Genomic DNA, 57,671 nt, shown 5'->3' on the forward strand with positions numbered 1-57,671 from the left:
ATTTACCTGAGTAATCGGATTGAGGGGCGAAAGGTTGAAGGTATGTGCAGTACCCCCATTGGTGTCTCCCATCCGGGGCGTTGCTGAAGCTAAGCCGGGGCCACCGTTGCCCGGATAGCCGGCCAACTGAACCGCATCAATCCGGTCGCCCGACCAGACGGTGAGCAGAGTCGGAAGCTCGGTGGCTGGGTAGGGTAACACGAGGGGAATCACCGGGTTGTTCCCAACACCTAAGATATTGCCATGTGGGTCTGAATAGATTTCGCGGGTAAATAAGCGTTTCTGGGTTCCATCCGGATTTTTGGCTCCATTGGGCCATATTGTGCAATCATAATATCGAAAGGTATCCCGGTAATCAAGAACCAGCATACTCATCGTGCGGTCAAAGGCATTCGAGGATTTAAACGGTTCGACTTGCCACATATCCACTTTCTTATTCTCAAAAGGAGCTCTGCCTGCTGCATACGTATCATCGACGTGTTGCGTAAAATCAACGATCTTCTGTTTTAAAACCCCGGTATATAAATCCATCTCGCTATCATTCATTCCCCATGATCTCCCGTATTTTACCGCATCCCGTAATATACCCAGGAACATGGTGGCGTACTGCACATACAAAGGCAGCAGAAGCAGCTCGTAGCCATTTTCCTTTTGTGTGCAGACGTCCTCGCCTGGAAGACTGATGAGATATAAAGACATCCAAAAGGTTTTGATATCAGCACCCGTTCCGACTTGTTGATTATAAGCAATGATATCCCTACGCATACCATCTAATAAGGATTGCACCTGTTTGTAAGCATTATCAGCAAGTTCTTTATCGATTAAAGCCTTCATTTGATCTTTGATCTGGTCCCACGGACTTTCTCCTGCGACTGGCCAGATGATTTCCACCAGAGCGCTAATTAATGAACCAGCTTCGGGTATCTCGCTAAGTCCTTCAGTGACAGCTGTTCTGAATATGCCATTCCAGTCAAGGTCAAGGTCTAAGACGGGCCCCACAGGGCCTTGGGGAGTGGGAAAGTTGTGGTCTTTGATGCAGCTTTGCAGGAGACTGGGCAACAAAAAGGCACTGCCAAACCCCAGCATGGAGCGTTCCAGAAAATTTCGACGATGAATAAGTTTTTGTGAAGACATGACTAACTGGATTTGATGAGTAAAAATTATATAAAGAGAAGTTGAATGAACAGGGGTTCGAAAGAGCTTCCCCGAACCCGGCTCGGGGCACGGTTTACCGATCTTGTTTGAGGGCCACCAGCTTGAACTCGACGTCCATGCCGGGTTTGATGTACTGCCCGTTCGGGGCCGTTTCATCACTGGCGTAGGTTATACCCCACTGGGTCCGGTCGATGCTGGTTTCACCGGTTACTTCCAGCCGGTTTCCCCGCAGGTTTTGCTTCACCGGAAAGCTTACCGGCCTGGATTTTCCGAGCATGGTCAGCTCACCGGTGGTCTGATACGTGCCCGGCAGTAAGGTATCCGGCGTCAGGGAAGTAAGCCGGAAGCCAATTTCAGGGTAGACGGCCATGTCAAAAAAGTCCGCACTCTGCAGGTGGTGGATAAGTTGGTTCTTCAGCTCATCGGTGGGCAGGTTGATATTAATCAGCGATCCCAGGGGCAATCGGATCTGTCCGCCGATGATCTCGCCTGTTTCAGCGCCCAACAATTCTCCTTTGATTTGGATGGTACCGTTGTTGCCACTGCCATCTTTCAGGTACCCTTTCCATTCCATGGCCGATGCCGACTCGTCGATGGTAAAACGCTGCAGGTTGTCATTCTTCTGGCAGGCCGTCAGCAGAAGCAGGCAGGCAGTAAGCAGCGATACGAATGGAGTTATTTTCATAGTACTTCAATTTGTAGTCCGGGATGCGGTTACAAAATTGAAGCCTGGGCAGAAAAGGGGCTATAAGCCACGTTGCAGATCCTATAACTGAGGTTGCAGAGCAGGAAATATCTTAAAAGTACTTTAAAAAGTACTTTTTTGGAAGTCGGAAGGTGTGACGCCGTAGAATTCCCGGAAACATTTAGTGAAATAGGCCGGGCTATCAAAACCGGCTTTGTAAGCGGATTCTGAACTGCTAAACCCTGCTTTGAGAAAGGCCGCGGCTCTGGTCAGCCGGAAATTTCTGACCACATCACTGACGGGCATACCCGCTACGGCCCGCATTTTGCGGTGCAGTTGGGAACGGCTCATGTTCATCCGTGACGCCAACTGCTCCACGCTCACCGAAGAGTCGTCAAGGTCCTGCTCAATCTCATCATAGAATTTTGTTAAAAACGGATCCAGTTCAACGCTTTTCCTGAGCTCGGCAGACGGTGAGCTGAGCTGCTTCTGGATGTGCGCGCGCAACCGGCGCTGGCGTTCCAGCAGATTGTAGACCCGCAGGTTCAGCTCCGGGACATGAAACGGCTTGGTCAAATAATCGTCGGCTCCCGTTGTCAGTCCCTGTATGCGACTTTCAAAGGCTACTTTTGCCGTCAGCAGGATTACCGGGATATGGCTGGTTTGCTCGTGGTGTTTTACTTTTTCGCAGAATTCAAACCCGTCCATCACCGGCATCATGACATCGCTGATGATCAGGTCCGGGATCGTCTCCAACGCTACCTTGAGGCCATCCGCTCCGTTGGTTGCCCGGTCGATACTGTAGTGGGCCGGTAAGCTATCGGCAATCAAATCGGCCAGCTCGGTATTGTCTTCCAGAAGCAGAATATGAATTTCCTCGTTTTCCGGGACTGGTATAGCCGACGCTGCGTTCAGCCCCGCATTCAAAAGGCTGGTATCAACCGGGGCTGCGGGGCGGTAAGGCATGAAAATGCGGAAGGTACTGCCTTTCCCCGGCTGGCTTTCCACCTCGATATGCCCCTGCTGCATCTCAATAAGCTCTCTAACGAGCGCCAGGCCTATGCCGCTACCCTTGACGGTCTGCTTTTCGTTCTCAGGTACCTGATAGTACCGCTTGAATATATCCGCAATCTGGTCGGTGGGTATGCCAATACCGGTATCCGCAACCGAGTACAGAACATACTCGCCTGCTGCCGCTACGGTCATCGTAATGGCCCCACCGGGAGCAGTAAACTTAATCGCATTACCAATCAAATTGCCCAGAACCCGTTCCAACTTGGGGCCGTCAAACCAGAAAAGACCGTGCAGTTGATTGCTGAAATTGATTTCGATGCCTTTTTTAGCCGCTTCTTCCCGAAACAATTCGAGGACATTTACCGCAAACAGGCCAGGGTCACCTGCCGACTCGTCCAGGGACAACATCTTGGCGTCGAGTTTGGAAAAGTCCAGCAATTGATTGATCAGGGCCAATAATTGTTCAGCATTTCTTTTAATGGACAGCAGTTTACCTTCGTCTTTCGTCCCGGCGTATTTCCGGATCAACGGGGTCAGGGGCGAAAGGATCAACGTGAGCGGGGTCCGGAAGTCGTGGGTGACATTGGTGAAGAAACGTTCTTTGAGTTCCACCAGGACCCGGAGCTGCTGGGCTTCCTGCTTCTTGAGTTCAGCGGCTTTGCGTTGCTCTATGCGGGCTACCTGGAGATGCATTACATACCAACTACCACTGCCGATTAGCAGGGCATAAACCACATAAGCCCACCAGGTCCGCCACCAGGGTGGACGGACGATGATGATGAGTTTCTTTATTTCTTTGCTCCAACGTCCGGCCGTATTACTGGCGTTGACCGAAAACTCATAGCTGCCGGGGGGAATTTTTGTATAGTTCGCAAAGGATATTTGCCCCGCATTTACCCAGTCATTGTCATACCCTGACAGTTGATACCGATAACGCAAATCCTGCGGTTGATTGAACTGCAGGCCTGCGAAAAAAAAAGTAACCGAGTTCTGATCGTAGTGCAGCACAAGTTCCCGGGCGGCATTAACCGGTTTTGTAAGCAACCCGCCTGCGGATGGTGTTATGGTCTCATTATTGATTTTAAGCGCCGTTAATGCAATCGCAGGTTGGTATACATCGTCTTTTATCTTATTTGGGTCAAACACGGTCCAGCCATGCGTCCCGCCAAATGCCAGGCGACCATCCGGCAACATTAATTGATGAAACCGGTTGAACTCGTCTTCCAGCAAGCCATGCCGGGTCTGAAAAACCCTAACTTTATGCGTAATAGGGCTAAAGGTGCAGAGCCCTTTGTTGGTTCCAAACCACAAGTTGCCGTAATGGTCGGCCAGCAAGGTATAGATGGTGTTGTCCGGCAGACCGGTCTCGGTGTTGAAGCTCGCTGCTTTGAGCGTTTTTTTGTTCAGACTAATCAGCCCATTACGGCTACCGATCCAAAGCAAATCGGCCCTGGACGGATCGGGCTTCAACCCCAGTAACTGATTGGTAGGCAAGCCCCCGGGCGCCTGGGTATGCTTAAGTTGCCTGATCTGACCCGTTTTACGTTCAATGAACAGTAATCCGTCCATCTCGGTTGTGATCCAGATGCGCTCGGCATCCATCGTGATGTCCTGAGGGATAATCTGGGTACCAACCTGAAGGCCGATCTTTCCGGGTGGCACCAGCCAGTCCCACGCGGCTTTGGTTTGGTTGTAAATCAACACGTTCAGGTTATACCCGATCACAACCGGTGCGCCCTCGGGGCTGATGGTCAATCCCTTGATTCCGATGCCGCTTTCAGTCGGATTGGATACCTGGGGAAGCCGGGGAAGCTTTGAAAAGGTTTTGGCCGCCGTGTCGTACCGGACAACTTGTTCCTTCAAGCCAATCCAGAGCATCCCGCTTTGATCGTAGGCCGAGCGCAGATGATAACCCGATGCAGCAAAACGCTGGTCTTTGGGCTCCCAGGCAAACAAGCCTGACAAAGACTGCTTAAATTCCTTTTGCAGGACATCGCCGGCAAACCCGTCCCTGACCGGGAACGACGGAAAAAAGGGCGTAGTGAGGTCTACCTGGGTAATTCCGTGGGCATTGGTACCCAACCAAACCAAACCTGACCGGTCTACTAAAAACGATTGGATGGGGTCCTTGTTGAGTTCGGTCTGGCCATAAACCAACCGCAGACCCGTTTGATCGTCGTACCGGTAAACAGCAGTCCCCCGCTCGAAGTACTCGCTCCCGTCGGCTCCGGTGCGTATCCAGGTTACCCCGCGATCACCTGGCGAGGCAAAGCGGATTTTCTTCGAATACTTTTTTCGGGAAACAGAAAAAAAATACAGGAACTTTCGGTCGGCCCACATGAGCTCGCCATTCTTTCGTTGGTGCAGCCCGACTGGAAACCGAACGGCATTGCGGTAATTATGAAAATCGGGCAGTTCCGGTGATCCAAACTTTTCAACCTTACCGGATTTTCTATTCAGGCTGCTAAGGCCATATCGGGTCAGTAGCCATAAACGCTCGTCGGTGCCTTCACACAGTCCCCAAAGCGTATCACTGTCAAACCCGTGGGATTTTTTGGTGTAAATTTTGGGTATTGCGCCATATCTCATCAGCCCGGTTCCATCCATGATTCGCCAGATAGTACCCCGGGAGTCGGCAAGCCAGGCGCGACGAAGAAAGGTACTACTGGTAAAATTCGTGGGTATGGGATAGTGTTTGAACTCTTCTGAAACGGGGTCCAGCCGATCAAAGATACCCGTTTCGTGCTCGATCCAGATGCCATCATGGATCCATTTAGTCGTGATGATTAAATTGGAGGCAAGTGACGAGGAGTCTTCATTGTTATGTTGAAAAACTTTGAATGTGATCCCATCATACTGGGCGAGTCCGTTTCTTGTCCCTACCCAAACAAATCCCGCTTTATCCTGTTCCAGGCCGGACACGAACGATTGTGGAAGACCTTCTATCGTGGAAATGTTTCGAGTGGTCTGCCCGGCTACCTCTGTACCAGACAAACACAGAAAAATATACACGATAATTCGAATGGCATCGTAAACCGTTTCGATAATAGCAAGGGGTTTTATTTTTTTCCAAAAGCTGTTTGATCGTTCGAAAAAAGCCTCAAAACAGGTTGCCAATGGAGTAAGTAGCTCACCAGGAACTCTTAAGCTATAAGATCTCATAGTAGAATTCCGCCTTATCACCACAGCAAATTGCCGGGACTTCCTGGAAGAAAGGCCGCCTGGTGCGCACCGTCTGGGCTAATATACTGACAAAAAATGAAAACTGTTAGACCTTTCAAGCGTTGAACATGAGGGTTGACCCGAGCCCAATCCTGGACGATGGTTATTCTGAGGACCGGACGTTCTTTACCTTGTCCCTAAAAACTGGACAGTTAACAAGTAGAGAAATTCAGGCGATTTTGATAATTTAAACAATCAGAAAATCGCTTACGAAAAAGACGAAATTCACGGAAGCACAGATTGTTTTTTGCGCTTCGTCAGGCTGACACGGGTGTATCTGTAGCGGAGGTTTGCCGGAAAATGGGCGTAAGTGAAGCCACCTACTATAAAAGGTCAAGTGAAAGCGTGCGTAACGTCAACTTTTAATGCCTGCTCTTTGGAGTCTACCTGTTCGCTCCTGAAAAACTGCTTTTCAACGTCAGGGAAATTAAAAACGGCAATCTTTTTGATTACTACATCAGCCTGTTCTCAAACTCGGCAATACGCTCCCGAATTTCACGAAGCTCCCGGCGGGTTTTGCTTTTGTCCCGGACATCAGACCATCCCGATTCAAGCAGGTCGTAGTTGATGGCGTAGTACTTATTAGCGCGCTGAAATGTAATGCGTAGCTTCAGGGGATAGGTTCCGTTCTCTTTCTGCCTGCTGGTGTCTAGAATGACGGCAACAGTGGGTATATTTAACTTATATGCGTATCAGTGTTTGCACTCAATTTGATACACTAAATTGGTAACTTTCGGTAAACAATAAAGTAAAGACTAGTAAACTATTGAGTATAAACTCCTGATTTACTGATAGTTTTAATAACTATCAGTAAATCAAAGTAGAGAGTAGTAAAGGCTTTAACCCTGATTACGGATCAGGAGGTTTGGGGCTCGAATCCCTACAAGTGCACTGAAAGTAAAAAAATCCCTCAAAACTGATTGTTTTGAGGGATTTTTCATTGCAAATGTAACTAAAGCTTACAGGTGACGATTTTAGTCTGCGTAATTGCAGTAAAAAACAGTTGAACTTCAATAACTTTATAATAGCCGATAAATGTCCTCTTCTGAGCCAGGACCGAATCAAACCCTGAATCAGGGTACCGTAATGAGCGATGCACGGCGGGTATCAGAATAAGTCCGCATATACCTTGGGCAGGGCAGTCAGTGGTTTGATGCGAATGTCACGGTAAAACACTTCAGCCGCTTCACTTTGTAGCTGGATCTTGCCCTGCCGCATGGGAACTTCCTGCCCGTCGGGGTTACTATAGCGGGAATCTTTCAGGACCATCACCACGTGGCCATTGACCAGATGAAGGCTTTTCCCCTCGAAGCAAATCAGTTCCAGTCGGGTCCATTCTCCCGGCTGACTTTCGTGATTGGCCGACCGAAGGCAGTAGTAGTCACCGCCCCCCTTGAAGGGCGCGAACGGTTGCCTGGCGTCCGCCACCCGGTTCATAATGCCTTCGGATGGAAAAGAGCGGATATCGATGACGGAATTAGCCTGGCACCAAAAATCACCCATGTGCCCCTCCATGACTTGAAACTCCTGCGAAAGCATCCACGATCGAAAATATTCCACACCCGCTTCGCCAATGGAATGATACAGGATGCCCGAATCCCGCAATTTATTTTTTCTGGGGTCATATTTTTTCTCTCCCCATTTCATTTCAAGCACCAGGTGATAGTTTTCGTAGGCCTTTCGGGTGAACAAACACCCGTAGATCTCCCCACTGATCCGCAAGACGGGGCCACCGGGTTCATTTAAGACTGAAAATACATGGGTGTCATCTCTGTTGTAGCCAATCGGTGGAATCGGCTTGCCCGATGCATCCGTTGGTATCTTTCCATTATAATCCGGCTTATGGGCATAGCTTAGATAAGTCTCCCACTGGGTCATGTTAGTGTCCAAAAGGGAAACCCATTCGTCGGACTTACTCCGAAACGAAAACGACAAAACAAACCCCAGTAAACCGGTCAGGGAGAGGATAAGGTACTTCATGGATTTCTTCATAGGGGTAGAATACAGCTTTTCCTATGACAAAACTACGACCATGTAAAGGGAACGCGTTGTAAAAATCCATTCTTTCCTGGTAGATTTATAGCTTTCCGAAGACGTATGAAACGGTACATTCTGCATACTTCCTTTAACATCTATCATTTCGAAGCCGCGAGCTGGGTTCATGCCGTACATACCCATACGTACTTCGAGATCATTTTTATACTCAAAGGCCGGGGGATTCATAACATGAATGGCAACGCGTTTCCCTATACCCAGGGCGATGTGTTTCTGCTGGGACCACAGGATTACCATGATTTTGCCATTGAGGAAATAACCGAGTTCTGCTTTATTCGCTTCAACGAATCGATCCACAAGCACTATGGGGAGGAGAAAGACAGCAACGGACAACCGATTATAAAAGCCTTACTCACCACCTCTTCTCAGAGTCGTGGATCTATTGTCCTGGACAATCAGGAGAAGAAAAAACTGCACGCGCTGTTGATGGTATTGGAAGCCGAATATGAACGGCATCAGTCACCCCACTTTGCCATCATTCGCGACAGTCTCATGCGCAGTATACTGATGATCCTGGCCCGAAACCTGTTTGATCAAACGTCGGCCAGACCCCTGCTGAGCCATTCGGTAGAGGCCATGCTCCTGTATATCCGGCAACACATTTATCAGCCAGACAAACTACGAATTGAAAACCTGGCCGAGGCCTTCCATTATGCACCGGCCTATATCAGCCTCTTTTTCAAGAAGCAGACGGGGGAATCCCTGAAACAGTATATCATCAAGCACAAAATCAAACTCATCGAAGCCCGATTACTCTATAGCCCCTTAAGCCTGGCTCAGATTGCCTATGAATTTGGTTACACTGATGAAAGCCATTTTTGTAAACAGTTCAAAAAGTATACAGGCGTTACACCCACCACTTTACGCACAGGACGTGACAAATAAGCGTTGGGAGTGGTTTTCCTGCGTTAAACTGGCTGGCTCGGAAATGTATTAATGGTATAAGAAACAAACAAGGGCTTATTCGTCCAACTCGGAGAAGCATTATCCCCATTATCAGGTAGTTGAGAGGCCTATTATGTTCCTGGAGATTTGCAAATAATTCTCCTTTGGCGTAGTTTTAAGCTCGTCCACTACATCCTGTGATTAGTGTGGATCGACATTCGCTTACGCTAAACCTTCTTTGATGAAACCGGCCTTATTGCTGCTGACTGCCTGGCTGTATGCTTCTACGCTCTGCGCCCAGTCAGACGTTCAGAAACGCTACCAGACGAAATTGATCATGGCCGATGACGGCAGCACCATCGAGCTGGATGCGGGTTCTTTCACTTTCACCAGTAGTTTATCACTCCAGGACAAAAAGCGCATCGTCATTCGCGGTCAAGGCATCGACAAAACCGTGCTCAGCTTCAAAGGCCAGACCGACGGAGCCGAGGGCCTGCGCGTGTCGAACAGTGAAAATATCGTCATCGAGAATTTGACCGTTCAGGATACCAAAGGCGATGGCATCAAAACCATGAATGTCAAAGGCATCACCTTCCGCAACGTCAAAGTCGAGTGGACGGGGCCTCCCAAGTCGACCAATGGCGGCTACGGGCTGTATCCGGTCCAGTGCGACAAGGTGTTGATTGAGGGTTGCACCGCCATCGGGGCCTCCGATGCGGGGATCTATGTGGGGCAATCGCGCGGGATTATCGTTAAAAACAGTAAGGCTTACCACAACGTAGCCGGCATCGAAATCGAAAATTCACGCGACGCCGACGTGTTCGACAACGAAGCCTACGAGAATACGGGCGGTATCCTGGTGTTCGACCTGCCCGATCTGGTCCAAAAGCAGGGCGGGAACGTGCGCGTATTCAATAATTATGTGCACGACAACAACCTGCCGAATTTTGCTCCCGAAGGCAACATCGTTGCGACGGTCTCTGCCGGAACCGGCCTGCTCATTCTGGCGGCCAACGGGGTTGAGGTGTTTAACAACCGGTTTATCCGCAACCAAAGCACGGGTACAGGCATCATTAGCTACTTGTTTACCCAACGGCCCATTACCGACAAAGCTTACTATCCCTTCCCGACGGCTATTTCCATTCACGACAACGTTTACGAGCGAAACTCCGGCCCGGCTATTGCCCGCAATGAGCTTTTTGCGTTAATTCTAAAAACAGGGTCTGAAATCCCCCATATTCTCTACGACGGTATTGCCGATCCGGCCACGCTGGACAAAAATGGGCAGCCCCTTCCCGAGCGTCGCATTTGCATTCGTAACAACAAAAATCAAAGCCTGATCGTCCTGGATGCCGGGCAGGGCTTCAAAAACATGTCCCGCGATGCCGCCCCATTTAACTGCCAATTGCCACCACTCAAGGTTCCGTCCCTCAACGCTCGCTAACCAATGCGCACGTACCTGATTGCAGCCGGGCTTCTGACCCTGTGGCTGACACTGGTCAGTTGGCAAACGGCTACGGTACCCGAAAAGCTATCGGACTACGGCTTTTTTTCCGGCGATCTTGCCCACCAGCGGCCGGCAGCCGGGGTGGTACCCTACGCGTTGAACACGCCTTTGTTCTCGGATTACGCCGAAAAACTCCGCTTCATCCAACTTCCCCCGGGTCAGTCGGTAACGTACACTGATACAGCGGTGCTCCATTTTCCGGTCGGCACCACGCTGATCAAAACCTTTTACTATCCGCATGACTTCCGCGATCCGGCTAAAGGGCGTCGGTTGCTGGAAACGCGGTTGCTGGTTCACCAGCCGGGCGGTTGGAAAGCGCTGGTCTATGTGTGGAACCCCGAGCAGACCGACGCCGTGCTGGAAGTGGCCGGCGATACCAAAACCGTTCAGTACGTGGATGCACAAGGAACCGCCCGTCAGCACGCATACGGGATTCCCAACCTGAACCAGTGCAAAGGGTGCCACAACCGCCAGGAAGTCCTGACTCCCATCGGTCCGTCGGTGCGGCAACTCAACGGTGATCTGGCGTACGCAGGGGCAGCAAAAAAAGAAAACCAACTGCTGCACTGGCACCGTACCGGGATGCTAACGGGCATGCCCCCACTGGCCGACTGCCCCAAAACGCCCGTATGGAATCAACCGGAAACCGGTTCGCTCAACGACCGGGCGCGGGCCTGGCTCGACATCAACTGCGCCCATTGCCACAACCCGCAGGGACCGGCCATGACGTCGGGATTAAACCTGAGCGTTGGGGAAACCAACCCCACGGCATTGGGAATTTTGAAAACGCCGGTTGCCGCGGGGCGCGGGTCGGGTGGTCACGCCTTCGATATCGTACCGGGCAAACCCGCGGCATCGATTCTGATCTACCGCCTGTATTCGACTGACCCCGGCGATCGGATGCCCGAACTGGGTCGAAAAACGGTGCATACCGAAAGTCTGGAACTGCTTCGGGCCTGGATCAAAGCGATGAAGTGACCAGTATAACTTTCTCATCAAACGCCAGGCAACCGCTAACTGACGACGTCGTTGTTTACGGCAACGCAAACGCCACGTACCGATCCCCCGATTTCGTTCTGAGTTTGCCACCTCCGCAGGCAATCACCACGTATTGCTTGCCATTGACGGCGTAGGTACTCGGCGACGCATACCCGGCAGCGGGCAGTTTGGCACGCCAAAGTTCACGGCCCGTTTTTCGATCGAAAGCCCGAATCAGTTCGTCACGGGAAGAAGCGATAAAGAGCAAACCGCCCGCCGTAACCGCCGGGGCACCGTAGTTGTCGGTGCCCGTCGGGGGAATGCCCTTTGCCACCAGTTCGGGGTACTCGCCCAGCGGCACTTGCCAGCGGTGTTCGCCCGTATTCAGGTCGATCGCCGTCAGCGTACCCCAGGGTGGGCGGCTCACGGGATACCCGGCCCGGTCATACCAGCGGGTAAAACCGGTGTGGTGATAAGGCGCAGTGTTCAGGCCCGCGTTGCTGGCGACGGACGTTGTTTTGCCGAACAGAAAATCCACGATGGCCTTGCGCTCAACTTCCTTCAGGTGGGTGAAGGCCGGCATCATGCCCTGCCCTTTGGCCAGAACCTGGGCCACGGAGGTCTCGTTGCGTTTTTGGGAAATGCTGGTCAGGGCCGGATAGCTACCGTCGTGACTGCCTTCACGGTTTTGGCCATGGCAGGCGGCACAGTGGGTTTGGTAGAGTTGGCTACCAGTACGGTTAACGGTTCCGGCTGACACCGTACCGGTTTTGGTCGGAACCAGTGCCATGGTGACCGGAATTTGCTTGGCGGGAACGTACATGATGCCGGCTTCGTCCACTGCGGCCCCGCCCCACTGTGCGCCACCGTCGGTGCCGGGGAAAAACACGGTCCGGTTGGGACTCAGCGGCAGCGGAATAAACTCCTTCCCCGATTGCCAGCGCCGGAGCTGGGCCAGCACCGTGTCGCGGTCGGTGACAAAGTCATTGATGTCGCTTTCCGAAAACGATTGCCGGGTAAAGGGGGCGGGTTTGAGGGGAATCGGCTGGGTGGGCCAGGCTTTTTCCCCCGGAACGGTAGAAGCAGGCATGGGTCGTTCTTCAATCGGGAACAGCGGTTTTCCCGTGACCCGGTCGAAGACAAACAGAAACCCCTGTTTGGATAAAACCGAAACCGCATCCACCTTTTTGCCTTCATGAACGACGGTGAACAGATTGGGCGGAGCCGGAATATCACGGTCCCAGATGTCGTGGTGGATCGTCTGAAAATGCCAGCGTCGCTTGCCCGTGGCCGCGTCGAGGGCGACAAGGCTATTGCCAAACAGGTTCTGGCCGGGCCGGGTACTGCCGTATAAATCGAAGGCCGCCGTTCCCGTGGGTACATAGACGATGCCGCGCTGGCGGTCGATGGCCATGCCCATCCAGTTGTTGGCACCACCAAAGTTGAGATGGCCGTCTTTCGGCCAGGTGTCGGCCCCGTACTCGCCGGGGTGTGGAATGGTGTGGAACGTCCAGACAAGCCGCCCCGTGTGCAGGTCGTAGGCGCGCACATCACCGGGCAGGGCCGGGGCGATCTCCGACACCCGGTGTCCCATGATGAGCAGGTTTTTATAGATCACGCCCGGCGTATTGCTCACCACGTACTCGTCGGCGCCGGGGCGGTCAAGCCCTTCTTTCAAGCTGATTTTTCCGCCTTTCCCAAAACTGGCCACCGGTTTTCCCGTTCGGGCGTCGAGGGCGTAGAGCAACGAGCCGTAGGCGAAGAAAATCCGGGCCTCCCGCCCATCGGTCCAGTAGGTCACTCCCCGGCTATTCATGGCGAAAGTATCGTCGGTGAAGGCGGTTTTCCAAATCTCCCTGCCCGTGGCCGCATCGAGCGCAAAGGCCTGCGACCCGGCCGAAACACCGTACAGCACCCCGCCGACGATGAGCGGATTGCACTGGATCTGGGTATTGTTTTTGAGCGTATCGACTCCGCCCGACGCATATTCCCAGGCGACCTTCAAGCCCCCGACGTTGCCGGGATGTAGCTGCGTGAGGGGCGAAAAATGGTTACGATCGGGCCCGCCATTGTATTCGGGCCAGTCAGTGGTGGCGGTTTTTTCGGTCAGGCTGAGCAGACCAGCCATCAGGAGTAAGGCGGGGTAGGTGAAACGTTTCATGGGCAGGGTTCAAGGAAGAACAAATAAACACAAAAGGACCGAAAATTGCGGTAACCGTCCGGCTTATGTGGCTCAGGGTCACCAAAATTCTGTATTTGTCCACGAGACCCCATGGTCTGGATAAGGCAAGTTTGCAACTATTAGCACAAGCCGCTTACGGCTACTGTGGCAAACAAGAATGTAAGATCATTTTTCGTAGAATTGTGTTAGCTGGTCCAACCGCTGTTTAACAAGCGCGTTCTTCATGGGCTCGAATCGGGCCAGCTCAACGCCGTCTCTGGTAACGACCACATAAAACGGTTGATGCAATCTGGTGGTGAGGTGATAGATGGTTGCCAGTTCAGCGATGTCCTCAGACCAGGCCGCCATCGCATACAACGAAGCATAAGGCGTCTGCGCGAGCTTTCGGAAAACTTCCGGTGCCAGGCTGATCGGCACGGCTTTGCCGCTTCGGAAACGGGTTTGTTCCAGCAGCGAATCGATGTAGGGATCGACGGGCACGTTCATCGTGCGCCAAATACCTTTGGTGAACGCTGTCGGTTCAACAACGGACTGTTTTTCGGGCGCGTGCGGGGTGACCCCCATCACCACGTCGACGATGTGGGTAGCCTCGTGCAGCAGCACGTAAATGATGGCATCCAGCTTACCGCCTTCGATGCGTAGTTTGTAGGCAGCATCATCTGCCGGTTTGAAGCAGGTATTTTCTTTCCACGATGCCCATTCTGAAATGGTCTCGTCCAGTAAACCCGCCCGAAAGGTAATGTTGAACAGCTTCGGCACGCCAGCGGAATCAACCGGAGATGTCAATGCCGTGTTCGGCATGTTATCCATAAAGCTGATGCTGTGCAGATGCTGTTTCAAAATCCGCTGATGCAACGGTGGCAACAGCGCGAACGCATTCTTCACCTTGTCTTTCTGGGCAGGCGTCAGGCCATGATCGACGGGCTTCATGCCGGCTTCGCGAAACATCTTGAAAACACTTTCAGGTGCAATTCGTATTCGCTGAGACGGGTCATTTCTGTAGGTGACGTCCGACTTTTGCGCTTTGGTAAATGCGGTGAAAAACAGCATGACCAATGCCGACATTACCCATCTCAATCCCGATTTTTCGATTATCATTGGTAGAATACTTTTAAGGTTTCGCAGGAGGTTCCGTCACAAAAGTATGCGTTTTCTCGCAGCAAAGCCGGCGAAAGGAAGGTTTTGAAAGCTTACCCCTTAATCCTCAAAGAGCGGATGAATGAACCAGCAAGGTCAAGGTGATAGTGCATCACGGCAGGACTTCCATCAAAGGTGCCCGTAACTTCTACGGTGAGATCGGCCACGGTGCCGGTTTGATTGTAATCGAGCGGTTGTAACTGCATTTGATACTTCTGCGTTGCCTGCTGTATCCACTGTTTAATTTCGGTTCGGCCCACATAAGACGACCCCTCATCGGAAACGGTGGCTTCTTCGGTGAAGTGCGCAGCAAATGCCGCGCTGTCCAAATCGTTTTGTGCCTTGATAAGGCTTTCAATAGTGCCGGGAAGTTTCATAAAATTTTAGGCTTGTGTTGATTAAGCGAGTTTCGTTTCAAGAACGGTTTGATAAACGACTTTCTGCGTCCCTGCGGACTTACTTAGATCTGCCGCGATAAAAAAGGTGCCGTTGTTTTCAATTTCCGGTTTGTTTCTTGCCGTAATGATCACCGTTGCACCCGCTTTCATCAGGCGATCGGCAATCGCTTTACCGGTGCCTTTGCTGCCGCCGGTTACCAGCGCAATTTTGCCCGCCAGTTCATTTTCAAAAGTAAAGTCCATTGACCTGCTGATTTGTTTAGGGCAAATTTCGGGCGTAGGACACGGGCTGACAAGTACGGATTTACGATTCAGATAGGGATAAATTTATCCCTATTGAACCGCCCAATGCCTATGATTACCTTTGCAGGATGTACGAAAGAAAGACATTGCCCGACCTGAACTGCGGGCTCGACCTGACCGGCGAAGTACTTTACGGGAAATGGAAGATGCGGCTTTTGTGGTTTATCAACGAAGGATTTAAACGTCCCAGCGAGTTGCAGCGAAAAATTCCGGGGGCGTCCCGGCGCGTGCTGAATGTGCAGTTGAAGGAGTTGGAAGGTCACGAGCTGGTGGGAAAGGTGATTTATCCGGTTGTCCCCCCCAAAGTGGAATATTATCTGACCGATTTTGGTCAATCCCTGATTCCGGTCATCGGCGCAATCGGGCAGTGGGGTGATGCGCATGACCAGCGTTTGCGGACGCTCATTCTGAAAGAAGTTTCAAACACGGGTTCTACAAATGGGGAAAAGATCGTTGAACAGGACGGCCATTTCACAGACAATCCAGATAGAGCAACCACAGGCAGATAGTCGTGACGATCCGTCATGCCGATGGAAAACAGCCCCTAACGATTAACCAGCGGGCCAAGGGCGGGCAGTGGATACTTCTGAGGAAATTCCGGTTTGAGAAAGGCTACAAAGAGTCAATTTGCGGTTTGCCGGGGTATACCTGATGAAAGATGAGAGATGAAAGTAAACTTATTCACTTGCCAATAAATACCTAAAAATCAAAGGTTTTCACTTGTCCCTACGAGTACCCCAAATCCTCTCTCAAAACCCAAAAAAAAGCCCGCAATCTGCGGGCTCCTGCCATTTTCCACTTCCAACAACGTTCTCACTGCCAGACAAACCTCCCGGTATTTTTCAGGGTACACCTCAGATTATCCGGAATACAATTCTACCAAGCTCCTTTCGCGCATTCTGACAGCTTTTTAACAGACATTCTGTTCATTCGGATGGTTTGCCGGAAAGCCAGCAACGCCCCGGTCATCAGCGGGCGAGCGATTTGAATTTTCGGGTCAGTTCCGTCAGGGATTCTTCCACGCCCATCCGCTCCAGCGACGAAGCGCCCACAAAACCCTGCACATTCGTCCGCTCCAGCACCAGACGAACATCGTCCGGGGTGTTGATGGGGCCACCATGCGCCAGGAAAAAGATGTCAGAACGGACTTCTTTTGCGGCATCGATGATTTGCTGCGTCCGCTCCACGGCTTCATCCATGGAACAACTGGCATCCGTCACCCCGATGGAGCCGCCAACGGTGGTGCCAACGTGGGCGATAATCGCATCGGCACCCGCTTCGGCCATATGCCGGGCATCGTCGGGGGTGGCGACATAGACGATGGAAAACAAGTCCATTTTGCTCGCCAGCCGCACCATCTCGACTTCTTTCTGAAACCCCATCCCGGTTTCTTCCAGCACCCGCCGGAAGTGGCCGTCTACAATGCAGTGGGTCGGAAAATTGTTGATGCCGGAAAAGCCCATGTCCTTCACTTTCAGCAGGTGGTGCCACATCCGTCGGCGGGGGTCGGAGCCGTGCACCCCGCAAATCACCGGAATTTCTTCGACCACGGGCAAAACTTCAAACTCACCGATTTCCATAGCCACGGCGTTGGCATCGCCGTAGGCCATCAAACCGGCCGTAGAACCGTGCCCCGCCATGCGAAACCGCCCGGAATTGTAAATGATAATCAGATCGGCACCCCCTTTCTCGATGAATTTGGCACTGATACCCGTTCCGGCACCCGCGGCAATAATGGCTTTCTGGCTGTCCAGCGTAGCCTGCAAACGCGCTCTGACTTCAGCTCTCGTATAGGGGTTTCCTTTTCCCGTCCATTGGTTCGGCATACGATATATCTTGGTTTATTTTGGTTGTACTAATTCCAGTAAATGGGCGACCAGCACGTCGGCAAACGCCGGGTCGTTGATGTGCGCGGGCGACTCGATTAATCGCACCGCTTCGGATACATTCGTTTTGATAGCCGAAAACAGGACACGGTTTACCTCGGGTTGATAAAAAACGTGTCCGGGCGCATCGATCTGCGAAATGCCGTTCAGCGGCAAAACCACCGTGACGCCCGCCTTCGACTGATTCACTTTCCGGGCCAACAACCGGCCCAGTTGCTCGTTTTCGGCGGCATCGGTTCGCAGCAGCGTTACATTCGGAGCCCAACTATAGAGTTGGCGGTGCCGGTAATGCGCCGGAACCGTGTCCGGCTGGCTGAAATTAACCATATCCAGGCAGCCCGGTGCCACCACCTGGGGCAGGTTCATCCGGGCAGCCGCCGTTAGACGGTCCGGCCCGGCACTGCACATTCCTCCACATAAGTCATCGGCCAGTTCGGTGGTCGTTACGTCCAGAACAGCATCAAAATGACCTTCCTCGATCAGACTTTCCATGGTGCGCCCTCCCGTGCCGTTGGCGTGAAAAGCGACCACTTCATACCCGCGTTTTTCCAGCCGTTCGGTGCAGTAATTCACGCAGTCCGTGGTGTTTCCAAACATGCTGATGGCAATGCGGCCCACCGGTTTGTGGCGTAGGGCCGGAACCACCGCCCCCATCGCACAAATGGCCGCTGCGGCCTGTTCGATGAGCGGGGATAACATGCCATTCAGACCGGCCACGTCGACGACCGATGCCATTAGCGTGATGTCTTTCGTACCAACTTGCCGGGTCAAATCCTTGGCGGCCATGGTCGACAGGCAGAGTTTGGGAACGCCGAACGGAATGGGCTGCATGGCCGAGAGCGACACGAATGTGCCGCCACCACCGCCCATACCGATGGCCCCTTTCACCCATCCCAACTGAACCAGCCGCGCCACGATGGTGGCCGCTCCCAGCCCCATGACCTCGATGGCCCGACCCCGGTCCCGGCTCGTTCGCAGATCCGCCAATGACTGGTTTGCGGCTTCGGCAACGGCTTCGGAATCGTAATCAATCGGGAAATCGACGGCGGTTTCCATGACGCCGGAGTTGATGGTAATGACGGATTCACCCCGCGCCAGAATGCAAGTCCGCAAAAAGGCAAAGGCCGGGCCTTTCGTGTCAAAACACCCAATAACGACGATAGATGGTTGCATACATCCCTAAAAGAGCGATTTGTAGAAATCTAACCCTTCGCGGGCTAATTCATCAGGACTGGCGGCCAGGGGTCGCCAGATGGACGCGGCTTTGGCGAGTTCGGCGGAAGGCGCACCGAAGGTTTCAATGACGACGGCCCCCTCATAGCCAATGTCCGTTAAGGCGGCTTTGATGCCGGGCCAGTCCACATTGCCGGTGCCGGGGGTGCCACGGTCACTTTCGTTGCCCTGCACATGGCACAGCAGGTCTTTCCCGACGGCCCGGATGGCAGCCGGAATGCTTTTTTCCTCAATGTTATTGTGAAACGTATCGAGCGAGATGTTGAGAAACGGGTGGCCTAGTTCGCGCACCAGCGACAGCGCCTGTTCAGCGGTGTTCACCATGTCGGTCTCGAAGCGGTTCAACGGCTCCAGCCCAAGGATAACACCACACGTCTGAGCGACCCCGGCGGCTTCGTGCAGGTTTTCGAGGCACCAGGCCCGCTCCGCTTGTTTGCGTTCGGCCGAAACCAGGCGGGTTTTCCCCACGGCGGAATAAACCGGCCCCGTGAAAATCGGACTTTCCATCGTTTCCGCCAGGCGCAGGCAGTCTACGATGTAGGTAAGACCCATTTTGCGAATGGCGGCATCATCGCTGGAGATGTCACGGTTTGGCCCGAATGCCCCGCTCAGGGTCATTTTCAGACCCGTTTCGCGGGCCAGTTGTTTGAGCCGGACCCAGTCGATCAGGTCTTTGTCCTCAACAGCCACTTCAATTATATCGTAGCCCATATCGGCCACTTTATAGAGCAGGTCGAACGAGGAGGTCGTGAACGGGGAAACCCAGACGAAAGTGCTAACGCCAAATTGAATCATGTTGTCGGGATATAGGGATTGAAAACCGTCCGGCAGCCAGACCGATCAAGCTAAAAAGTCAGGCAAAAAGCAACGCCTTCGCCCAACTTTTTAGAGTACTTAGGATTGATTTAATACGCTGGAATGGTGACACGAACTCCTCCGTTCATGGCCGACTCGTGGGCGCAGATCCCCGCGAGAGTGTAGTTGGCGGCCAATTCGGCATCGACCGCCGAATCGCGACCTTCGACGATAGCGGCCAGAAACTCCTGTACCAAATGCGGGTGCGATCCCCCATGCCCTGCGCCCTGCAGGAACGAAACGTGGTTGGGGTCGTCGATTTTTTCGCGCTTGGTGAAGTGCTTGATGGGGTCGATCAGTAATTCGTCCGTGTCGGGTACGTTGATGCGCCGGGCATTCTCCCCTCCGTCGAAAATGACGTGTTCCTCATCCTGCAACTGTTCCCATTCAAACGACATTTTGGTGCCGTACACATCGTAGCTTTCCCGGTATTGCCGCACGACGTCGAACAGCGATCGCGTAGCCTCGGCCACAACATCGGAGTCTTTCAGCGTAAATGTGGCCGTTTCAACGGCAAAGGGCGAACCGTATCGACTGGCCAGGTCCTCGCTCAATCGCCCGGAACCGTGACAGACGACGGTTTCGGCGGTAGTGTTGTTGATGCGCAGCAGGGGCGAGATGGCGTGCGTACCATTGAGCATCGGCGGATAGCCTTTCCAGTATTCGCCCCAGCCTTCCATGCTCATATCCTGAATGTGTGACCCCCGAACGAACTGAATGCGACCGAGTTGGCCCGTTTCAGCCAGGTTCAGGCCATACAGGAATTCGCGCGTGTAGAGGGCGGTTTCCATCATCATATATACTTTGCCGCTCCGCCGTTTGGCTTCCACAATGGCCTTGCAGTCTTCTTTGGTCATTGCCATCGGAATGGTGCAGGCCGTGTGTTTGTTGGCATTGAGCGACGCCAGCGTCATCCGGGCGTGATCGGGAACGGGCGTAACAACGTGGATAGCGTCGACATCGGCGCGGCCGGGTATATCCTCAAAATGCTCGAAACAGAGGTCAGGGTCGAGGTTGTATTTGGTTCTCAAATCATCGAGGGTCTGGCGATTGCGGGTACAGATGCCCACCTTGCCGATATTGGGGTGTTGCAGGTAAATGGGAATAAACTCCTTGCCGAAACCCATACCCACGATGACAACGGTAATTTTCTGGTCACTCATAACGACTTTGATTGATTGATTATACGAACTTTATTAAAATCAGTTTACAAGCTGTTTGAGTTAACCGGGGAGAGCCCTGGAAGGGCGGTCTGTCAATACCATCAGTTAGTGGTAGCTCCAGAGGAGCGGTCTAAAAACATCTTCAGGCCGCTCCTCTGGAGCTACCACTAACTGATGGATGCTATTGACAGGACAGGCCTCCGGCCTTAGTTCAAACAGCTTCTTAGAGTTCAATAGTTACACGATTACGACCAACTAAAAACCATAAACGCTAAACCATAGGCTATTTGCGGGCCGCCCAGGCAACCGAATTCCGCAGGAGTGTCTGATACACCGGCAGGTTGTGCGACTCGGCATCGTGGCCCAATGCTAAACCGACAATGCGTGCCTTGGGGTGATTGACGACAAAAACGGAGGGATAAATCACATCGGACGTGGCGACGCTCGAACTGGCCAGCACCGAAATACCCGGCCCGGCCGGATCCGGAATAAAAAAGTAGCGCTCATCCTTCAGGTTGAATTTGGGTTCAACGCCCTTCGTAACGGGGTGTTGCGGGTCGGTCACGGTCACGTCGAAAGGGCCGTACTTATCATGTTTGCGCGTGCCGCCACTGACCAGGTTCTGGTTGTATTCCGGCCAGTCCTTCCAGTTGTACCATAGGGCCGCGTGGGCAAGCAGCAGGCCTTTGCCCGCGTTGGCGTGGTCCATAATGGCCTGACGAACCGCCGGGTTGGTGATGGGCCGGTTGTTGCTCAGATACAGCACATCGGCCTGGGGCAAAAAGGTCAGCATGGAATCGGGATCGCCCACGTAGTTGACCGTTGCGAAACCGTCGCGGCTCAACGTCTGACCATCCACGTTGCGGTACCACATCCCGAAATTATGAGATGTTCCTCCACCCACCACCAGCACCCGAATGGATTTGCCGGCTTTGGCGGTTTTGGGTGAACCGACCTTGCATTGCGTCAGCGACAGGCTTATCCCCAGTAGCAACAAAAGAAAAGAAAATGGTTTCATGGTGTTTTATTGATAAATTGAGTGACTCCTCAAGCGGTTCTGCCGGGTCGTTTCGTGGCCCCTGACGGCTTTTCTCCCGCTTAGCGGCTATTGGTTTCAGGCTCTTTTTCGACCCGCATCACTCCCCGCATGATGCTCCAGTGGCCGGGAAAGGTACAGATAAAGGGATAATCACCGGGTTTGGCTGGAGCGGTAAATTCGAGGGTGTACGACTCGCCCGGGTTGACCAGAATACTGGATGCCACCACCTCCGGCAGTTGCGGAACGTAGTGTTTCTCCACACTTTTGGGGTCCTGCGCCATCTTGTCGGCGGCTTTCCCCACCTTCTCGGCGGTGCCGGGTTTGCAGATCACCAGGTTGTGTTGCATAATGTCGGGGTTTTCGAGCGTCAGCACCACGGGTTGCCCGGCGCGAACCGTAAACTGTTTTGTGTCGTATTTCATCTGCTCTTCCACCACCTTGATGGTCAAAACCGTCGCCTTGTCGGAAATGGTTTTCTTCGGAGTAGCCGGGCGGGCTTCACCGGTTGGTTTGCGAACTTCAAGGGTGGCGTTCTGCACATTGCCCATAAAATCAAAGGAGGATTTTGTGTCGTAGGCACCGGCGTAGGCCCCCATCGAGCTTTCATCGACAAAGTCGCGCTGTACCCGAATACTACCCGTCAGCGGTTTGGTAAATAGTGAGGGAGCCTTGCCCCTGGCGGCTTCCTGCCCGTTGACGAACAACAGCATTTCGCCGTCGTTCACCAACCGGCCTTCAAATTCAAAATTGTCGGGCAGCGGTTCCGTGGTGCTGGTCGCATACACCTGCCCGTTTTGCTTCACCACCATCGTCAGGCGACGGTCTTTCACGTACAGCCCGTAACCGCCCTCCTGACCACCCTGTCCGACAATAAAGCCCTCCATCGGGCGGTTTCCTTTAGCCGCCGATCCTTTCAGAATAATCTCCTTGCCCGTCACATCGGGGGGCAGGGTGATGACCGCCCGTCGTTGCAGCGTGTACACCTCTTTGTTGATGCCCGCCAGCAACCGGCCGACCAGGGCGTTCTCTGCGCCTTTGGAGTTAGCCCTGGCCGCTTCGGTCAGAAAACCGTCGCGGTGAACAGCCGCTGCGGCAAACAAGGCGCGGCCAATCCACTCATCGCTATCGTTTTCGGGACGGAGAGCAGCCCGGTAAAGAGCGGCTCCAACGGTTTCGGAAGGAGGCAACGGCACCAGCGCCAGCATGGCCGCCAGCCTGACATTCAGGCTGGCGTCGTCCAGCAAACCCACTTTCTGGAGAATCTCCAGGGTTTGGGCCGTGGCAGGCAGCACCTCGACGGCGGCTTTACGCACACCGGCGGCCTGGTGGGTCAGGGCTTTGGAAACGGCCTGAATCGCTTCGGCGTTCGAACCCGTCAAGACGCCTAAACCGTGCAGCGTCCACAGGGCGTGAACGGCGGGGCTGTTCAGGCCGATTTCGTCTACTGCGGGATTGGCGATGATTTTATAGAGTTCCGGAAGCAGGCTGGTGTTTTTCGACTCCACAATCAGCCGCTGCCCGTTCATCCGCCAGAACATATTGTCACTTTTGAGGGCCGCAATCAGGCCAGCCGGTTCATTTTTCGACAAGGTGATGGGCTGGTACGGTTTTGCCTTTTTGTAAACGATGCGGTAAACGCGCCCAAAATTGATGTCACGAAGCGGGCTGTCGAAGGCGTTACCCTGCCCGCGCGGCTGCTCCTTGAACGGCAGTACCATCTCCGACGGTGCCTGCCGCTCCACAAAGACGTTGTGCTGAATAATGAAGTTATACCAGTCGGCTACCCACAACGCCCCATCGGGGCCAACCTCGGCGTGAACGGGCCCAACCCACTCGTCCGAGCTGGCCAGCATATTCCAACCATCGTGTTCGGCAAAACCGGCTCCTTTCGGCTCGATGATGGCGTTGTGAATCAGCCGAACGGTCGGTTCACACACAAACGCCACCCGGTTCCAATAGGATTTCGGAAAACTGCGGGCGGTGTAGAAATGGTGCCCGGCGGCCGAGGTAAAGCCCCCCACCACATCCACCTGCCGCAGATTCGGCGTCAGGGTGTGCGAATCGTAATGCCCGTCAATTTTTTGGACGGACAGCACCGATGAGCCGGGCAGGTTGCGCTGCATGTAACGGGCGGGCATCGAATAGAACGCGCTGTGGGTGTTGTTGGCAGTAGAAATAAACACGTTATTATCCTCTGTAAGCCCCAGCCCCCAGGTATTGTTGCTCGTATTGGCCAGAAAGTCAAAACCGGTTCCGTCGGGATTGACGTTATAGACGCCGGTTCTGAAATTCAGGTTTTTGCCATCACGGGTCGTGCCGGAAAAACCGGAGCCCACCACGCCCCAAATCTTGTTGTTGAAGCCGTATTGCAGGTTCGAGGGGCCAAAATGCGTGTCATTTTTGTCCCACCCGGTCATGATGTTCTCCCGCACATCCGCTTTGTCGTCGCCGTCGGTATCTTTCAGAAAAACGAAGTGCGGAGCCATCGAAACCACCACCCCACCGTTCGCAAACACCATGCTCGTGGGAATATTCAGCTTGTCGGCAAATACGGTAAACTTGTCGGCCCGCCCGTCGCCATTGGTATCTTCGCAAATTTTGATCCGGTCGTTGGCGGCTCCGTCGGTTTCCAGAAAGGTATTCGGGTAATCGACCGACTCCACAATCCAGAGCCGCCCGCGTTCGTCCCACGCCATGGCAATGGGATTCGTAATGTCGGGTTCGGCGGCAAACAACTGAATGTCGAAATCGGCCGGAACCTGCATCAGTTTTTTGGACTCGTCGGGCTTCAGCGCCACCTGCATGGCCGGAACGCGGTGCCGTTTGGTGTAGTCCGCAATGGCAATGTTGGCCGACTCATAGATGTCCACCTTTGGAATGGCCAGTTTCGCAATCTGCTTGGTTACCGGCTCCCCAAGGGCCCACAACACGCCCCGATTGACGAGTTCGCGAAAACCGGGATTGGTCCAGGTGCTGTCGTTATGGCCATAAGCGGTATAAAAAACCCGCCCTTTTCCCTGCTTCCGGACCCAGGTGTATGGCTCCTGCCGGTCTCCCTCCTGCCGGGTTGTCAGCACGGTCATGTCGGGGTTAAGCCGCTGGTGTACATAGGTTTCGTCCCACGAGGTGGTAAATGGCACCAACCCCTGCACAACCGGGTGGTTTTTGGCCACGATGGTTGTCGCTATCGCCCCCGATTTGTGCGACTTGAACTGTCCGCCGATGGTGTTGATGTACCAATCCGAATTTTTGAAACAGCCTGAGGCCGAATGCAGGGGAATGAGTCCTTTCCCCCCTTCCACAAACGCCTTCAAAGCCGCTTCCTGCGCGGGCGGCAGGCTATCGTGGTTGGCATAGATCACCAGCCCGTCGTATTTGGCCAGGTTTTCGGTGTTGAGGTCGTTGACATTAACCGTATAGGTCAGATTGACGCCTTTTTTGAAAAGGGAAATGGCGAGCCAGGGCGCATATTTTCCCGAATCGTGGTGTTTGCTCCGATGGCCCAGAAACAGCACTTCGCCCCGGCGAGCGGTTTTTTCCGCGGTGGAACGATTCTGCCCCGCCCCTGCTGTTTGTCCGGACTGGGCAGTTCTCGTGCAGCCCTGATGCAGCACGAAGGCCAGCATCAGGATAAAAATTGATACTTTCATAGATCAAGAGTTGAGCGATTAGTTGGGGGTTTCGAGCCAGACCTGCTGGGTGAAAGCCCCATTGATAGCGGCATCCCAGACTTCGACCCGCACCCAGGTGCGGTTTTTAAGATTGGTGTCGAACCGGTATGCTTTTTTGCCGAAGGGCAAGGTGTTTGTTAAGTCGATGCGTTCGCGGTAGACCTGTTTGCCGTCGCCGGAAATGATTTCGGCAAACGACAGCGGGAAGGTCCAGTTTACGTTCAGGTTGACCGTTGCTTTTCCACTGGCCGGTAAGGTCAGCGTTTCGCCGGCCCCTTTGCCATTGACCGTAAAAGCGGGCAACATGACTTCCCCCGTGGTCACGAAAAACTTCCCCTGCTTCATGACGTCCAGAACCGGTTGCCAGCCCGCGCTGTAGTCGGGCAGTTTGTCCATCTGCATATAATTGACGTTCAGGTGGGCGTAGGTTTCATTTTCGGGTTCCATCGTAAAAATGTCCGATTCCGCGATGGCGTGTTTTTTGTGACCCCAGTTCGAGTAATCGTCCAGCAAATCCAGCACCCGGCGACTCAGTCTCGGTTCCGATAAATCAGCGGGAATGTTTTTCCAGGCCGCTCCGAAGAAATGATCAGACTTGAAAAAGGCTTCTTCCTTGTATTTGTCCGGATACCCCGTCGAGCCTTTGGTGCGGGCGTGGGCCGTCCAGGCCAGGCCATTTTCAGCTTCCAGCAGCTTCAGCATATCGTGCTTGTCGGCAATGCGGTAAACCTTTCCGTATTTGGGGTCTTCGGTAACAAAAGGCATGTCGGGCTTTCGCGACATAATCCAGTACACATCCTTCGGAAAAAAAGACAGCCAGTGTCCCCCGAAAAAATTATTGGGCTCTTCGCCGGGCAGTAACAGAAATTCCTTGTCCGACAGTCGTTTGCATTGTTCATGCAGTGCTTTCAGTTCCCGTAGCCGCAGGCTGTCTGGGCCTTTGGGGTGGCCGGGGCCGTGAAATTCCGCCAGGTGAACAATATCAACTCCGTGGTCCTTGAACACCTTCACGAAGTTGGGGTTTTCCGGAATGGGCTTACCCGCCAGCACCACCTTCATCGTAAATTCATTGTGGAAGTGGCTCGACATCGTTTTGTAGCCCGGCACCACCGGGTACTTATCGTTGTGTGTGAACCGCTTCACTTCGGCCAGCGTTTCAGCGGGTTTGTCGGTGCTGAGCAGGCAGAAAAAGTTGAGCCGTTGCTGGGTGCCGGGGGGCGCGTTCACCCAGGGAACCCACCGCCGGTCGCCCATCAAATCCTGCCGGATGCCGATGCCAAATTCCGGAACCAGACTCCGGTACCCGGTGCCATACCACGTAAAATCGAGGTTGTAGGCTTCGTCCAGCGGGTAAAAATATTGGTGGGGAGCCGGAAAAACCGCCAGCGTTCCGTTGGGGCCACTGCCCATGATGGTCCGGTATTTAACGGCCTGGGCCTTATTTGGAACGGACAGGTCGACCGGCATTTCCTGCATCCGGTTCTCCGTGTCCGACCAGGCCAGTGACGTCCAGCCGCTGCCGGTTTTGCTCACCAGACCCGCATCGTAGAGAATGGCGGTCGAGTCGACCTGCGTCGCCATCACAGCCGCTATGTTGAACAGCGGACTGCCCTGATACACGGTAATTTCGATGGCGCCTTTGAACGATGCGGCTGCGACTTCGCCAATCCGCAGCACGGTCCGGGAGCCAATGGTGCTGACGCTGGCCGACCGTTTCGCCAGCTCAACGGTGTAGGCTTTGTGCGGCAACCGGTTGGTTTTATCGAAAAAAATGTTCCAGCCGTTCTGTGAGACCAAATCCCGCTTGCCCACCGTGAGCACGAATGCCGGGTTCAGGTCGGTGGCTATTTCACTAAACTTCCCGACCTTCGAAAGTTGAATGTGGCTGAAAAGTGGTTTATCCGCGGCCAGGTTAATCACCAGCCGCCCTTTCTCTTTACCCACAGCAGGCCAGGTCACCACCAGGTCATTCCCCTGCTGTGAAACCGTTGTGGGGCCACTTTTGGTAAATTTCGACAAATCGACCGGAACCTGAGCGCGGGCCACTGCGCCCAGAAAGGCAAACAGGAAAAGAAAGTATTTCATTGAATCGAGGCTAAGTACTCAGTTAAAAATAGTTTATAGTTTACGGTTTATAGTTTCTGAGTCAACTCATCAACATAGTCCCGGTTCGTTTAAACCATAAGCTAAAAACGATTAACGATTTACTCTGTATACGTTGTTGGTGACTATCAAAACACTAAGCACAAAGGTTCACAACCAAAACCGGCGATTCCGAACCTTTGCTGCTTAGTAGGCATTACCAACCAACCTATTACAAAGTAATTTTCTGTACCGGCGTATAGATCATGTCTTCTACACCCGTAATTTTCAAGCCAATGCGGGCAAACACATACCCTTGTGACGGAACCAGCGCGGGCAGTTCGCCCGTGGTCAGGCTCACATTGGCCAGATCCTTGATGTCGGCTCCGGCCAGGTCGGCTTTGTTGAGGCTATTGCCCGCATCGACAAACTGGGTTTTGTTGACGTACAACGAAACCCGCTCGACGGTCTTTCCATTGGCCGCATCGGTAATCACTTTTTCGAGGGAAACAGTACCGGTTATTTTCCGGGCATTGTTCGAAATTTTCGGGTTTCGAAGCATGTAATAAGGCACCACTTCGATGTCCATCGCTTGGCTGCCCTGAATCTTGATGTCCAGACTATCCGGGGTATTAGCGGCTGTTCGTTTCCAGAGAAAAGGCCCCTGTCCGTTGGGGACAATCAGTTTGTAGTCGCCGTCGAAAAGCAGCGACGAGAAGGTGCCGTCCTGCTTGATCGGTATCCGGATCGAACTGCGGTTGTTATACGCTTTCTGCCAGAGTTCCAGAAAAACCGGAAAATCGGAGTTGTTGGCCACCGCAACGTTGGCGCTTTGGATCAGCAGGGGTTCACCCTTGTACACAATTCGCCCTTCGAACGTGGATTTGGGTGGTTCGAAATTGTCTAGTTCGCACCCGGTCAGACCGACCAGAAGCAGAAGGACGAGGTAAATGAGGGAGATTTTCATGGCTTTAAGTAGGTCGCGGAGCGGAGCGAAATACCAGGCGGTATTTCGCTCGTTCGCCCATTCGCTTATTGGTTAGGGTTACGGACAATCGTAGGGTTATTATTGATAATGGCATCCGTGATCCGCGAGTAGTAGTTGCCCAATCGGAAAACGTGGCTTTGCGTTACCCGGCCCGACAGCACCTTCCGGAACACCCATTTATTGTGGTTGGCCCCACCGGGATTATACACCTTGTACGGCCAGAGGCTGTAGACCCGCGTGCTGGGTTCGGTGGCCTTGCCGGGCTGGGTAGTCAGGTCGGAGTTGCTGCCGTCCCAGACGACATGGGCAAGGCGCCACCGCTTCATATCCCAAAGGAGGTGGTTTTCGTAGGCCAGCTCCACTTTGCGCTCGTGAACGATCCGGTCGAACGTGACTTCGCCCGGGGTAAGTGCCTTGGTTAAACCGGCCCGGTCGCGCACCTGTTTCAGATAACCGGCGGCCACTGCATTCTGCCCCAGTTCGAAAGCGGCTTCGGCCGCATTGAGGAGCACTTCGGCGTAGCGATACCGCACGTTCCAGACCTCGCTCTGTGTTCCAATCTGGCCCGAACCCGTTACGGGATCGTTGTATTTCCGCATGTAAAAACCGCCCTGCGCCGAGCCATCGTAGCCGTCGATGGGTCCTGACAAACCCACCACCTGCACCGAAACCCCATTGACCGGCTTAAGCTGGCCCAATTGGTCGCCCGACAGAATGCTGCCATTGGCTAACACCAGCCCGGCGAAGATGTCGATAGGCCGGTTTTTGAAGATGGCCCCCGGCACCAGCACCGTTCCCTGCAAACGCGGGTCACGGTCGGCGAAAAGGTCTTCGGGCTTATCATAATAAATGTAGTCGTTTGGGTTGCCCTTATTGATGGCCAAAGGCGCAAACGAGTTATCTAATTTTTCGAACGACTGCACCAGGTTGAGCGAAGGGTTCAGACGTCCCCCGCGTTCGCCTTCTTCGGTGATGGCGCGGGGCTGATTGTCGAGCGCAAAGCTGTGAATCTTACCACTTTGCAGCTTATAATCTTCGACGAAAATGACCTCCGGGTTATTGGCCTTGTCCAGAAAAATATTGGCAAAATTGGTGGAGAGGTCAGGTGCTTTCTGATAGAGTGAATACTGCCCGGAGGTAATCAACTCCTGAGCCGAAGCCAGGGCGGTTTGGAAATAGGCATTTGCTTTGGTAGCCGGAATGCCCACTTCGCCGTTCGGCAGCGAAACCGTTGGCGTATTGACCCCGTATTTAGCGATGGAACCGGCGTAGAGCGCAGCCCGGACTTTCGAAGCCAGAGCCAGCCCGTAGGTAGCGCGGGATTTTTCATTGGGGGTTTTCGGCAGAATCGATTTGATAGCCTCAAACTCGCTGATCACGAAATCATATACCTCCGATTCTTTGGCGCGGGGTTTACGGAGGTAACTCGCATCTCCGCTGTAATCGTAGGTCAGCGACTCGGTAACCAACGGCACACCACCCATCCGTTTCACTAACTCAAAATACGCATTGGCCCGCAGAAACCGGCCTTCGGCTGCGAACCGGGCCTTGTCGGCCGCACTCAGCCGGGTAGCTGCGTTGACCCGCTCGATGAACAGGTTAATTTCCCGGATATAGCCATAGTCCCACAGGCTCCAGTCGTCGTAGCTGTATTCCCGGTTTTGGTGCCGTCCGTAGTCGCCCGAGGCAAAAGCCTCATCGAAGCTGGCCATGATTCCAAAATTAGCGGGTTCGACCAGGTCGGGAATGCGGTTATACAGATCCGTTGCCGCCGACAACACCAGCCGGGGGTCACTATAGACCTCGTCGACCAGCAGAATGTTGGTGGACTTAATATTCAGGAATTCAGCATCATCCTTGCAGCTCGTCGTTAACGCAAAGAGCGCGACGAGTGATAAAATAGTTTTCTTCATGGCGGGGTCGGTTTAGAAGCTCAGGTTCACTCCAAAATTGAACAGTTTGGTTTGCGGGTATTGTAGCCCGTTTTCGTCCTGCACTTCAGGGTCGATGCCGTAAGGGTGGGTGTTGTCGATGGAGAACAGGTTGTAGGTGTTCACAAACAGACGGGCCTTCTGGATCTTCACTTTCTGGGTCAGCAGCGCCGGCAGGGTATAGCCCAGTTCCATCGTCCGGTTGCGGAGGTAACTGATATTCAGGAGCCACCAGGTCGAATTTTTATTGATGTTGCTGTGTCCGGTATCATTGTAGCGAAGGGGAATTTCGGAACCGGCAATCCACGGACTATCCGGGTTGAGCGGATCGGCCCGGCGCCAGCGGTCATCGAACAGCAGGCGCGGCACATTCCCGGTGTTCTGGTAGGCGTTGCGCTGCTCAAACTGCCGGTTGATGGCCATCATCGTGCCGCCGGAGAAATCCATTGCAAAATCAAAGCCTTTGTATTGCAGGGTGAAGTTCAATCCACCCGACAGAATCGGCGTGTTGTTGATACCGTAGCCAATGGGCCGTTCGTCGCGGCTGTTAATGACGCCATCGTTGTTCTGGTCGCGGTAAATCAAATCGCCCGGAATCATGGTCCGGTTGCCCTGTCCGTCGTTGTTGACCACGTAGTTGTTGATCTCTTCCTGCGACTGAAACTGACCGACGGCTTCATATCCCCAGAAAATATTGCTCCAGCGGTTTTCCAGCGATTCGCGGTATTCGAGCAGCGAGTTGCCGTAGCGCGGATTGTAGGGACTCAGGAACCGGTTTCGGGCGTAGGAAATGTTGGCACCGATGGTGAACCGGACGCCCCGGATGTCGCCATTATACACCAGCGAGGCTTCGCCACCAACCACGGCATCGCGCTCCAGGTTCTCCTGCGGCAGGGCGTAGCCCAGTTCGCTGGGCACAAACACGTCGCTCTTCACGGCAGGCAACCCGTCGCGTACCCGTCGGAAATAATCGAGCGTACCTGTGATTTTGTTGTTCAGCAGCGAGAAATCCACCCCAATGTCGGTCACTTTGGCCTTCAGCCACGAAATCCGGTCGAAGGCAATCCCCCGGTCGCGGGCCGCAACGGTTGTTGTTCCCGACATGATGCCCACGCCGGTGTTGTAGTTGTAGCCGGGATTGTAGGCAAAGGCGTCAAGGTCAGCGTTATTGGGCCGGACGTTATCATCACCCAGCATCCCGTAGGACGCTCTCAGTTTGAGGTCATTCAGGAAGGCCCCGTCGTTGGTCCATTCCTTAAAGAAGGGTTCCTCGGTAATTCGCCAGGCCATAGAAACCGATGGGAAGGTACCCCAGCGTTTGGTGGGGGAGAATTTCCAGGAAGCATCGCGCCGGGCGGCCACTTCCACGAAGTATTTGTCGGCATATCCATAATTCACCCGACCGATGTAACCGACTCTGGCCTGCGTGAAATCGGCATCATTGTAGGCAACAATGTCGGCAAACTGCATCACGGGCAGCGAATTGGTTTTAGGCACGGTACGAGCCTCCACGTTCCGTTCGCGCTTCTTGAGCCGCTCGGTCAGGGCAATGGCGTTGATGGAGTGCTTGCCAAAGGTGTTGGTATACAGAAGTTGCAACTGCCCGATATTTTCGTCAATCTTGTTTACCACCCGCTGCCGGTACGGATTCTGGCTGCCACCCGTCCGGTTATATTGTTGGGTGCTTGGATTGTAGGTGTAGGTGTCGTAGGTATACTCAAATACCTCGCGTTGTGAATCCCGGAACATGTACGAATACAATCCCTTGACGGACAAGCCTTTGATGGGTGTCTGGTATTCGACCGTTGCCTGGGGGGTTATCGACGAATAGACCTCCTTGAGAAAACCCGACCGCGCGTAGTTGAGGTAGCCCCAGTTGGAGGCCGGATTGCTGATCGTATTGATGTAATCGGGGTTATCGTTGGCATAAGGGCGTTCGCCGGGACGGTTCCGGAGAATGGCAAACTTGGGTGCCACATAATCGTCGCCACCCGGCACCCCCGGATTTTCGCGGGTTTCCTGCCGCCCGGCAATCGTCAGTCCGACTTTAATCCGGTCCGTAACCCGGACGTCGATGTTCGACTGAATATTGGAACGGTTGAATATGAACTCGCGGCCCATCACCGAATTCTGGTCCAGGCGGGTAGCGGAGATGTAATAATTAATCCGGTCCGAGCCGCCACTGGCACTCAGGTTGATGTTCGACTGGGGCGAGTTGGGCTGAATAATGAAATCATACCAGTCGAAGCTCTGGTAACCGTATTCGGTGCCGGCTTTATACTTGTCCAATTCAGCCTGGGTGATGGCCGTGGTGCCGTTGCGGTTTACTTCGGCTTCGGCTTTGCCCAGGTTCCATTCATAGGCGTTCACAACCGTCGGAAAACGGGTCCAGTTCTGAAAACCATAGTAAGCATCCAGGTTGATGGTGCTTTTCTGCCCAACGACCCCGCGCTTGGTCGTCACGATAATCACGCCATTGGCCGCCCGTGAGCCGTAGATAGAAGCGGAGGCATCTTTCAGAACGGTAATGGTTTCGACGTCGTTCGGCGAGAGGTTGTCGAACTGGGTCTTGTCTTTCGGCACCCCGTCGATGATGAACAGGGGATTGCCACCCATGTTCCGAATTTGAATATTGGCAGCGGCACCCGGCCGGCCATCGGCCTGACGGAACTGTACGCCCGGAATCTTACCGGCCAGCGTTCCGGTTACGGTAGCCGCATGAACCCGCCCCACATCGCGCGACGTCACGGACGAGATGGCTCCCGTTATCGATTCTTTTTTCTGGGTACCATACCCCACGACAACAACCTCCTGCAATCCTTTGGAATCAGGGTCGATGGTTACGTTCAGCGTGGACTGATTCCCGATGGGTACTTCTTTGGACAGGTAACCAATAAACGAGACGACCAGCGTGCCGCTCGTCTGGTCGGCCGGAATCGGGAGGCTATACATACCCTCGGCGTTGGCGGAAGTACCGGTTGTGGTTCCTTTCAGCAGAACGGTAGCTCCCGGCAGCACCTCCCCTTTGTCACCCGTAATCTTTCCTGTCAGGGTACGTTGCTGCGCCAGCGCAGGAATCCCGATCAGAAGAAGCAGCAAGAACCCAGGCAGGCAAATTGCCTTCATGATGGAAATGTTCTTCATAGAAATGAATTTAATTAGAGGATTTTGTGAGGAATAGGCATCTCCTTTGTAATCTGGCATAATTCAAAGGAATGATTTTGCAATTATAAGAAGTAGAGAACGGCGTCGTCTTTACTTTTGATCAATTAACCAGGACAGTTGTTCAATTTTTGCCTGTTAATATCCTATTCTGAAGAATTGTGCGAATCACAATACATCTAGCTGAATTTATGGCGACGCAAAAAAGAGGCTATTTCCTGCTGCCTACCATTAAATTCACCAGTCTGATTTTCAGCCTATTAACCCTATTCTCTCCGAAGAGCACGGCCCAAAAATTTTATTTTAACGCACTTACATCCAAGCAGGGCTTGTCGCACAATAGTGTATTTAGCATTACCCAGGACCACAAAGGCTTTATTTGGTTCGGTACGCGGGGTGGCGTTAGCCGTTACGATAGCCAACAGATAAAAAATTATCCGCTGAATGCCTTTAACCCCTACACTGAATCTACCCGTGTCAGATGCCTGTATGCGGTTGGGGATGAACTATGGGTGGGAACCGCCGGTGGTCTGTTTAACTATCTTTTCGATAAAGATGAGTTTGTACCGGTGTCGCTGGGGAAAAGTCCGGTCAATATTTCTGTCATTCAGCGGGTATCATCGGGCGAACTGTGGGTTGGCTGCCGGGACGGGCTGTATATTCTGTCAAAAAATGGGTCAGTCCGTCGCATTCTGCCGTCACAGAACGTCCATGCAATTCATGAATACCGGAAAGGTTCTTTTCTGATTTTGCAAAACAACACGCCCTGTGTCATCAACGGGGCCGGTGAAACCATTGTCTCCCTGGCAATCGAAGGCGGAAACCCTAAAAAAGCATTTACGTTCCGCGATCACAAACTTTTTAAAGACCGGCGGGGGGCTATCTGGCTCAATACAGAAACCAATCTGTTGCAGTTGGATGAAAAGACGATGACGTTCAGGCCAATGGATTGGTTTGTTCGGCTGGTCAAAGACCGGGTGAGGGTCATGCGCACGGTTTCTGAAGACCAGGCCGGCAATGTCTGGATTGGTGGCGAATCGGGCGTAATGATGATCGACAGTCAGCGTCGGATGGTGCAGGGATATGATAAATCATTTACAGCCTCGCCTTACGGGCTAACCGACCGGGCGGTTTATTCAAGCTTCGTCAGCCGGGACGGAATGGTTTGGCTGGGTACATATTTTGGGGGTGTCAATTATACCAAGCCCGTCGGAATTTCATTCGAACATCTGTTTCCGGCCACCGACGGGCAAACCATTGCGGGGAAGGCCATTAGCCAGCTAGCCATCGACGGGCAGGAACGGCTTTGGATCGGAACCGAAGACGGAGGCATCAGCATTCAGGATCGGGCAACCGGCCGCTACACCTACCACAACCAGGATAATGGACTGAGTGACAACAATGTACACGCAATTTCGATTGACAAGTCGGGGGCGGCCTGGGTGGGGACATTTTTGGGAGGGCTAAACCGTATCGACCCGGTATCGGGAAAAAAGCGCGTGTTTCTCCACAATGCGGACGACTCTACCTCGCTGGCCAGCAATTTTGTCAATTCCCTGTTTCACGACAAAACCGGCCGTCTTTGGGTAGGTACGACGAAGGGAGTCAATATTTTTGATGAGAAAACGGGCACCTTTCGGCTGTTTAAACCCAATGCGTTAGGTACTCCGTTTATCATTGATATCATGGGCGATGCGTCGGGCCGGATTTGGTTTGCTACCGAAAACTCGGGAGTGTACCAATATGAACCCGTCCTTGACCAATTAACCCATTTCCACGCTGGCAATACGCCCGTTTTGCGGGGCAATCAGATCATCAGTATTTACGAAGACGCAAACCATAATATGTGGTTTGGCAGCCTGAATGCGGGGGTTTATCAATGGAATTACCGACAGAAAAAGTTTGTTCCCCACCCGGTACAAGCGCAGTTGTTAAACCAGACCGTCTATGAAACGCTGGAGGATAACCACGGCACTTTCTGGTTTTCGACCAACAACGGTTTGCTGTCCTACAAGCCGGACCAGCAAACGCATCGTCTTTTCGACGGCAGCAACGGGCTTCAGGCCACGCAGTTCAATTTTAAATCGGCCTTAAAAGACCGGCAGGGTTATCTGTATTTCGGTAGCGTGGACGGCCTTTGCTATTTCAATCCCGACAACATTACGAAACGCGTTTTTGACCCGCCGGTTTATTTCACGGACCTAAAACTATTCAATAAAGAAGTGCGGGCCGATGGCGAAATGATGCTCACCAAACGCCTTGACGAAACCAGCGAACTCGTCTTTAATTACGCACAAAATGTAATTACGCTGGATTTTGTAGCTATCAATTATTTCTCCAAACGAACGAATTATTACACCTATTACCTCGAAGGCTTTGAAGAAACCTGGGGGCCGAAAACCACCGTAAACTCGCAGACCTATACCAATCTTTCTCCCGGTCAATACACGTTCCATGTCCGGTCCTTTCAATCGAACGGCGATTTGTCGCCAACCGAACGGACACTCCGGCTGATTGTGAAACCGCCCTTCTGGCGTACCACCTATGCCTATTTGCTCTACGCGCTGTTTGGCATTGGTTTATTGGTGGTCTACCGGCGAATCATCACGTACCTGAACCGCCAGAAAATGGCCGTGCAGGTGGAGCGGGTCGAAAGGGAAAAAAGCCGGGAATTAAACCAGCAGAAGCTGAACTTCTTCACGTTTCTTTCGAACGAGTTCAAGACCCCCATTACGCTGATTATTGCGGAGATTGACGAACTGATTCAAAATAATCAGGCTTGGCGGGCCGATTCGGCCACGAATTACAGCGTGATCAAGAAAAACGCCCGCCGGTTGCAGGCGCTGATCGACCAGATTACGGAACTCCGGAAAACGGGCCACGAAATTCAGAAAATTCACCGCACCGACGCCGATGTTATCGCTTTTATCAAAGAAACCCTGAAAGGATTCGACCCGTTGCTGCGGGCAAGGCAGATTCAGAAGCGGCTCACCTTTTCGCCCCCCTATCTGATGGCCTCCTTCGATGCCGGAAAGCTGGAAATGATCATTGGCAATGTGTTCTTTTACCTGATCGACCAGTTGACCGAAGGGGACGAACTGAACTTCGACGTTGAGGTTGTGAATACGACGGAATGTGAACCGGCCGAATTGCGGTTAACCTTCACCTTCGAGGGGCAACCGGAACTTTTGACCAGTATTGAAACCAGCTATCAATATGCCGGAAACTCTGAAGAGATTTTTGGGCAGGACAACTCCCTCAACATCGGTATCCTCCTGGCCTTCAGCCTGCTCAAATTACAGGCCGGCCGGGTGTCTGTTTTCGACGCCAACAATCGAAGCCGACTTTCGCTCCAGATTCCGATTCAGAAAACACCCGTCAGCAAAATCACCCCGGGTGCTAAACTCCAGCATTCCATCAGCCAGCATATTGTGGACTCACCGGAGGTAAGTCTGCTGCCGGATGGGGAGTGGCTGAGCCCTCCGGCCGATGAATCCTTACGGAGCGATAAACCCAATCTGCTGATTATCGAACGCTCGAAGGAGCTGGCTCAGTTTCTGAAACGCCATTATGGTGAAATCTACCGCATTAGTGTGGCAAACACCTTCAACGAAGCCTTGAAGAAAGCCGAAACGATGCTGCCTGAAATTATTCTGTGCGATAGCGATATACACGATAAAGAACACCGGAGCGTATGCCTGGTGCTAAAAAGAAACCCTCAGACTCAGCACATTCCGGTTATTCTGTTACTGGACGATGAAGATGACAAAAAAATCATCGAGGGGCTGAACAATGGTGCAGATGGATACATCGGCAAACCGTTTAGTCTGAAAGAACTGGATTTGATCATTGGCAATCAATTGAATACCGTTTCGTTGCTGAAAACTAAATTAACAGACAGCCTGGCTGGTTCCTTACGGGGTGCCCTGCCCCGGCGAAACAAAGACCAGGAATTTGTGCTGAAGTTTGCCGCCCTGGTGAACCAACAGTATAAAAATAAAGAGGTAACCGCCGATGAACTGGCCAGGCAGATGAATTGCAGCCGGTCGCAGCTTCATACAAAACTGAAAACCCTCACCGGCCTGAGCACCAAAGAATACCTGAACGACTATCGCCTGGGGCTGGCCCGGCAGTTGCTCGAAGGTGGTATGAGCGTGAACGAAGCGGCCTTCGAGGTTGGCTTTAACGACCCCAATTATTTTGGTCGGGCCTTTAAAAATAAATTTGGGATTATCCCCAGTAAAATCTGCTGATCAATGGGTATGACTTCCGTTTGTACCCTTACACCCCTCCCCAATTTTGTGCCGACCGTTTTTTAAACAACGACGGTATTTCAGTCGCGAGTGTCAGGTGACGCCGAACCATTCAGGATCGTGACCAGCCGCAACAACTCCTCGCTAATGGGTTTGGAACGGGAAACAGCCTCCTGCAAATCACTGTAAACCAATCCATTATTAACCACGCCCACCATCACATTCTTTTTACCTTTCAACAAGCCTTCTACCGCTCCCAGCCCCAACCGGCTCGCCAGAATCCGATCACCGGCACTCGGCGCCCCTCCCCGCTGGATGTGTCCCAGGGTTGTTACCCGCAAATCCAATTCAATACCGGGCTGTTTCCTGATTTGTTCGGCGACCACCGTTGCCGTCCCTCTTCCCTCCCCTTCGGCCAGCACCAGGATGGCCGACGATTGTGAACCATTCCGGCCCTGCTGGAGTCCTGCAATGAGTTCTGCAACCGATACGCCGGTTTCCGGAAGCAGCACCCGCTCGGCGCCCCCCGCAATGCCCGACTGAATGGCAATGTAGCCCGAATCGCGGCCCATGACCTCAATCAGAAAGATGCGCTCGTGCGAATCCGCCGTGTCACGAATTTTGTCGATAGCCTCCACGGCGGTGTTCACGGCGGTATCGTAGCCAATGGTATAATCCGTGCCAAACAGGTCATTATCGATGGTTCCGGGCACGCCAATGACGGGAAACGAAAACTCGTCGACGAATTGCAAAGCTCCTTTGAAGGTGCCATTTCCACCAATGACGATCAGGCCATCGACCGCCAGACTCGTGAGGTAATCGTACGCTTTTTTCCGGCCTTCAACCGTCCTGAATTCAGGACTACGGGCCGATTTGAGGATGGTTCCACCACGTTGAATGATGTTGCTGACGGTCGATGAAGTCAGTGGAATACCATCCCCGAGAATCAATCCGCTGTAGCCCCGGCGGATGCCAATCACTTCAATGCCATGGTAGGCGGCTCCCCGGACCACCGCCCGGATGCAGGCATTCATCCCGGGCGCATCCCCGCCTGATGTTAAAACTGCCACACGTTTCATCATAACTCTTACTTTAAATGAATCTTGCCGGGATCATTCCCGAAACCATTCCCTTGATTTTCAAGCCGTTCAGGCATAGGCCCGCGTGGCCAGATGATGAAACACCCGTTCGTCCAGCCGGTAACGGTCGTTGAGTGTCAGGCTGCTGCGGCTGGTGAACAAGGCATAATTGACGGCGTTGTACAGCAACCACAGCGACGGCCCCGTATGGAGCAATTGTTCTTCCGTCCGCAGTCGCTCGTAGGCTTGTTTGGCCAGTTGTACCGGAATGGGCAACTCCCGTACGATTTCGTTGGGACGGCCCGGTATTTCCGTTTGCTGCAACTGCGAATAGACGGTGGTGGTCAGCGTCAGCTCCGGTTTGAGGTGGTCGACCAGCAGATTATGCAGGTGCTGCCGGAAGACGTCGATGGTGAGCTGACTGTGGTGAATTTTGCGGATGGCCGGGCCGGGCCGGTCGGATCGGTTTTCGGCCGGGCGGTTTTTGGACGAACGCCCCTTGGCGCTTTCTCCCGACCACTGCCCCAGCCAGGCCTGGTAGCTCGACACTTGATCGAAGTGATCGGCCCAGCCCAGCAAACCATTCTGACACAGCTTCCGGAACATGCTGCTGCGCAGGGCCACCATCGGGTCCAGCAGAGCCATCAACGATTGCCCCTGAATGCTGAAAGGCGTTTTCCCGTTGTAGCTGTTGGTTAAGATCAGACAGCGTTGCAGCGGCTCCCCGCCCAGCATAAACACCTCCGGCAACACAATGTTGATGTTGAATTCTCCGGTTGGCGTATATTTGATCAGGAGCGTATACTGCGGAATGAGCGCATCGACCACCTCCCGGATCACCGCATTGGGAATAATGGAATAATCGGCACTCTGAATGCCAAAGATGGTCTTCCGCCCCCCCTTCACCTGCCCAACGATCAATTGCTGCCGATCGGTTGCTACAATGTCGTAATCCGGCAATAGGTCGGTTAACCAGACAGGCTGCACCGGATAACAGATGTCGTCCCAGGAATTGGTCAATTGGGGCTGTGCGCTGATATACGTCATTTTATTTGTTTTCTATTTTTACAGTTGTAAATTTACAGTTGTAAAAATTAAAAAGCAACTTTTTAAAAGAAAGGGCGTACGTATGAACAGATCCGGAATCATTCAGCAAAAAATCAAGGCAACGCTGTTGCTTTTGCCCGTCATGGTGGTGGTTATACTTACGTCGCTGAGTATGCGCAATACAATGCGGGAGATGGATCAGGCGCTGGGTTCGGTGTATGCCGACCGACTGGAACCCGCAGTCGACATGGTATATCTGAGTGAAAAATTTCACGCCCGGCGGCATTTGCTGGAAACCATGCTGATTTCGCACCATACCGGTTCTCCCACAATCATCCGGAAGAAGCTGAAACAGTATGATACCGGTATCCAGCAACTCATCGATCAATTCGAGAAGACGAGTCTGGTGGCTGACGAAAAAACGAGTCTGCTGGCCATCAAAACCGTGCTGTCCAACTACCGACAACTGGAGCAGACCATTTTGCGCCAGTGGACTTCCGGCCAAACCGAAGCGGCCCTTAACGCCTTCAACGGGACCGGAGCGGTTCTCTTCCAGCAGGGCATAACCCATCTGCATGACCTGGCGCGCATTCAGTCGGTTGTCGGGCAGGAATTCAGAAAAAGATCCCATACCGAAGCCCTTCACTTTTATGCCAACTCCACTTTACAGGTGGCCGTGGCGATCATCATGGGACTGCTTATTCTCAGCACCCTGTATAACGTAAACCTCCGGGATCGTGATCCGAAAGCCTGGCACCTCAATTAACAGACAGGAGCCGGGCCGGATGAAACGATTCTTTCAACTCCTTAAAACCGGTTAAGACATGAAAAATTTAATCATAAATACGCTGGATTATCAACGACTGATCGATCGGGTGGTGCAAGCCAAATCCGATCCGACCGCTTCTTTTAAACACATCCGAACCTTGTTGCTGGGCGTGAGTCAGGCCACATTGCTGGAGCCCTCCGACATTCCGGCGGATGTGGTGACCATGAACTCCCTGGTAAAAATCCGGTATCTCGACAACCAGCATACGCTGAACATCCGGCTGGTGTATCCCGAACAGGCGAATATTTCCCAGCGCCAGATTTCGATCTTCGCCCCACTGGCCACCGCTTTGCTGGGCTGTAAAAAAGGTGATTTAATCAGTTTTTCGACCCCGGCCCGAACAGTCAAAATCCAGATCGACGCCATTTTGTATCAACCCGAAGCCGCCGGTGATTTATCACTTTAATGACCCCGGCCCGGGAACAATCCACTCCTGAAACGTGCATCCGAATCAACCGAAAAATCGAAGTACCCTGGTTCATTCCACTTCCATCGTGGTAAAAGCGACCGATCAGGACCCCTCCTTGCAACAGGTGGGGAACCTGATTCGGGATGCCCGCTTAAAAGCCGATCTCACCCAGAGCGATCTGGCCCTGAAACTGGGCGTGTCGATCTCTACCGTTAATAAGTATGAAAAAAAGGGACAACAGGTAACCATCGGAACCCTGTTGAAGATCGCCAGGGTGCTGGAAATCGATCTGATGGTCGCGTTTTTATCCTGAAAGTATCACCAGACTTGCGCGATGTCAGGTCTGGTGACGATATTTGTATCCTGATTTCTTAGGCCCTGATTTCAGGGGCGCCTTGTACGTACTCTTCCGTTTGTGAAAAAAAGATTTAAGCGTCGCTATCGCATTGCCCGTTACGTCCTCTACCGTCAAACAATTCTGGCACCCGTCGATCATTTCTGGACTTTTTTGGGTGCTTTTACGGCCATCGCATCCCTGGGTTTGATTCAGCAATCGCGCTTTACCCCGCAGGACGATGTTTTTCTGATTGGTTCTTTCGGGGCTTCGTGCGTCTTAATTTTCGGAGCAACCCATAGCCCCCTGGCGCAACCCCGAAACCTGGTCGGAGGACATTTGCTGGCTTCCCTGATTGGCGTTGCCATCCAGAAGCTGGTTCCCGACCAGATTTGGCTGGCATCCGCTCTGGCCGTTTCGCTATCCATTGTGGGTATGCAGATCACCAAAACCATGCACCCGCCGGCCGGAGCCACGGCACTGATCGCCAACATTGGTTCAGAAAAAATCAAAAGTTTAGGCTTCGGATATACCGTAGCCCCCGTCATGACCGGCGTTCTCATCCTGCTAACAATCGCCCTGATTGTCAACAATATACCAAAAGGTCGATCCTATCCGGTGGCTCCACTACCCTGGCGAAAGGTCACCAGAAAGCTCAGAAGAAATCCACCCCGGCGACTTCATCCGGACAAAGTGGATGCGCTGGACGTACCCTAAAACGGGCAGTATGTCAAAGCGGGTTTCGTCAACAGCCCGGCAACCCTTCCGGCGGAATAATAGACAAACCACAACTGATTTTTGTCATCTGAAAAAACCGCTGGGAATCATACGACCCCCTAACGAAAATCAGGCTATACAACCTCCAAAACCCCCACATTTACAGGCAATTAGCAAATCTGTATACCATACGTCATTTACGGATATTGCCAGGAAGAAACCGAACAACTTAACTTCCATTTGCCATGCTACGCTATTTTACGGTACTCAGTCTGCTTGCCATCACGCTTTTTTTGGGCGGTTGCCTGAGGGATCATCTGGACCCCGACAGTGCCTGGCGCACCCTGGCCGGTTTACCCACTTCTCCTCCCCTTTTCATGGTCAACCTGCAGGGCAACCTGTATGCCGGTACCGGAAATGGCACATCGCCTGCTCTTCTGACCAAACTCTGGCAGTATGATTTTGCTACGAATACCTGGAAAGCTAAAAAAGATTTTCCCGGCAAACTGGAATCCGGACTTACGTACTTCACCGTCAACGACAAACTCTATGTCGGTTTATCCACCACCGGAGAACTGAATCCCGCTTCCAGTTTTGATTTAGAAGCTTATTCCACAGATATTTACGAATATGACCCGGCCACGGATAGCTGGCAAACCGTGGTTTTACCTACTCCCCGCATGGGAACCGGTGCCACATCGCTTCATTTTGGGGAAAAAGGACTTTCACTCTGGGGCACTTACCGTACCCCTGCCAATACGTTCGTACGATGGAACCAGGACGGACTCGTGAATGATGCCGTTAACGGCTGGCAGAAAGCAACCATCACCATCCTGGGAACATCAACCTTCCCGATGACGTCTGATCAACCGTTGAACGAACGAACCTTATATAGCGTCCTGCGTAAAAAGGGGTTTGGTTTTTCAATCGGCAATCACGTGTATACCGGGGGTGGCAGTGTACAGCGGTCCGGCACGTTTGATCCATTTTATCAACATGATGCCCTTCAGAAAGAAGTAGAAGCCCACGACCTCTACGAATTTGAAGGTACAGAAACCGGGACCGGTCTCGCTCTGGTGGTGTCAAATCAGTTCAAAACCCCGGCAACGGGTTATGATCTAACTTGGGCGCATCAGGCTTTCCCCCTCAAAAATACGGGGTATATCATCACCAGCACCGGCCAACTCATCAGTTTTACGCCCGGCACCAGCCAGTGGCATACCTACAATGCCCTGGGAAACCGGTTCACCGTCGGTACCAGCCTGAACGAAAAAGCCTATTTCATCAACCAGGATAACCAGTTGCTGGAGTACACGCCCAACTAGGAATCATTTCGCAGAGTTTAGCGGAGGAAATCAGAGATACGCAGGGGTTGTTTTCTCTAATTTCCTCCGCTCAACTCTGCGAGATAACTTCTATTAATGAAGCTGTTTAGACTTTTTCTTTTTTGTTGATTTTGCGTAAAAATAAGACCGCAAAGGCGATCCAATGGAAGGCTGCTCAATTGGCCGCTTTGCATTCAAATCGAACCAAAAGTGCCTTAAAACTATCTAACCAAGCATTCGCCCGTTCAATAACCGTTCTATGTCGATATAGCATTTCATCAAAGTAGGGATCTTGCTGCGGCTGCTTTTTTGCATTCCGAGTATTGGGTTTAATGTTAGTTTCTATCTCGTAGTCAGCGCATTTTTGACGCAAATCTTGCGAATCAAATCCAGGGTCTGCATTGAGAAAAAGCCCTTTCAAAGAAATGCCAGCGGCTGTTAAGACTTGGCACAGTTCATCAAACAAGCTTTGTATTTCAAACAGGTCGTGGTGATTACCCTCCTGGGGTGACGATATAGCCATCATAACACCTTGGTTATCAGACAAAAATAAGCAATTCGTAGTATTGGCTGACTTTCTGGCCTGATAACCAATCGATTGTCCGCCATTTTTAGCGGGCGTATGACTGCCATCCTATTGCATGCAGGAAAGGTCTAAATACCGTCGGTTCGCTTTTAACAGTTCGATCCACATCCGTTGCCAGCAGCCCTGCTTGGTCCATTTATTAAAATAGTAGAACACGCCCTGCCAAGTCAATAACTGACCGGAAAAGAATTGTTTAACGGGTAACTCTCGCCATTGACATCCTGTTTTCAATCGATGAAGAATGGCTTCAACCACTTCCCCAAGAGGTACTTTACTTTCAAAACCACGTTTCCCCACACTCAGATGCGGTAAAATCCACGTCTGGATGGTATGTTTACTTAAGATTCCCACTGGTTTGCTATTTTATGATTCGACACCACAAAATTCAAACTCTGTTGGGAATCTTTTACATTAGTCTAAACAACTTCAATAAGACCAAAGTGATTCTTTTCAAGAACATCAAATTAATGTTTGCCTATTTTGAAAAGGAAAATATCGATATTGGTACGACGTATCAAAGCTTCTATAAACAGAAAAAGGAGGTCCCCGACGAGCCCCCCCCCCCTGAAGGTGTAATCATCTATTCGTATAAAAATATTTTTGTTTATGCCTGACGCGTAGTAAGTTGAGGCACAGTAATCCCGAACAGCTTTAATATCATTCCTTATTCTGAGTGCGTTATCACGCACCATTTTATTCATTTCCTCCTGACTCACATCGACTTTCACCGGCATCTCCGTATAGGTTTGCTCAATGGTTGGTACAACCATGTGTCCCGAAAAGAGTTTTAAATCGATCGGTGACTCAAACCGGTCCGCGAATTTACCGACGATCTGCCCTTGTGAAAGGCTCATTATTTTGGAAGGAGGGAGCAGGTCTTTTGCCTGGGTGCTATAGCTGACGGAAGTATTTTTGTTGAAACTGGCTGAATAATTATCCTGTTCGGTTTTGCCGAACATCCTGGAGATCCGCTCAGCGGTCGAGCCATTGACCAATCCCACCATCACCGTCCCGGCGGTGTTGGTGATAACACCCGCCGACTGCTTGCCGTAATTCTTCACCAACTGTTCCATATCCTGAATGCCCATCCAGACGCAGCCTTTGTGCTTGCGAATCGTGGCAATGTAATCTTCCAGGCCCATTACGTAGACCGTCGGCAGCTCATCGAGAAACAAGGCGAACTTTCGCGCGCGGTATAGATACGAACGTTTCATGATAACCGAGTTGTACACGGAAATGGCCGCGCCGTACACGGCCTGTTTAGTGGGATAATTGCCCATTGTGATGATGCGGGGATTGTCCGGGTTGTGGACTTGCAATAGTATAGTGGAGATTTTTTAGGCGGCCATTGGGGCAGTATAAAAATAAGATTCTTGTTGACTGGGCGTACGGTAATTCAATACCAAATGCTTCCGTCGACGATTGTACCACCCCTCGATATACTCAAAAACAGCCAATCGAGCCGCTGCTCGCGTTTCAAAGTGAGTATGATTGACCAACTCGCTTTTGAGGGTCTTAAAAAAGCTCTCGGCAACCGCGTTGTCCCAAAAATTTCCTTTTCGACCGCCGGGCGGCCCCGTCATGCTTTGCTCTACCGGCAAATCCTGTAGCTCATCTCTAAATTCAGCACAGGCATATTGAATGCCCCGATCTGACCGGGTCGCCGGAGCGATGAAATAAAAGACAACCATCGATTACTCTGTTTTTGAGGGCCATGCGCCAAGCTGCCACACTGGTTTCCACCGCTTTGAGGCCGTCGCTCAAGGCCCAGCCTACCACTTTTCGGTCAGCCAGATCTAAGATTGCTGTCAGGTAGAGCCATCCTTGGTCAGTAGCGATATACGTGATGTCGGATACCCATTTTTGCCTTGGTTTATTCGCCGTAAATTCTCTATTCAACAAGTTTTTAGCCACGGGATAGTCATGGTTGGATTCAGTGGTCTGTACCCGATACTTTTTATACATGATACTGCGAATACCCGCCTTCTGCATGAGTCTGGCAATACGGTTATGTGACGCTTTGATGCCCTGCTCACGGAGCTCATCGGCAATCCGGGGACTGCCGTAGCGGCATTCGCTCTGTTTGTGCACACGTCGGATATGGATCTCTAACTGGCTCTGATTCTGTTGCCTGGCACCAACTGGATGTTCACGCCAATAGTAATAACCGCTACTGCTCACATGGAGTACTTTACACATCCTCTCAACGGAAAACTCGCTGGCATGTTCCTTTATGAATCGGAATATCTCCCGTCGCCCTTGGAGAAGATGCTGACCGCCTTTTTTAAAATATCACGTTCCATTTGAGCTTCTCTAAGCTCCCGTTGCAAGCGTTTGATCAATTGTTGCTCGTCAGTAAGCGTGGAGGTAGGGGGCAAAACTTGATCGGTTTTTTTGTGCCGTTGTCTCCATTTGCTAATTCGCCCTGGATCAACACCCAATTCACGAGCGGCCTCTTGAATCGACCCTTTTGCATAAGACAACTCAACGGCCATCTCTCGGAAGGCTTCGTCGAACACACGTCGTTTAATCATGGTCATATTGAAGTTTATACCCCAAGTTTGCCCAGAAAAAGTCTCCAGTCAAACGTAGCAGGTCCAGACTGTAGCTGGTAAAATAAGTAACCACGTCATCACGTTTGAGGCTTTTTTTTTCCACCGAAGGCGAGAACCAGACCCACTACGAGAACCGCAGCACTCAAACCTATAAAGATTTTCTCTACAGATATAGAAGGCTGCACCAACCTAGGGACTGGAAATTGAGGGCTATAGCGTCCATCTGTAACAGCCAGAATCAGTGCAACCGTCTCAGCAGGCACATCCAGTTGCGGAAAGTGGCCACAGTTCGAAAACCAGTGTAAGTGAGCGTCGGGAAACCGTTTTAAGGCCAGCTTGGATTGACTAGGCGGACAAATTCGGTCCTGACGCCCCCAGCCAATGACCAGGTTGGGGATGGAGCCAACCGGAGCTCCCTGTTGGGGGGAACCATAAGCCAGACTATCTAGCAGCTTAGTAAAGCTGGGGGTGGGTAAAAACGCCCGAAATTCATTGAGCGCTGCCCGGGCTGGGACCGTCCAGGGATGGGCAGAAAATTGAGCGAGCAGCAGCGTTCGGCTAATGGGATTGCCGACAAGGGGCGGTAAAATCGGTTGGATAAGGCGGGATAACTGAGCCGATAGACGAATCGACTGATAAAAATAGGGTACCTCCCAGCCTTGCCAGAATCCACCTGGATCCAAAGATACGACAGCGCCGACCACATTGCCCCGCCGGGCTAGTTCGAGCACCAGACGCGCGCCCATCGAATTGCCCACGGCATCAATACCCAAGAGCTGGTGCTGGGTTAAAAAGTCGGTCACCGCATCGGCCAGGGTGGGAATAGATACCTCCCCGTTTAGGGCAGGCGATTGGCCGAAACCGGGGAGGTCTAGGGCAATTACATCCCGCTGGGAAGACAACTCATCCAAAATAAGGTCCCAGGTCTTCAGGGAACTACCAAGGCCATGGAGCAGTAACAGCGGTTTGCCAGCACCACGCCGGATATAATTTAGGGTCATATAGGTCAGTAGTTCTAATAAGGTAGCGCTGAGTAAACCGATGTACTATGAACGACTGAGCATGCTTTTAGTTTAATGTCTTAGCCCCCTAAATTAAATAAGGCACAAGGGCAAGGTTGCGGGCGCAGGCAACCATGCTACAAGATGCACATGGAGAACCGCATCTTTTCGGTATAGGGTTCTGTTCAAGTGCTCAGCGAGAACCATCTACAAGTTCTATAGAACCAATTTCTTAATCCTAATTGACCCGATATGTTGATCCCGGATGAGGCTCTTATAGTGTTGAAAAATGATCAGCTCAGAAAGCTATAATTATTAATTTGAAGCTCGTTTTCCTCTCCCTGGCTTCGGCCATCCGATTCCAATACTTTACCTGTGCAAACTCCTACAGGGGCATTTGAGACAACTGGCATACCCTATTCTATCCCCTGATTTATTCTCACAAAATGCTCAAAACTTGAGACGAAGAGGTTTTCATATAGCTGCATTTTAAAACGGGCGTTTGCCTCCATAGGAGATTATGGTGTAACAAAAAAGTAGTACATTAAAGCGCAATCGCTTCCTTCAGCAGTGCCGACAATGAAAAACACTGTTTTCGTTAGCCTATTTTTGGCAATCATTCTCTGGGCATGGGTGCCTCGTGCTGCTACTTCAAGACTACCGGATCTGGCCCAGCCTACCCATTTCGTGATCAGAAACGTGAACGTCATTCCCATGACCTCACCCACTAAAATAATCTATCAGGCGACGGTCGTCATCAAAAACGGTCAGATTGAATCCCTGAACGGATCAGTTCCTAAAGAGGCAGTGGTCGTTGATGGACAAGGCAAATGGCTTATCCCTGGACTGATTGATATGCACGTTCATCTGCCGACCGATTTTTCAGTTCGTCCAGGATTGCCTACCCAGCCACCGAGCATTACCTTCAACACGCAGGACGTCATGACGCCGTACCTTGCAAACGGGGTGACCACTATTGTAAACCTGAATGCCACCATGGAATCCTTTGGGCAACGGAAGGAAATCGAAAAAGGTTATGTGATTGGACCCCGTATGGCCTTAGCTGCGCTCATCAATGGTGGCACCGGGCCGGGCCGAACCGCGAATTCAGAAGAAGACGGTCGGCAGGCGGTTCGGGATGCAAAAGCGGAAGGATATGATTTGATTAAGGTCTATTCGCAGCTGACTTCCGAAACGTTTGTGGCCATTGTCGACGAAGCCCATAGACTCGGATTAAAGACGGTGGGGCATATTCCGAATGCGTTTCAGGGAAGACTTGAGCAAGCGTTTGTGCCACACTTTGGGATGGTTGCTCATGCCGAGGAGTTTTCAAAGCATGCAAAGGATTTTAGTGATCAGGAAGCCAGGCGATTTGCGCTACTGGCAAAAGGAAACGGAACCTGGGTAACGCCCACGTTAACCGCCATCGTCCGGATTGCCGATCAGGTCCGTTCCCTGGACAGTATTAAAAGCTTGCCCACGCTTGCCTATGTGCATCCACTGATTCAGAGTAAATGGTTGACCGCCAACAATTACAATCGAAACGCCAGTGCAGAACGGGTTGCTTATTTTGAAAAATTGATCCACTTCCACAGGCAATTAATACGGGCGTTTACAGAAGTTGGTGTACCGGTGGTTGCCGGAACGGACGCCGGCGTTTCGGGGGTAGTTGGCGGCTTTTCCCTGCATGATGAATTGGCGCTTTTACAACAAGCCGGCTTGTCACCTGGAAATGTGCTGACTTCGGCCACTCGGCTACCCGCTATCTGGCTTGGGATTGACAGCGTAGGCGGAACGATTGAAGTCGGAAAATGGGCCGACCTGGTGCTGCTGGATGCCAATCCGCTGGAGGATATAAAAAATACCCGAAAGATTGCCGGCGTTTTTGTCAACGGCCATTGGGTAGCCAGGGCGGAATTGAAGAGCATGTTGGCCAATTTAGCCAAGCGACATACGGCCTCGAAAAGCCGGTATGACTGGAAAAAAATAATGGGTAGGTAGCCCAGGTTAGGTTGGAAAGAAAGAGTGCCTTTCGATCAAGTGAATTAGAGAAGATCGACGGTACTGACGATTTATGAGACGTACCATCCACAAGCCTCATTCTATTTTAACACTCCTTTTCGTGAAACGATTAATTTTTCCACCATCACATCGGTTTATACTCAAATCAATATTTACTTGTGACCTGACTTATTGACCTAAAGTCTAATCGTCGTTTTCATTGAAGTGTATTCGGTTCAAAAAGGTATGCTTTTGTGTACTGTCAATAAAAATGTAACTGCTATAAAATAGGCAGTTCGCCCAGAAGTACGATGTGACCTTCTGACAAATCAACCTTTTTGGATCTCATTTTTAGAACCTATTCAACTATAGCAAAAGCAATTTAGTGCCTAATGATCTTGTAATCATGGTTGTGAGTGGGATGAAAATGGCGGTGGTATCACCCTTACTGAACACATAAGAAAGTACGTAGCACGGCTTTATAGCCCGAATACTAGCCGTTGTATACCCGATGACCAAACGATCCAGGGTCAGGTCCGGATTTGGCCGGAATCAGACAGTGGCCGATCTTTTGAATTGGAGTTTGACTAGCGTCCCGTCCTGGTGTTCGTAGGTCAGAATACCATCAAGCTGGAAGGTGAGCAAGTCCACCAACTGGGTCCCGAAGCCCGTTTCTTTGACGGCCTCGGCAGGCTGCTTGCCGATACCATTGTCGGCCACTTGCAGCAGCAATGAATCGTTGTCCATCCGCGTTAGACTGATGCGAATAGTGCCGTTGTCCTTGCCGACAAACGCATATTTAAGCGAGTTAGTCAGTAACTCGTTCGTTAGCAGTCCTATGGAAATCGCGGTGTCAATATCCAGCACCAGTTCAGGCATCGAACAATCGATGGTAATGCGGCCGGCGGCATCGAACGAATGGAGGATGCTTTCGCTCAGGTTTTTAAAATAATCGCGCATTTCGATCGTCCCTAATTGGTTTCCCTGATAAAGTTTCTGGTGGAGGATACCCATGCTCTGCACCTGGTTCTGACTGGTCTGCATGGCTGCTTTTACGTTCGGGTCGGTGACTTTAGCCGACTGTAACGCCAGCAAACCCGACACCACGGCCAGATTATTCTTGACCCGATGATGGATCTCTTTCAGCAGGAGTTCGTTCTGGGCGTTTTTTTGAGCAATCTCGTCGCGCTGCTGTTTAATGACTACCGCTTCCTGCAAGGCCAGCTCACGAGCTTGTTCCCGTAGACGGGCCTTCATCAGGTACCAAAAACCGAGTAAGAACAACAGTGAATAAAACCCATAAGCCCAGGGGCTTTGCCACCAGGCCGGGCTGATACCGATGCGCAAGGGTGTTGCCAGTTCACTCCAGACCCCGTCGCTGTTGCGGGCTTTCAGGTGAAACAGATACGTTCCTGGCTTCATCTGGGCAAAATTGACGGTGTTTTTCAGGCCGATGCTTACCCATTGTGGCTCGTCATTCGGTCCGGTCAGGGAATAGGAATATTCACGACTGCTGGTATTACGGTAATCCAGCAGCGCAAATTTTAGTTCTACCGTGTTTTCCCGGTGCGACAATGCCAACTTATTGGCTCGCCAGCGATCCGGGGGCAGAAGACGCATGGATTGCGTCCCGTCAATGTCGAACCAGGAAACTCCAATCAACCTCAGGGGCGACGAAGCTTTGGTAATGATCTGGGCGGTGACGTTTGGCCCAAACCGCCGTAAATAGGTCTGACAACCGTAATATACTTCGCCGGTTTTAGGCAGTGATATAATGGGCGTTGAGTAAACGGAGTTGCCCACAAACTGCGGAAACGTGGTTACGCGCTCCGTAAGGGGGTCAATACAGGATACCACCTGATGTTGGTTGAACCAGATTTTGCCAGTCCTGTCGAGGGTAGCGTGGGCAAAATAATCATCCGTAAACCCGTTGGTGATGCCATATTTTTTGAATCGCCCGGTTTTGACCGACAGCTTCTGTAAGGGAGCGGAATACCCACTCGTTATCCATACATCACCCTGTTTATCAATCAGGGGCGAAAAGGTGTAGTTGCTGGCCAGTCCATAAGGGTCGCCTTGGCGGAGCACAAACCGCTGCACTTGCCGGGTTCGTTTATTTACCCGACTGAGGCCGTGAGCAGATCCGCACACCCACACCGTGTTCTGGGCATCGACCGCAATCTTTTGCAGCGTGTTCGATAATAGACTGTTGGCATTGGTAGGGTCGTTTTTCCATTGTTCATAGGTACTCACCAGCCCTGTCTCGACCGATAAGCTGCCCTTTGGAATGCGGAAAAGTCCTTTCCCCCAGGTTGAAATCCAAAGGTCCTCATCCCGATCAAGGGCCGAAGCGATGGCATTCGGGATCGTATTACGCCCAGTTTTATCTAAACGGACGGGTGTGAGACGACCCGTTTTTTTGTCGTAAACGAACAGGCCAGCCTCCGCGCCTACAAGCAGGTAGCGATCAAAGCTGGTTCCGGTCACAGCTGGCAGTGGGCTGGTGAAATAAGTAAAGGGTTGTTTCAGTACAATCTTCATCTCTTCCGGGCCCGGCCGGGATTGGCCCGGATTATAGCGAATCAGGCCCAGATCGGTACTGATCCAGATGAAACCGTCCGAGTCGGGCATCAGACCCTCGGTCACAGGTCGGATCGGTACTGCACAGGCAGACGTGCCGGAGGGGATGTCCAACGTCGGCAGTTGAATGTTGGGGTGACTTTCCTGTCGGGGGTCGAAAAAAAGTGGGTTTTTGTCGCTTGTTCTCTCCAGCCAGATTAACCCCTGTCTATCTTCATACAGCGTTACCAATTCCTTGAGTTGTTCCCCATTGCTGATGGCTACGGGCGTGCATTGTTCCACGACGGTCCGGTCGGCTGAAATGCGGAAGATGTCGTTGTCGCAGCAAAGCCAAAGCCGCCCCACCCGATCTTCCAGAATCACTTTTGGAAACGGAATGGGTTTGCCGTCGGCCGTTCGCCGATCGAACCAATTGATTTGACCAGTTTTAGGGTTAAAAACCCGCAACCCGGTTTGGTCCGGAACTCCCATCCAGATCTTGCCCCGACGATCTTTGCAGAGGCCGTTAATCACATTAAGTTCATCAGTGGCGTTGATGACGGGTACCCCTAGTTTATTTACCGTCGGAAAGCACCGCCAACGGTTACTGGTTCGGTCAAACTGCTCGAACCCGGCCGTTGTGCAAACGTAAACATAGCCCGGCCTGGATTGGCCCGGTTTGGCGTGGCCTTGCGTGGCCCGGCCTGACGTGGCCCGGCCCAGCGATTCAACCAGAATAGGCGACAGCGGGTTGCCCTGCAGCTGCCCTAGCTTGCCTGGTTTGGGCAAAAAACGGACCGTACGGCCCGTTTGGGGGTCGAACCGATTCATACCATAATCGCTCCCAATCCAGAGATAACCGGATTCATCGCGTTGAAGAAACCGGAGCTTATCCGACGATAAACTGGTGTTGTTGGTTGGCAGGTGCTGAAAATGGGTCACTTTGCCCGTTTGTTGATTGTAGGCATTAAGGCCCCCGTCGCGGGTAGTTATCCAGAACGTACCTCGCTCGTCCTGAATCATATCCGCCACCCGCCCCGAGGAGAGGGAGTTCAAATCCGCCGGATCGGAACGCACCGTTACGATCTCATGGCCATCGTACCTGCACAGTCCACTTCCGCTGACGAACCAAAGAAAATCGTCGCGGTCGGTAAAGAATCGATTAATGCTTAATTGATTTCGGTTGCGGCCCAGCGTTTCTTTGGGGGGTTCGTTGAAGTAAAGCATCGTGGATTGTGCCTGCCCGGCGGACGCGGACAGGCACAATAGCAGGAGGAGCCACCTAAAAACAACGTATCCATTCATGCTGACCGGTTCTTTAGCCCAAGCTACTTCACTTGTCCTTCTGATCCTCGTTGTTAATATCGCGGATGCAGATGAATTTTCCGTCGCGTTTTTCAAAAATGCCCATGTATTTGCCGGTGCTCACTACGTTGCCAGCTGCGTCTTTGACCGTTGTCTTTCCGACTTCGGTCACCAGGTTGCCATCGCCGTACACGTCCATCGTCTCGTAGGAAACCGTAGTCCCGGCCTTACGCGCTTTCATACTTTTGAGCAACACCTGCCGGATTGCCGCCTTTCCCACACACATGGGTTCGTCATCGGCCATTTCTATGGCATCGTCTGCGTAGAGTGCCATTACCTTGTCGATGTCCCTGGCTGTTGTGGCATTGGCCCATTCGGTTTCAATGGCTTGAATCTCCGTTTTGATGGCGGCCATATCGGGTTTAGCCGCTACCTGCTCGGTTGCAATTTCCTGTTTTTGGGCGGGGGCGTTGCAACCGGTAACACAGACAGATGTAATGGCAACAATGGCCAGAATTCGGGAAAATGGATTGGTTTTCATTGGTTTGGTTTTGGCGATTTAGGGTACCCTCACTAAGCGACGGTAGAGTTCAACGGCTTTTATTTTCTCGTACACCGTACCCAATTTTTTATCGGCTTCCTGAAACGATTTGTCGTCGTGGATTTTCTGGTACGCTTCGTTATTGGGCCAATTGCCCTCGAAGAAGTAGTGGTATTTGTCGGCTCCTTTTCCGGCTACTTTGTAGAGCGTGTATCCGGCGTTACTGTACCCCAGGCGTTTAATGACCGTGTTCAACTCACCAATCACCGCCGACAACTGGGCCTCCGTTACACCTGCCGGCATATCGAACAGGTGGATACTTTTGAGTTGAGTCGTTGCCGTTTGCTGAGCCTGTGCAGAGGCCGACATGCTGAGGTTAACCAGCAACCAAAGAGCAGATAGGGAAATCAGGAGTTTTTTCATGAATTTGATTGATTAGTTTGACTGTTTTAAAATCGATACCCAGCCTTATAAGCTGGGCTTATCAGTTCGGATTTATATAGTGTCGTCGGTTAAATCCAATTCCATAAACAACAGATAGTCTTTAAATTCTGCGAAGATTTCCATTTCTGGATACGCTTCAATGTCACGAAATCCAACACTTCTATATAAAGAGTGAGCCGCTTCCATAAACTTCGGACTGTCAAGCCGAAGTTTATTATAACCGACTTTTTTTGCTTCAATTAAAAGTCGGTTAAGGATAGCTCGTCCAGCCCCAATTCGTCTGATGGCTGGATCAACAAACATTCGTTTTATTTCACCAATGTCGGAGTTGATACGTTTTAGGCTTCCAAGTCCACATAGTTTACCGTCATGGCCAGAATTAGCTGTCCGTAAGGAGGTTGAAACTTGTCAATCTGGTGGATGTCCTGTTCAACCGCTTCTTTGGGATTATGGGGATGGACACCATAGAGTTCCTGCATTTTGTCGTTACCCCAAACTAAATAGTCAAACCATAATTTTTTAACGGCTTCTAAATCGTCAGGAATGACAACCGTTCTTGTTTTTACTTTTTCACTTTTGTTCATCTGTTGACTGGGTTTTGGTTGTTTACTTTCTACAGATAGCTCAGCCACCACTGCTCTTTATGCGTTGTCTTGTAGGTATCATAATGATCTTAATCAGGCCCCGCAGTACGTCGATGGACTCGATGCGGTTTTTGATGAATGAAGGCACTGGATTGAGGGAGCCTGTGGTTGCCAATGTATCAGGGAGCGGAAAGGTCATTTCGATATAGCGGCTAACACTTGTCTATGTGTTCTGGAGGGTTTTGAATAGCTTCAGGCAGGAATCTGTAAAAACCGATGAGGCTCATCATCTAACCTGCTTGACTGAATCAGCGCACTTTATAGGCTTCTAACTCAATCTCAATCAACTGACCGGGCAAGGCTAATTCCTTTACGCCAAACCACGACCCGGTCGGAAACTGCTTTTTGTAGATTGTATTTCGGTAAGCCGACTGGTTCACAAATTCGGGCATGTTCGTGGTCAGAATATTCTCCACCACAACGTCGTCTCAGGTGTAGCCATAGTGCTTCAAAATTTTGTCTAGATCGGTGTAGCAATTTTTCATTTGTTGCCCCAGATCACTCTTAGCCGTCAGGTTTCCTTTCTCGTCCATACTGACAGCACCCGATATTTTTAGTTCATTGCCAATCCGAACGGCATGGGAATAGCCATAAGCTTTTTCGAGTTCGGGCCGTAACATAAAATACTCCGGTGCATCGGATTGAGCCGCTGGTTTCTCATCTGCTTTTTGTGGAGCGGTATTGCAGCCGACGGTAAACAAGATCAGGGCGGCAAAAACAGGAATAAATTGGTTAATTTTCATGGGTCTATCTACTAGAAAAATGGCTTCGAGGATATAGGTTATATATGCGCTCAGTCTTTGCTACTTGACTGCTACAGGTGCCGATGCCGACTCGTGGTAAAACGTTGCTTTCCACGCGCCGTTGATTTTGGTGAAGAGCATTGTTCCTGCTACGTGCTCAAACTTTATTTTCTGGCCGGTTTTGAGCGTTGCATTCTGTTCCATCGAGAACGTATAAAGTACCAGCGAGTCAGTCAAAACCCGAATCGCTTCCTTAGTTGGCTCGACACTCAACGTCTTCATCTGGCTAAACCCCTCTGCGTTCAGTTTTTTGAGCGCGTCGTAGTCGCCCAGGGTGCCATCGGGATTGACGGCCTGAAAATCAGGTGTATTTTCAAAGTAGGTCATACACTTTTCAATGTCCAGTTTTTCGACCTGCTGGAAGAAGTCTTTGATAAGGCCAGAAATTTCCTTTTCAATCGCTTGCTTGTGTTCGGTTGTCATTGTCGACACGTCGGTCGTCTGGGAAGGTGTTTCTTTGGCGGGTGCGTTGCAACCGGCGGTAAACAGGAGCAGGGCGGCAAAAATGGCCAGAACGGGGGAGAATGGGTTGGTTTTCATTGACTTGATTTGGTTGTTTCGCCCGGTTTGCGACGCTGCAAACCGGGCGAATGTGGTGGGGTTAGAATCGGTTATGTCTTGCTCATAATCAGTATGGTAGGCTTGCCAATGACACCGTCTTTCCGCATCGTTTCCGCCAAATCCGGGCGGGCAAAAAAAGCCTTCGGTGCGTCGGGCGACGCCCACTCGCTGATGATACAGACCGTGTTGGGGTCGTCGGCCAGCGTACTGACTTCGGCACTTAGTTCGCCCGCCAGCATTCGTTCGTTATAAAACAGATCGAAGCCTTTTTTCCAGGCGGCATAGTCGGCCACTTTGTGATAGACCATCGCTTTGACGAGTTTGGATTGTGTGTTGCGGCTGATCTTCCACTGCCCGTTCTCTTTGACCGCCGTGTTGCTGTAAGCCCCCTCCCTCACGATCCGCTCTCCTTTGGCCGACCGCCCCGTTAGGTGATAGGTTCCCGTGAAAATTACACTGCCATCGAATTGCGGGCTAACATTGGCCAGAGAAACGACGTTGGTCACGTCTGCATCGACAAACCCCTGTGTGTAAAAGTCAATTATCGCAGCCCCTTTTGTGGTGGTGCCGTCCGTAGCCGTCCGCACGGCATCGGCGGTGAACATCGTTTTCAGGGTCGCTGCTTCCTCGCGGTTGTAGGCATCCTGAAACCGCTTTATCAGGTCGCGAATCTCAAGCCCCACCGTGTTCATTTTCCACTTGACCTGACTGATTTTCCACTGTCCGCCGACCTTGCCGATCAGCATTTCGTAGGTTCCCGCCGTGGGGTTGAGCTTCGCGCCGGTTTTCCGCACAAAATCGTAGCCGCTGACGGTCGTGCCGATTTTCACCTTGCCATCGGGCTGGGCCTCGGTGCTGACCACCGTGAAGTCCATATACGACCCGGCCGTTTCGCCGAAATCGCGTACAAAGTCGGCTTCAACATCGGCTTTAGAACCGGGTGTTACACTGCCATCGGGGTTTACCCAGCCCACATTGTCGGCAAAAAGGGTCATCAGCGTGGGCCGGTCGCCTTTGTTGTAGGCGGTCTGGTAGGTTTTGGTAAAGGCAACCGCTTCGGGGTTGAGGCCCTGCGCGAGGGTGGTGGCTGCGAAAGCAGGGAGGAGCAGCAGCGTCAACAGCCGGGCCTTTACGAAAAATAGATTAC

At 52.0% G+C, this 57,671-nt stretch carries 48 protein-coding genes and 2 pseudogenes (2 of these 50 only partly in view); 13 read left to right on the forward strand and 37 right to left on the reverse strand.

All coding sequences use genetic code 11. The features are described 5' to 3' along the window. The 3 genes from ACS5NO_RS14865 to ACS5NO_RS14875 form a co-directional block, all read right to left on the reverse strand. On the reverse strand, positions 1-1,134 hold the 5' portion of the coding sequence (locus ACS5NO_RS14865) for an insecticidal delta-endotoxin domain-containing protein (RefSeq protein ID WP_439415888.1). 246 nt of this gene lie to the left of the window's left edge; 1,134 of the gene's 1,380 nt are visible here — the first part of the coding sequence; the start codon lies at positions 1,132-1,134; its stop codon lies beyond the left edge, outside the window. A 94-nt stretch (positions 1,135-1,228) separates the two neighbouring features. Next, positions 1,229-1,840, reverse strand: a complete 612-nt coding sequence (locus ACS5NO_RS14870; protein ID WP_439415889.1) for a YceI family protein — start codon at positions 1,838-1,840, stop codon at positions 1,229-1,231. Between the two features lie 123 nt (positions 1,841-1,963). Continuing rightward, entirely contained in the window at positions 1,964-6,037 is a 4,074-nt protein-coding gene (locus ACS5NO_RS14875; RefSeq protein ID WP_439415890.1) for a hybrid sensor histidine kinase/response regulator transcription factor, read from the reverse strand. Positions 6,038-6,270: 233 nt separating this feature from the next. Here ACS5NO_RS14875 and ACS5NO_RS14880 point away from each other — a divergent pair. Further along, positions 6,271-6,403: pseudogene (locus ACS5NO_RS14880) on the forward strand (transposase); the annotation flags it as partial. 125 nt (positions 6,404-6,528) lie between these two features. Here ACS5NO_RS14880 and ACS5NO_RS14885 read toward each other — a convergent pair. Both ACS5NO_RS14885 and ACS5NO_RS14890 read right to left on the reverse strand, forming a co-directional pair. After that, complete coding sequence (locus ACS5NO_RS14885) at positions 6,529-6,750, reverse strand: Arm DNA-binding domain-containing protein (RefSeq protein WP_439416150.1); 222 nt, start codon at positions 6,748-6,750, stop codon at positions 6,529-6,531. 433 nt (positions 6,751-7,183) lie between these two features. After that, positions 7,184-8,056 carry a 3-keto-disaccharide hydrolase gene (locus tag ACS5NO_RS14890; protein ID WP_439415891.1) on the reverse strand — a complete coding sequence of 291 codons (873 nt, stop codon included), beginning with the start codon at positions 8,054-8,056 and terminating at the stop codon, positions 7,184-7,186. 117 nt (positions 8,057-8,173) lie between these two features. Here ACS5NO_RS14890 and ACS5NO_RS14895 point away from each other — a divergent pair, with 117 nt between their 5' ends. From ACS5NO_RS14895 to ACS5NO_RS14905, 3 genes are all read left to right on the forward strand, one after another. Beyond that, the gene (locus ACS5NO_RS14895; protein ID WP_439415892.1) at positions 8,174-9,016 is read left to right on the forward strand and encodes a helix-turn-helix transcriptional regulator; all 843 of its coding nucleotides are present in this window, start codon (positions 8,174-8,176) and stop codon (positions 9,014-9,016) included. A gap of 241 nt (positions 9,017-9,257) precedes the next feature. Continuing rightward, entirely contained in the window at positions 9,258-10,460 is a 1,203-nt protein-coding gene (locus ACS5NO_RS14900; protein WP_439415893.1) for a parallel beta-helix domain-containing protein, read from the forward strand. Positions 10,461-10,463: 3 nt separating this feature from the next. Next, positions 10,464-11,501, forward strand: coding sequence for an SO2930 family diheme c-type cytochrome (locus ACS5NO_RS14905; protein WP_439415894.1), 1,038 nt, complete (start codon positions 10,464-10,466; stop codon positions 11,499-11,501). A 55-nt stretch (positions 11,502-11,556) separates the two neighbouring features. Here ACS5NO_RS14905 and ACS5NO_RS14910 read toward each other — a convergent pair whose 3' ends face one another. The 4 genes from ACS5NO_RS14910 to ACS5NO_RS14925 form a co-directional block, all read right to left on the reverse strand. After that, positions 11,557-13,662 (reverse strand): outer membrane protein assembly factor BamB family protein, encoded by a 2,106-nt coding sequence (locus ACS5NO_RS14910; RefSeq protein ID WP_439415895.1) that lies wholly within the window; start codon positions 13,660-13,662, stop codon positions 11,557-11,559. 186 nt (positions 13,663-13,848) lie between these two features. Beyond that, the gene (locus ACS5NO_RS14915) at positions 13,849-14,781 is read right to left on the reverse strand and encodes a hypothetical protein (protein ID WP_439415896.1); all 933 of its coding nucleotides are present in this window, start codon (positions 14,779-14,781) and stop codon (positions 13,849-13,851) included. Positions 14,782-14,873: 92 nt separating this feature from the next. Beyond that, positions 14,874-15,197: a nuclear transport factor 2 family protein gene (locus ACS5NO_RS14920; protein ID WP_439415897.1), complete on the reverse strand. Its 324-nt coding sequence runs from the start codon at positions 15,195-15,197 to the stop codon at positions 14,874-14,876. Between the two features lie 21 nt (positions 15,198-15,218). Then, positions 15,219-15,461: an SDR family NAD(P)-dependent oxidoreductase gene (locus ACS5NO_RS14925; RefSeq protein ID WP_439415898.1), complete on the reverse strand. Its 243-nt coding sequence runs from the start codon at positions 15,459-15,461 to the stop codon at positions 15,219-15,221. A gap of 128 nt (positions 15,462-15,589) precedes the next feature. Between ACS5NO_RS14925 and ACS5NO_RS14930 the strand changes: the two genes are divergently transcribed. Both ACS5NO_RS14930 and ACS5NO_RS14935 read left to right on the forward strand, forming a co-directional pair. After that, positions 15,590-16,030: a winged helix-turn-helix transcriptional regulator gene (locus ACS5NO_RS14930; protein WP_439415899.1), complete on the forward strand. Its 441-nt coding sequence runs from the start codon at positions 15,590-15,592 to the stop codon at positions 16,028-16,030. A gap of 2 nt (positions 16,031-16,032) precedes the next feature. Then, positions 16,033-16,173 carry a golvesin C-terminal-like domain-containing protein gene (locus ACS5NO_RS14935; RefSeq protein ID WP_439415900.1) on the forward strand — a complete coding sequence of 47 codons (141 nt, stop codon included), beginning with the start codon at positions 16,033-16,035 and terminating at the stop codon, positions 16,171-16,173. Between the two features lie 316 nt (positions 16,174-16,489). On the opposite strand, the gene ACS5NO_RS14940 is transcribed toward ACS5NO_RS14935, so the two are convergent. The 10 genes from ACS5NO_RS14940 to ACS5NO_RS14985 form a co-directional block, all read right to left on the reverse strand. Next, a complete protein-coding gene (locus ACS5NO_RS14940) occupies positions 16,490-17,347 on the reverse strand; it encodes a phosphoenolpyruvate hydrolase family protein (protein ID WP_439415901.1) in 858 nt (285 codons plus the stop codon). Positions 17,348-17,362: 15 nt separating this feature from the next. Continuing rightward, complete coding sequence (locus ACS5NO_RS14945) at positions 17,363-18,580, reverse strand: Tm-1-like ATP-binding domain-containing protein (protein WP_439415902.1); 1,218 nt, start codon at positions 18,578-18,580, stop codon at positions 17,363-17,365. Between the two features lie 6 nt (positions 18,581-18,586). Beyond that, entirely contained in the window at positions 18,587-19,435 is an 849-nt protein-coding gene (locus ACS5NO_RS14950) for a sugar phosphate isomerase/epimerase family protein (RefSeq protein ID WP_439415903.1), read from the reverse strand. Between the two features lie 110 nt (positions 19,436-19,545). Next, positions 19,546-20,658: a Gfo/Idh/MocA family protein gene (locus ACS5NO_RS14955; protein WP_439415904.1), complete on the reverse strand. Its 1,113-nt coding sequence runs from the start codon at positions 20,656-20,658 to the stop codon at positions 19,546-19,548. Positions 20,659-20,941: 283 nt separating this feature from the next. Then, positions 20,942-21,676 carry a ThuA domain-containing protein gene (locus tag ACS5NO_RS14960; RefSeq protein WP_439415905.1) on the reverse strand — a complete coding sequence of 245 codons (735 nt, stop codon included), beginning with the start codon at positions 21,674-21,676 and terminating at the stop codon, positions 20,942-20,944. An 80-nt stretch (positions 21,677-21,756) separates the two neighbouring features. Continuing rightward, positions 21,757-25,347, reverse strand: a complete 3,591-nt coding sequence (locus ACS5NO_RS14965) for a PVC-type heme-binding CxxCH protein (protein WP_439415906.1) — start codon at positions 25,345-25,347, stop codon at positions 21,757-21,759. Positions 25,348-25,365: 18 nt separating this feature from the next. Continuing rightward, a complete protein-coding gene (locus tag ACS5NO_RS14970; protein WP_439415907.1) occupies positions 25,366-27,453 on the reverse strand; it encodes a CehA/McbA family metallohydrolase domain-containing protein in 2,088 nt (695 codons plus the stop codon). Positions 27,454-27,682: 229 nt separating this feature from the next. Further along, positions 27,683-28,417, reverse strand: a complete 735-nt coding sequence (locus ACS5NO_RS14975; protein ID WP_439415908.1) for a DUF3823 domain-containing protein — start codon at positions 28,415-28,417, stop codon at positions 27,683-27,685. A gap of 65 nt (positions 28,418-28,482) precedes the next feature. Then, positions 28,483-30,351, reverse strand: a complete 1,869-nt coding sequence (locus ACS5NO_RS14980) for a RagB/SusD family nutrient uptake outer membrane protein (RefSeq protein ID WP_439415909.1) — start codon at positions 30,349-30,351, stop codon at positions 28,483-28,485. Between the two features lie 12 nt (positions 30,352-30,363). Continuing rightward, the gene (locus tag ACS5NO_RS14985) at positions 30,364-33,513 is read right to left on the reverse strand and encodes a SusC/RagA family TonB-linked outer membrane protein (protein ID WP_439415910.1); all 3,150 of its coding nucleotides are present in this window, start codon (positions 33,511-33,513) and stop codon (positions 30,364-30,366) included. 209 nt (positions 33,514-33,722) lie between these two features. Between ACS5NO_RS14985 and ACS5NO_RS14990 the strand changes: the two genes are divergently transcribed. Next, complete coding sequence (locus tag ACS5NO_RS14990) at positions 33,723-37,784, forward strand: two-component regulator propeller domain-containing protein (protein ID WP_439415911.1); 4,062 nt, start codon at positions 33,723-33,725, stop codon at positions 37,782-37,784. An 80-nt stretch (positions 37,785-37,864) separates the two neighbouring features. On the opposite strand, the gene pfkA is transcribed toward ACS5NO_RS14990, so the two are convergent. Continuing rightward, positions 37,865-38,863 (reverse strand): 6-phosphofructokinase, encoded by a 999-nt coding sequence (gene pfkA, locus ACS5NO_RS14995; RefSeq protein WP_439416151.1) that lies wholly within the window; start codon positions 38,861-38,863, stop codon positions 37,865-37,867. A gap of 69 nt (positions 38,864-38,932) precedes the next feature. Then, the gene (locus ACS5NO_RS15000) at positions 38,933-39,910 is read right to left on the reverse strand and encodes a hypothetical protein (RefSeq protein ID WP_439415912.1); all 978 of its coding nucleotides are present in this window, start codon (positions 39,908-39,910) and stop codon (positions 38,933-38,935) included. Positions 39,911-39,992: 82 nt separating this feature from the next. Here ACS5NO_RS15000 and ACS5NO_RS15005 point away from each other — a divergent pair, with 82 nt between their 5' ends. From ACS5NO_RS15005 to ACS5NO_RS15025, 5 genes are all read left to right on the forward strand, one after another. Continuing rightward, positions 39,993-40,676 (forward strand): MCP four helix bundle domain-containing protein, encoded by a 684-nt coding sequence (locus ACS5NO_RS15005; RefSeq protein WP_439415913.1) that lies wholly within the window; start codon positions 39,993-39,995, stop codon positions 40,674-40,676. A gap of 58 nt (positions 40,677-40,734) precedes the next feature. Further along, complete coding sequence (locus ACS5NO_RS15010; RefSeq protein WP_439415914.1) at positions 40,735-41,145, forward strand: GreA/GreB family elongation factor; 411 nt, start codon at positions 40,735-40,737, stop codon at positions 41,143-41,145. Between the two features lie 34 nt (positions 41,146-41,179). Further along, positions 41,180-41,461 (forward strand): helix-turn-helix transcriptional regulator, encoded by a 282-nt coding sequence (locus tag ACS5NO_RS15015; protein ID WP_439415915.1) that lies wholly within the window; start codon positions 41,180-41,182, stop codon positions 41,459-41,461. Positions 41,462-41,563: 102 nt separating this feature from the next. Further along, complete coding sequence (locus ACS5NO_RS15020) at positions 41,564-42,199, forward strand: HPP family protein (RefSeq protein WP_439415916.1); 636 nt, start codon at positions 41,564-41,566, stop codon at positions 42,197-42,199. A gap of 245 nt (positions 42,200-42,444) precedes the next feature. Next, positions 42,445-43,524: a Kelch repeat-containing protein gene (locus ACS5NO_RS15025; RefSeq protein ID WP_439415917.1), complete on the forward strand. Its 1,080-nt coding sequence runs from the start codon at positions 42,445-42,447 to the stop codon at positions 43,522-43,524. A gap of 175 nt (positions 43,525-43,699) precedes the next feature. Here ACS5NO_RS15025 and ACS5NO_RS15030 read toward each other — a convergent pair. From ACS5NO_RS15030 to ACS5NO_RS15060, 7 genes and pseudogenes are all read right to left on the reverse strand, one after another. Further along, positions 43,700-44,134: pseudogene (locus ACS5NO_RS15030) on the reverse strand (transposase family protein); the annotation flags it as partial. A gap of 24 nt (positions 44,135-44,158) precedes the next feature. Further along, entirely contained in the window at positions 44,159-44,461 is a 303-nt protein-coding gene (locus ACS5NO_RS15035) for a transposase (protein ID WP_439415918.1), read from the reverse strand. Between the two features lie 113 nt (positions 44,462-44,574). Continuing rightward, complete coding sequence (locus tag ACS5NO_RS15040; protein WP_439416152.1) at positions 44,575-45,390, reverse strand: type IV secretory system conjugative DNA transfer family protein; 816 nt, start codon at positions 45,388-45,390, stop codon at positions 44,575-44,577. 57 nt (positions 45,391-45,447) lie between these two features. Continuing rightward, the gene (locus ACS5NO_RS15045; RefSeq protein ID WP_439415919.1) at positions 45,448-45,801 is read right to left on the reverse strand and encodes an IS3 family transposase; all 354 of its coding nucleotides are present in this window, start codon (positions 45,799-45,801) and stop codon (positions 45,448-45,450) included. Further along, positions 45,734-46,357: an IS3 family transposase gene (locus ACS5NO_RS15050; RefSeq protein ID WP_439416153.1), complete on the reverse strand. Its 624-nt coding sequence runs from the start codon at positions 46,355-46,357 to the stop codon at positions 45,734-45,736. Before ACS5NO_RS15050 ends, ACS5NO_RS15045 begins: the two co-directional genes overlap by 68 nt. Then, entirely contained in the window at positions 46,342-46,644 is a 303-nt protein-coding gene (locus tag ACS5NO_RS15055; protein WP_439415920.1) for a transposase, read from the reverse strand. Before ACS5NO_RS15055 ends, ACS5NO_RS15050 begins: the two co-directional genes overlap by 16 nt. Positions 46,645-46,742: 98 nt before the next feature. Further along, entirely contained in the window at positions 46,743-47,666 is a 924-nt protein-coding gene (locus tag ACS5NO_RS15060; protein WP_439415921.1) for an alpha/beta fold hydrolase, read from the reverse strand. 579 nt (positions 47,667-48,245) lie between these two features. Here ACS5NO_RS15060 and ACS5NO_RS15065 point away from each other — a divergent pair. Next, the gene (locus tag ACS5NO_RS15065) at positions 48,246-49,667 is read left to right on the forward strand and encodes an amidohydrolase family protein (RefSeq protein WP_439415922.1); all 1,422 of its coding nucleotides are present in this window, start codon (positions 48,246-48,248) and stop codon (positions 49,665-49,667) included. A 552-nt stretch (positions 49,668-50,219) separates the two neighbouring features. On the opposite strand, the gene ACS5NO_RS15070 is transcribed toward ACS5NO_RS15065, so the two are convergent. From ACS5NO_RS15070 to ACS5NO_RS15110, 9 genes are all read right to left on the reverse strand, one after another. Continuing rightward, a complete protein-coding gene (locus ACS5NO_RS15070) occupies positions 50,220-53,531 on the reverse strand; it encodes a histidine kinase dimerization/phosphoacceptor domain -containing protein (RefSeq protein WP_439415923.1) in 3,312 nt (1,103 codons plus the stop codon). Between the two features lie 28 nt (positions 53,532-53,559). Then, positions 53,560-54,072, reverse strand: a complete 513-nt coding sequence (locus tag ACS5NO_RS15075; RefSeq protein WP_439415924.1) for a YybH family protein — start codon at positions 54,070-54,072, stop codon at positions 53,560-53,562. An 18-nt stretch (positions 54,073-54,090) separates the two neighbouring features. Next, entirely contained in the window at positions 54,091-54,495 is a 405-nt protein-coding gene (locus ACS5NO_RS15080; protein WP_439415925.1) for a hypothetical protein, read from the reverse strand. 72 nt (positions 54,496-54,567) lie between these two features. Beyond that, the gene (locus ACS5NO_RS15085; protein ID WP_439416154.1) at positions 54,568-54,849 is read right to left on the reverse strand and encodes a GNAT family N-acetyltransferase; all 282 of its coding nucleotides are present in this window, start codon (positions 54,847-54,849) and stop codon (positions 54,568-54,570) included. Positions 54,850-54,854: 5 nt separating this feature from the next. Next, complete coding sequence (locus ACS5NO_RS15090; protein WP_439415926.1) at positions 54,855-55,100, reverse strand: hypothetical protein; 246 nt, start codon at positions 55,098-55,100, stop codon at positions 54,855-54,857. Positions 55,101-55,408: 308 nt separating this feature from the next. Then, positions 55,409-55,579 (reverse strand): hypothetical protein, encoded by a 171-nt coding sequence (locus tag ACS5NO_RS15095; RefSeq protein WP_439415927.1) that lies wholly within the window; start codon positions 55,577-55,579, stop codon positions 55,409-55,411. Positions 55,580-55,588: 9 nt separating this feature from the next. Continuing rightward, positions 55,589-55,903: a RidA family protein gene (locus tag ACS5NO_RS15100; protein WP_439415928.1), complete on the reverse strand. Its 315-nt coding sequence runs from the start codon at positions 55,901-55,903 to the stop codon at positions 55,589-55,591. A 60-nt stretch (positions 55,904-55,963) separates the two neighbouring features. Then, positions 55,964-56,503, reverse strand: a complete 540-nt coding sequence (locus tag ACS5NO_RS15105; protein WP_439415929.1) for a nuclear transport factor 2 family protein — start codon at positions 56,501-56,503, stop codon at positions 55,964-55,966. 71 nt (positions 56,504-56,574) lie between these two features. Then, on the reverse strand, positions 56,575-57,671 hold the 3' portion of the coding sequence (locus ACS5NO_RS15110; RefSeq protein ID WP_439415930.1) for a DUF4440 domain-containing protein. The gene runs 10 nt beyond the window's last position; the window shows 1,097 of its 1,107 coding nt (coding positions 11-1,107); the start codon falls outside the window, past its right edge; the stop codon is at positions 56,575-56,577.

The organism is Larkinella fluvii (genome assembly GCF_051857545.1).
Taxonomy (GTDB): Bacteria; Bacteroidota; Bacteroidia; order Cytophagales; family Spirosomataceae; genus Larkinella.

Coding starts and splice junctions, on each gene's coding strand:
- ACS5NO_RS14870 (WP_439415889.1), bottom strand. CDS start 1,840: ATGAAAATAACTCCATTCGTATCGCTGCTTACTGCCTGCCTGCTTCTG.
- ACS5NO_RS14890 (WP_439415891.1), bottom strand. CDS start 8,056: ATGAAGTACCTTATCCTCTCCCTGACCGGTTTACTGGGGTTTGTTTTG.
- ACS5NO_RS14895 (WP_439415892.1), top strand. CDS start 8,174: ATGAAACGGTACATTCTGCATACTTCCTTTAACATCTATCATTTCGAA.
- ACS5NO_RS14900 (WP_439415893.1), top strand. CDS start 9,258: ATGAAACCGGCCTTATTGCTGCTGACTGCCTGGCTGTATGCTTCTACG.
- ACS5NO_RS14905 (WP_439415894.1), top strand. CDS start 10,464: ATGCGCACGTACCTGATTGCAGCCGGGCTTCTGACCCTGTGGCTGACA.
- ACS5NO_RS14910 (WP_439415895.1), bottom strand. CDS start 13,662: ATGAAACGTTTCACCTACCCCGCCTTACTCCTGATGGCTGGTCTGCTC.
- ACS5NO_RS14915 (WP_439415896.1), bottom strand. CDS start 14,781: ATGATAATCGAAAAATCGGGATTGAGATGGGTAATGTCGGCATTGGTC.
- ACS5NO_RS14920 (WP_439415897.1), bottom strand. CDS start 15,197: ATGAAACTTCCCGGCACTATTGAAAGCCTTATCAAGGCACAAAACGAT.
- ACS5NO_RS14925 (WP_439415898.1), bottom strand. CDS start 15,461: ATGGACTTTACTTTTGAAAATGAACTGGCGGGCAAAATTGCGCTGGTA.
- ACS5NO_RS14930 (WP_439415899.1), top strand. CDS start 15,590: ATGTACGAAAGAAAGACATTGCCCGACCTGAACTGCGGGCTCGACCTG.
- ACS5NO_RS14940 (WP_439415901.1), bottom strand. CDS start 17,347: ATGCCGAACCAATGGACGGGAAAAGGAAACCCCTATACGAGAGCTGAA.
- ACS5NO_RS14945 (WP_439415902.1), bottom strand. CDS start 18,580: ATGCAACCATCTATCGTCGTTATTGGGTGTTTTGACACGAAAGGCCCG.
- ACS5NO_RS14950 (WP_439415903.1), bottom strand. CDS start 19,435: ATGATTCAATTTGGCGTTAGCACTTTCGTCTGGGTTTCCCCGTTCACG.
- ACS5NO_RS14955 (WP_439415904.1), bottom strand. CDS start 20,658: ATGAGTGACCAGAAAATTACCGTTGTCATCGTGGGTATGGGTTTCGGC.
- ACS5NO_RS14960 (WP_439415905.1), bottom strand. CDS start 21,676: ATGAAACCATTTTCTTTTCTTTTGTTGCTACTGGGGATAAGCCTGTCG.
- ACS5NO_RS14965 (WP_439415906.1), bottom strand. CDS start 25,347: ATGAAAGTATCAATTTTTATCCTGATGCTGGCCTTCGTGCTGCATCAG.
- ACS5NO_RS14970 (WP_439415907.1), bottom strand. CDS start 27,453: ATGAAATACTTTCTTTTCCTGTTTGCCTTTCTGGGCGCAGTGGCCCGC.
- ACS5NO_RS14975 (WP_439415908.1), bottom strand. CDS start 28,417: ATGAAAATCTCCCTCATTTACCTCGTCCTTCTGCTTCTGGTCGGTCTG.
- ACS5NO_RS14980 (WP_439415909.1), bottom strand. CDS start 30,351: ATGAAGAAAACTATTTTATCACTCGTCGCGCTCTTTGCGTTAACGACG.
- ACS5NO_RS14985 (WP_439415910.1), bottom strand. CDS start 33,513: ATGAAGAACATTTCCATCATGAAGGCAATTTGCCTGCCTGGGTTCTTG.
- ACS5NO_RS14990 (WP_439415911.1), top strand. CDS start 33,723: ATGGCGACGCAAAAAAGAGGCTATTTCCTGCTGCCTACCATTAAATTC.
- pfkA (WP_439416151.1), bottom strand. CDS start 38,863: ATGAAACGTGTGGCAGTTTTAACATCAGGCGGGGATGCGCCCGGGATG.
- ACS5NO_RS15000 (WP_439415912.1), bottom strand. CDS start 39,910: ATGACGTATATCAGCGCACAGCCCCAATTGACCAATTCCTGGGACGAC.
- ACS5NO_RS15005 (WP_439415913.1), top strand. CDS start 39,993: ATGAACAGATCCGGAATCATTCAGCAAAAAATCAAGGCAACGCTGTTG.
- ACS5NO_RS15010 (WP_439415914.1), top strand. CDS start 40,735: ATGAAAAATTTAATCATAAATACGCTGGATTATCAACGACTGATCGAT.
- ACS5NO_RS15025 (WP_439415917.1), top strand. CDS start 42,445: ATGCTACGCTATTTTACGGTACTCAGTCTGCTTGCCATCACGCTTTTT.
- ACS5NO_RS15040 (WP_439416152.1), bottom strand. CDS start 45,390: ATGGGCAATTATCCCACTAAACAGGCCGTGTACGGCGCGGCCATTTCC.
- ACS5NO_RS15045 (WP_439415919.1), bottom strand. CDS start 45,801: ATGGTTGTCTTTTATTTCATCGCTCCGGCGACCCGGTCAGATCGGGGC.
- ACS5NO_RS15055 (WP_439415920.1), bottom strand. CDS start 46,644: ATGATTAAACGACGTGTGTTCGACGAAGCCTTCCGAGAGATGGCCGTT.
- ACS5NO_RS15060 (WP_439415921.1), bottom strand. CDS start 47,666: ATGACCCTAAATTATATCCGGCGTGGTGCTGGCAAACCGCTGTTACTG.
- ACS5NO_RS15065 (WP_439415922.1), top strand. CDS start 48,246: ATGAAAAACACTGTTTTCGTTAGCCTATTTTTGGCAATCATTCTCTGG.
- ACS5NO_RS15070 (WP_439415923.1), bottom strand. CDS start 53,531: ATGAATGGATACGTTGTTTTTAGGTGGCTCCTCCTGCTATTGTGCCTG.
- ACS5NO_RS15075 (WP_439415924.1), bottom strand. CDS start 54,072: ATGAAAACCAATCCATTTTCCCGAATTCTGGCCATTGTTGCCATTACA.
- ACS5NO_RS15080 (WP_439415925.1), bottom strand. CDS start 54,495: ATGAAAAAACTCCTGATTTCCCTATCTGCTCTTTGGTTGCTGGTTAAC.
- ACS5NO_RS15090 (WP_439415926.1), bottom strand. CDS start 55,100: ATGAACAAAAGTGAAAAAGTAAAAACAAGAACGGTTGTCATTCCTGAC.
- ACS5NO_RS15100 (WP_439415928.1), bottom strand. CDS start 55,903: ATGAAAATTAACCAATTTATTCCTGTTTTTGCCGCCCTGATCTTGTTT.
- ACS5NO_RS15105 (WP_439415929.1), bottom strand. CDS start 56,503: ATGAAAACCAACCCATTCTCCCCCGTTCTGGCCATTTTTGCCGCCCTG.